Annotated in this window: 52 protein-coding genes, 7 tRNA genes and 1 pseudogene (2 of these 60 cut by a window edge); 49 read left to right on the plus strand and 11 right to left on the minus strand. The window is 57.4% G+C overall.

Annotated features, from left to right (window positions below):
• The 5 genes in view from kdpA to kdpE are tightly spaced (at most 20 nt apart) and all read left to right on the plus strand, a layout consistent with a single transcriptional unit that may run on beyond the window.
• Positions 1-395, plus strand: partial view of a potassium-transporting ATPase subunit KdpA gene (gene kdpA, locus KB892_RS18065; protein WP_004152226.1) — the final stretch only. Its footprint begins 1,285 nt before the window's first position; 395 of the gene's 1,680 nt are visible here — the last part of the coding sequence; the start codon falls outside the window, past its left edge; it ends in the stop codon at positions 393-395.
• 20 nt (positions 396-415) lie between these two features.
• Positions 416-2,464: a potassium-transporting ATPase subunit KdpB gene (gene kdpB / locus KB892_RS18070; RefSeq protein WP_004152227.1), complete on the plus strand. Its 2,049-nt coding sequence runs from the start codon at positions 416-418 to the stop codon at positions 2,462-2,464.
• A gap of 10 nt (positions 2,465-2,474) precedes the next feature.
• Positions 2,475-3,050, plus strand: a complete 576-nt coding sequence (kdpC, locus tag KB892_RS18075) for a potassium-transporting ATPase subunit KdpC (protein WP_004142248.1) — start codon at positions 2,475-2,477, stop codon at positions 3,048-3,050.
• Entirely contained in the window at positions 3,051-5,738 is a 2,688-nt protein-coding gene (gene kdpD, locus KB892_RS18080) for a two-component system sensor histidine kinase KdpD (RefSeq protein ID WP_004142255.1), read from the plus strand.
• Positions 5,735-6,412 (plus strand): two-component system response regulator KdpE, encoded by a 678-nt coding sequence (gene kdpE / locus KB892_RS18085; RefSeq protein ID WP_002894776.1) that lies wholly within the window; start codon positions 5,735-5,737, stop codon positions 6,410-6,412. Before kdpD ends, kdpE begins: the two co-directional genes overlap by 4 nt.
• On the opposite strand, the gene KB892_RS18090 is transcribed toward kdpE, so the two are convergent.
• The 3 genes from KB892_RS18090 to seqA are packed head-to-tail and all read right to left on the minus strand — an operon-like array spanning position 6,394 to position 9,107.
• Positions 6,394-6,831: an arginine:ornithine antiporter gene (locus tag KB892_RS18090; protein ID WP_004152228.1), complete on the minus strand. Its 438-nt coding sequence runs from the start codon at positions 6,829-6,831 to the stop codon at positions 6,394-6,396. The genes kdpE and KB892_RS18090 overlap by 19 nt on opposite strands.
• Before the next feature lie 54 nt (positions 6,832-6,885).
• Positions 6,886-8,526, minus strand: a complete 1,641-nt coding sequence (pgm, locus tag KB892_RS18095) for a phosphoglucomutase (alpha-D-glucose-1,6-bisphosphate-dependent) (RefSeq protein WP_002894773.1) — start codon at positions 8,524-8,526, stop codon at positions 6,886-6,888.
• A gap of 32 nt (positions 8,527-8,558) precedes the next feature.
• Positions 8,559-9,107, minus strand: coding sequence for a replication initiation negative regulator SeqA (gene seqA, locus KB892_RS18100; protein WP_002894771.1), 549 nt, complete (start codon positions 9,105-9,107; stop codon positions 8,559-8,561).
• A 183-nt stretch (positions 9,108-9,290) separates the two neighbouring features.
• Here seqA and ybfF point away from each other — a divergent pair, with 183 nt between their 5' ends.
• The 5 genes and pseudogenes from ybfF to KB892_RS18125 form a co-directional block, all read left to right on the plus strand.
• Positions 9,291-10,064: an esterase gene (gene ybfF, locus KB892_RS18105; protein ID WP_004152229.1), complete on the plus strand. Its 774-nt coding sequence runs from the start codon at positions 9,291-9,293 to the stop codon at positions 10,062-10,064.
• 133 nt (positions 10,065-10,197) lie between these two features.
• On the plus strand, positions 10,198-10,491 hold the full coding sequence (gene ybfE / locus KB892_RS18110; protein ID WP_002894767.1) for a LexA regulated protein: 294 nt from the start codon (positions 10,198-10,200) through the stop codon (positions 10,489-10,491).
• Between the two features lie 151 nt (positions 10,492-10,642).
• Positions 10,643-11,173: a flavodoxin FldA gene (gene fldA, locus KB892_RS18115; protein ID WP_002894765.1), complete on the plus strand. Its 531-nt coding sequence runs from the start codon at positions 10,643-10,645 to the stop codon at positions 11,171-11,173.
• 291 nt (positions 11,174-11,464) lie between these two features.
• Positions 11,465-11,917, plus strand: a complete 453-nt coding sequence (fur, locus tag KB892_RS18120) for a ferric iron uptake transcriptional regulator (protein ID WP_002894761.1) — start codon at positions 11,465-11,467, stop codon at positions 11,915-11,917.
• A gap of 91 nt (positions 11,918-12,008) precedes the next feature.
• Positions 12,009-12,479, plus strand: a pseudogene (locus tag KB892_RS18125) (MFS transporter); the annotation flags it as partial.
• A gap of 54 nt (positions 12,480-12,533) precedes the next feature.
• Here KB892_RS18125 and chiQ read toward each other — a convergent pair.
• Positions 12,534-12,866: a ChiQ/YbfN family lipoprotein gene (gene chiQ, locus KB892_RS18130; RefSeq protein ID WP_002894759.1), complete on the minus strand. Its 333-nt coding sequence runs from the start codon at positions 12,864-12,866 to the stop codon at positions 12,534-12,536.
• Positions 12,867-12,913: 47 nt separating this feature from the next.
• Positions 12,914-14,317, minus strand: coding sequence for a chitoporin ChiP (chiP, locus tag KB892_RS18135; RefSeq protein ID WP_004152230.1), 1,404 nt, complete (start codon positions 14,315-14,317; stop codon positions 12,914-12,916).
• A 229-nt stretch (positions 14,318-14,546) separates the two neighbouring features.
• On the opposite strand from chiP, the gene KB892_RS31685 reads away from it, so the two are divergent.
• Positions 14,547-14,699: a hypothetical protein gene (locus KB892_RS31685; RefSeq protein WP_410404544.1), complete on the plus strand. Its 153-nt coding sequence runs from the start codon at positions 14,547-14,549 to the stop codon at positions 14,697-14,699.
• Between the two features lie 53 nt (positions 14,700-14,752).
• On the opposite strand, the gene glnS is transcribed toward KB892_RS31685, so the two are convergent.
• Together glnS and nagE are read right to left on the minus strand one after the other, a co-directional pair.
• Positions 14,753-16,420: a glutamine--tRNA ligase gene (glnS, locus tag KB892_RS18145; RefSeq protein WP_002894753.1), complete on the minus strand. Its 1,668-nt coding sequence runs from the start codon at positions 16,418-16,420 to the stop codon at positions 14,753-14,755.
• Between the two features lie 178 nt (positions 16,421-16,598).
• Positions 16,599-18,554: a PTS N-acetyl glucosamine transporter subunit IIABC gene (nagE, locus tag KB892_RS18150; protein ID WP_004147599.1), complete on the minus strand. Its 1,956-nt coding sequence runs from the start codon at positions 18,552-18,554 to the stop codon at positions 16,599-16,601.
• Positions 18,555-18,868: 314 nt separating this feature from the next.
• On the opposite strand from nagE, the gene nagB reads away from it, so the two are divergent.
• From nagB to KB892_RS18210, 12 genes are all read left to right on the plus strand, one after another.
• Entirely contained in the window at positions 18,869-19,669 is an 801-nt protein-coding gene (gene nagB / locus KB892_RS18155; RefSeq protein WP_002894749.1) for a glucosamine-6-phosphate deaminase, read from the plus strand.
• Between the two features lie 113 nt (positions 19,670-19,782).
• Complete coding sequence (gene nagA / locus KB892_RS18160; protein ID WP_002894747.1) at positions 19,783-20,931, plus strand: N-acetylglucosamine-6-phosphate deacetylase; 1,149 nt, start codon at positions 19,783-19,785, stop codon at positions 20,929-20,931.
• A gap of 8 nt (positions 20,932-20,939) precedes the next feature.
• Positions 20,940-22,160, plus strand: a complete 1,221-nt coding sequence (nagC, locus tag KB892_RS18165) for a DNA-binding transcriptional regulator NagC (protein WP_002894742.1) — start codon at positions 20,940-20,942, stop codon at positions 22,158-22,160.
• Positions 22,161-22,276: 116 nt separating this feature from the next.
• Complete coding sequence (locus KB892_RS18170) at positions 22,277-23,029, plus strand: HAD-IIA family hydrolase (RefSeq protein ID WP_002894738.1); 753 nt, start codon at positions 22,277-22,279, stop codon at positions 23,027-23,029.
• A 278-nt stretch (positions 23,030-23,307) separates the two neighbouring features.
• Positions 23,308-24,972, plus strand: coding sequence for an asparagine synthase B (asnB, locus tag KB892_RS18175; protein WP_002894734.1), 1,665 nt, complete (start codon positions 23,308-23,310; stop codon positions 24,970-24,972).
• 237 nt (positions 24,973-25,209) lie between these two features.
• Positions 25,210-25,286, plus strand: a tRNA-Met gene (locus tag KB892_RS18180).
• An 8-nt stretch (positions 25,287-25,294) separates the two neighbouring features.
• Positions 25,295-25,379, plus strand: a tRNA-Leu gene (locus tag KB892_RS18185).
• A gap of 23 nt (positions 25,380-25,402) precedes the next feature.
• Positions 25,403-25,477: transfer RNA gene (locus KB892_RS18190), tRNA-Gln, on the plus strand.
• Positions 25,478-25,513: 36 nt separating this feature from the next.
• Positions 25,514-25,588 (plus strand) — tRNA-Gln (locus KB892_RS18195).
• 23 nt (positions 25,589-25,611) lie between these two features.
• Positions 25,612-25,688 (plus strand) — tRNA-Met (locus KB892_RS18200).
• 47 nt (positions 25,689-25,735) lie between these two features.
• Positions 25,736-25,810, plus strand: a tRNA-Gln gene (locus KB892_RS18205).
• Between the two features lie 75 nt (positions 25,811-25,885).
• Positions 25,886-25,960, plus strand: a tRNA-Gln gene (locus KB892_RS18210).
• A gap of 119 nt (positions 25,961-26,079) precedes the next feature.
• On the opposite strand, the gene ubiF is transcribed toward KB892_RS18210, so the two are convergent.
• Positions 26,080-27,255: a 3-demethoxyubiquinol 3-hydroxylase gene (gene ubiF, locus KB892_RS18215; protein WP_002894733.1), complete on the minus strand. Its 1,176-nt coding sequence runs from the start codon at positions 27,253-27,255 to the stop codon at positions 26,080-26,082.
• A gap of 179 nt (positions 27,256-27,434) precedes the next feature.
• On the opposite strand from ubiF, the gene miaB reads away from it, so the two are divergent.
• The 11 genes from miaB to KB892_RS18270 all read left to right on the plus strand — a co-directional run bounded on the left by miaB (position 27,435) and on the right by KB892_RS18270 (position 40,692).
• The gene (gene miaB / locus KB892_RS18220) at positions 27,435-28,859 is read left to right on the plus strand and encodes a tRNA (N6-isopentenyl adenosine(37)-C2)-methylthiotransferase MiaB (RefSeq protein WP_002894730.1); all 1,425 of its coding nucleotides are present in this window, start codon (positions 27,435-27,437) and stop codon (positions 28,857-28,859) included.
• Between the two features lie 153 nt (positions 28,860-29,012).
• Positions 29,013-30,059 (plus strand): PhoH family protein, encoded by a 1,047-nt coding sequence (locus KB892_RS18225; protein ID WP_002894727.1) that lies wholly within the window; start codon positions 29,013-29,015, stop codon positions 30,057-30,059.
• A complete protein-coding gene (ybeY, locus tag KB892_RS18230; RefSeq protein WP_002894722.1) occupies positions 30,056-30,529 on the plus strand; it encodes an rRNA maturation RNase YbeY in 474 nt (157 codons plus the stop codon). Before KB892_RS18225 ends, ybeY begins: the two co-directional genes overlap by 4 nt.
• 147 nt (positions 30,530-30,676) lie before the next feature.
• Positions 30,677-31,555 (plus strand): CNNM family magnesium/cobalt transport protein CorC, encoded by an 879-nt coding sequence (corC, locus tag KB892_RS18235; protein ID WP_002894719.1) that lies wholly within the window; start codon positions 30,677-30,679, stop codon positions 31,553-31,555.
• Between the two features lie 125 nt (positions 31,556-31,680).
• Positions 31,681-33,219, plus strand: coding sequence for an apolipoprotein N-acyltransferase (gene lnt, locus KB892_RS18240; RefSeq protein ID WP_002894716.1), 1,539 nt, complete (start codon positions 31,681-31,683; stop codon positions 33,217-33,219).
• 354 nt (positions 33,220-33,573) lie between these two features.
• Positions 33,574-34,485 (plus strand): amino acid ABC transporter substrate-binding protein, encoded by a 912-nt coding sequence (locus KB892_RS18245; protein WP_002894712.1) that lies wholly within the window; start codon positions 33,574-33,576, stop codon positions 34,483-34,485.
• Between the two features lie 164 nt (positions 34,486-34,649).
• The gene (locus KB892_RS18250; RefSeq protein WP_002894709.1) at positions 34,650-35,390 is read left to right on the plus strand and encodes an amino acid ABC transporter permease; all 741 of its coding nucleotides are present in this window, start codon (positions 34,650-34,652) and stop codon (positions 35,388-35,390) included.
• Complete coding sequence (gene gltK, locus KB892_RS18255) at positions 35,390-36,064, plus strand: glutamate/aspartate ABC transporter permease GltK (protein ID WP_002894707.1); 675 nt, start codon at positions 35,390-35,392, stop codon at positions 36,062-36,064. Before KB892_RS18250 ends, gltK begins: the two co-directional genes overlap by 1 nt.
• Positions 36,064-36,789: an amino acid ABC transporter ATP-binding protein gene (locus KB892_RS18260; RefSeq protein WP_002894706.1), complete on the plus strand. Its 726-nt coding sequence runs from the start codon at positions 36,064-36,066 to the stop codon at positions 36,787-36,789. The genes gltK and KB892_RS18260 overlap by 1 nt, the downstream gene beginning before the upstream one ends.
• A gap of 373 nt (positions 36,790-37,162) precedes the next feature.
• Complete coding sequence (locus KB892_RS18265) at positions 37,163-38,833, plus strand: ShlB/FhaC/HecB family hemolysin secretion/activation protein (protein WP_002894704.1); 1,671 nt, start codon at positions 37,163-37,165, stop codon at positions 38,831-38,833.
• A gap of 65 nt (positions 38,834-38,898) precedes the next feature.
• Positions 38,899-40,692 (plus strand): filamentous hemagglutinin N-terminal domain-containing protein, encoded by a 1,794-nt coding sequence (locus KB892_RS18270; RefSeq protein WP_002894701.1) that lies wholly within the window; start codon positions 38,899-38,901, stop codon positions 40,690-40,692.
• Between the two features lie 45 nt (positions 40,693-40,737).
• Here KB892_RS18270 and KB892_RS18275 read toward each other — a convergent pair whose 3' ends face one another.
• Positions 40,738-41,220: a zinc ribbon-containing protein gene (locus tag KB892_RS18275; protein ID WP_002894699.1), complete on the minus strand. Its 483-nt coding sequence runs from the start codon at positions 41,218-41,220 to the stop codon at positions 40,738-40,740.
• Positions 41,221-41,446: 226 nt separating this feature from the next.
• On the opposite strand from KB892_RS18275, the gene leuS reads away from it, so the two are divergent.
• From leuS to lipA, 15 genes are all read left to right on the plus strand, one after another.
• Positions 41,447-44,029, plus strand: a complete 2,583-nt coding sequence (leuS, locus tag KB892_RS18280) for a leucine--tRNA ligase (RefSeq protein WP_002894696.1) — start codon at positions 41,447-41,449, stop codon at positions 44,027-44,029.
• 14 nt (positions 44,030-44,043) lie between these two features.
• Positions 44,044-44,634 carry an LPS assembly lipoprotein LptE gene (gene lptE, locus KB892_RS18285; protein ID WP_002894693.1) on the plus strand — a complete coding sequence of 197 codons (591 nt, stop codon included), beginning with the start codon at positions 44,044-44,046 and terminating at the stop codon, positions 44,632-44,634.
• The gene (holA, locus tag KB892_RS18290) at positions 44,634-45,665 is read left to right on the plus strand and encodes a DNA polymerase III subunit delta (protein WP_002894692.1); all 1,032 of its coding nucleotides are present in this window, start codon (positions 44,634-44,636) and stop codon (positions 45,663-45,665) included. The genes lptE and holA overlap by 1 nt, the downstream gene beginning before the upstream one ends.
• Positions 45,658-46,308 (plus strand): nicotinate-nucleotide adenylyltransferase, encoded by a 651-nt coding sequence (gene nadD / locus KB892_RS18295; protein WP_004176879.1) that lies wholly within the window; start codon positions 45,658-45,660, stop codon positions 46,306-46,308. The genes holA and nadD overlap by 8 nt, the downstream gene beginning before the upstream one ends.
• 72 nt (positions 46,309-46,380) lie before the next feature.
• Positions 46,381-47,010, plus strand: a complete 630-nt coding sequence (locus KB892_RS18300; protein WP_004151650.1) for an adenosylcobalamin/alpha-ribazole phosphatase — start codon at positions 46,381-46,383, stop codon at positions 47,008-47,010.
• 222 nt (positions 47,011-47,232) lie between these two features.
• Entirely contained in the window at positions 47,233-47,550 is a 318-nt protein-coding gene (rsfS, locus tag KB892_RS18305) for a ribosome silencing factor (RefSeq protein ID WP_002894623.1), read from the plus strand.
• Positions 47,551-47,553: 3 nt separating this feature from the next.
• Entirely contained in the window at positions 47,554-48,021 is a 468-nt protein-coding gene (gene rlmH, locus KB892_RS18310) for a 23S rRNA (pseudouridine(1915)-N(3))-methyltransferase RlmH (protein WP_002894620.1), read from the plus strand.
• 27 nt (positions 48,022-48,048) lie between these two features.
• Positions 48,049-49,950, plus strand: a complete 1,902-nt coding sequence (gene mrdA, locus KB892_RS18315; protein ID WP_002894617.1) for a peptidoglycan DD-transpeptidase MrdA — start codon at positions 48,049-48,051, stop codon at positions 49,948-49,950.
• The gene (gene mrdB, locus KB892_RS18320) at positions 49,950-51,062 is read left to right on the plus strand and encodes a peptidoglycan glycosyltransferase MrdB (RefSeq protein ID WP_002894613.1); all 1,113 of its coding nucleotides are present in this window, start codon (positions 49,950-49,952) and stop codon (positions 51,060-51,062) included. The genes mrdA and mrdB overlap by 1 nt, the downstream gene beginning before the upstream one ends.
• An 11-nt stretch (positions 51,063-51,073) precedes the next feature.
• Positions 51,074-52,222, plus strand: coding sequence for an endolytic peptidoglycan transglycosylase RlpA (gene rlpA / locus KB892_RS18325; protein WP_004147579.1), 1,149 nt, complete (start codon positions 51,074-51,076; stop codon positions 52,220-52,222).
• Positions 52,223-52,360: 138 nt separating this feature from the next.
• Entirely contained in the window at positions 52,361-53,560 is a 1,200-nt protein-coding gene (gene dacA / locus KB892_RS18330; RefSeq protein ID WP_002894539.1) for a D-alanyl-D-alanine carboxypeptidase DacA, read from the plus strand.
• A 112-nt stretch (positions 53,561-53,672) separates the two neighbouring features.
• Positions 53,673-53,936, plus strand: coding sequence for a DUF493 family protein YbeD (gene ybeD, locus KB892_RS18335; RefSeq protein WP_002894474.1), 264 nt, complete (start codon positions 53,673-53,675; stop codon positions 53,934-53,936).
• Positions 53,937-54,040: 104 nt separating this feature from the next.
• On the plus strand, positions 54,041-54,685 hold the full coding sequence (lipB, locus tag KB892_RS18340; RefSeq protein ID WP_002894472.1) for a lipoyl(octanoyl) transferase LipB: 645 nt from the start codon (positions 54,041-54,043) through the stop codon (positions 54,683-54,685).
• Positions 54,686-54,878: 193 nt separating this feature from the next.
• Positions 54,879-55,775, plus strand: a complete 897-nt coding sequence (locus tag KB892_RS18345) for a YbeF family transcriptional regulator (protein ID WP_002894469.1) — start codon at positions 54,879-54,881, stop codon at positions 55,773-55,775.
• A gap of 180 nt (positions 55,776-55,955) precedes the next feature.
• Positions 55,956-56,921: a lipoyl synthase gene (lipA, locus tag KB892_RS18350; protein ID WP_002894467.1), complete on the plus strand. Its 966-nt coding sequence runs from the start codon at positions 55,956-55,958 to the stop codon at positions 56,919-56,921.
• Positions 56,922-57,111: 190 nt separating this feature from the next.
• On the opposite strand, the gene tatE is transcribed toward lipA, so the two are convergent.
• Entirely contained in the window at positions 57,112-57,318 is a 207-nt protein-coding gene (tatE, locus tag KB892_RS18355) for a twin-arginine translocase subunit TatE (RefSeq protein ID WP_002894464.1), read from the minus strand.
• A 242-nt stretch (positions 57,319-57,560) separates the two neighbouring features.
• Positions 57,561-57,671, minus strand: the end of a protein-coding gene (locus KB892_RS18360) for a deaminated glutathione amidase (RefSeq protein WP_002894461.1). The gene runs 678 nt beyond the window's last position; 111 of the gene's 789 nt are visible here — the last part of the coding sequence; its start codon lies off the right edge, out of view; its stop codon occupies positions 57,561-57,563.

Raw genomic sequence — 57,671 nt, forward strand, 5'->3', positions numbered from 1 at the left:
TGCTCGGCACGGCGCTGGCGATGATGACCGACGCCGGCCGCGCCGGGATGTTCAACCCTGGACCGCACGGCTTTAGCGAAGTGCTGTACGCCGTCACCTCGGCGGCCAATAACAACGGTAGCGCCTTCGCTGGCCTGGGTGCGGCGACGCCGTTCTGGAACCTGCTGCTGGCGTTCTGCATGCTGGTCGGCCGCTTCGCCGTCATCATTCCGGTGATGGCCATCGCCGGCTCGCTGGTGGCGAAGAAAATTCAACCGGCCAGCCCCGGCACCCTGGCCACCCACGACGCCCTGTTTATCGGTTTACTGATCGGCACCGTGCTGCTGGTGGGCGCCCTGACCTTTATTCCTGCGCTGGCGCTTGGCCCGCTGGCTGAACACTTTTCCTTACTTTGAGCGATGCGGAGCACCCTGTTATGAGTCGCAAACAATTAGCCCTGCTGGAGCCGACGCTGGTGCGCCAGGCGCTGCTGGATGCCGTGAAAAAACTCAGCCCGATGGTGCAATGGCGCAATCCGGTGATGTTTATCGTCTGGGTGGGCAGTCTGTTAACCACCCTGCTGGCGATCGCCATGGCTGGCGGCGCCCTGACCGGTAGCGCCACCTTTACCGCCGCCGTCAGTATCTGGCTGTGGTTTACCGTGCTGTTCGCCAACTTTGCCGAAGCGATGGCGGAAGGCCGCAGCAAAGCCCAGGCCAACAGCCTGAAAGGGGTGAAAAAAACGGCCTTCGCCCGCAAACTGCGCACCCCGCAGCATGACGCGCCGGTCGATCACGTGCCGGCGGAAGACCTGCGCAAAGGCGACGTGGTACTGGTGGAAGCCGGGGATATTATCCCCTGCGATGGCGAAGTCATCGAAGGCGGCGCCTCGGTGGACGAAAGCGCCATTACCGGCGAGTCTGCCCCGGTGATCCGTGAATCCGGTGGCGATTTTGCCTCGGTGACCGGCGGGACACGCATTCTCTCCGACTGGCTGGTGATCCGCTGCAGCGTGAACCCGGGAGAAACCTTCCTCGACCGGATGATCGCCATGGTGGAAGGCGCCCAGCGCCGTAAAACGCCGAACGAGATCGCCCTGACGATCCTGCTGATCGCCCTGACGCTGGTGTTCCTGCTGGCCACCGCCACCATTTGGCCCTTCTCGGCGTGGAGCGGCAATGCGGTCAGCGTTACCGTACTGGTCGCCCTGCTGGTGTGCCTGATCCCGACCACCATCGGAGGGCTGCTGTCGGCCATCGGCGTCGCCGGGATGAGTCGTATGCTCGGCGCCAACGTGATCGCCACCAGCGGCCGCGCGGTGGAAGCCGCTGGCGACGTCGATGTTCTGCTGCTGGATAAAACCGGGACTATTACTCTCGGCAACCGCCAGGCCTCCGCCTTCCTGCCGGCTCGCGGCGTGGAAGAGCGAACCCTCGCCGACGCCGCCCAGCTCTCCTCGCTGGCGGATGAAACCCCTGAGGGGCGCAGCATCGTGGTGCTGGCGAAACAGCGCTTTAACCTGCGCGAACGCGATCTGCAGTCGCTGCACGCCACCTTTGTCCCCTTTACCGCGCAAACGAGGATGAGCGGCATCAATATCGATCAGCGCATGATCCGCAAAGGGTCGGTGGACGCCATTCGCCGCCACGTGGAGGCCAACGGCGGCCACTTCCCTGCCGATGTCGATAAACAGGTGGAAGAGGTCGCTCGCCAGGGGGCCACGCCGCTGGTGGTCGCCGAAGGCGAAAAGGTGCTGGGGATTATTGCGCTCAAAGATATCGTCAAAGGCGGCATCAAAGAACGTTTCGCCCAGCTGCGCAAAATGGGCATTAAAACGGTGATGATCACCGGCGATAACCGCCTGACCGCCGCGGCGATCGCCGCCGAGGCCGGCGTCGATGATTTCCTCGCCGAAGCGACGCCGGAAGCCAAGCTGGCGCTGATCCGCCAGTACCAGTCGGAAGGTCGGCTGGTGGCGATGACCGGCGACGGCACCAACGACGCGCCCGCGCTGGCTCAGGCCGACGTGGCGGTGGCCATGAACTCCGGCACCCAGGCGGCGAAGGAAGCGGGCAACATGGTCGACCTGGATTCCAACCCCACCAAGCTGATTGAGGTGGTCCATATCGGCAAACAGATGTTAATGACGCGCGGTTCGCTGACCACCTTCAGTATTGCCAACGACGTGGCGAAATATTTCGCCATTATTCCGGCGGCGTTTGCCGCGGTCTATCCTCAGCTGGCCATGCTGAACGTGATGGGCCTGCATTCGCCCTCATCGGCGATCCTCAGCGCCGTTATCTTCAACGCGCTGATCATCGTCTTTCTGATCCCGCTGGCCCTGAAAGGCGTCAGCTATCGCCCGCTCTCCGCCTCGGCGATGCTGCGCCGCAACCTGTGGATCTACGGCCTCGGCGGTCTGCTGGTGCCCTTTATCGGTATTAAAGCCATCGACCTGCTGCTGACCCTGAGCGGTCTGGTGTGAGGAACAAACTATGTCATTGATTCGTCCGGCACTTGTGCTATTTATTCTGTTAACGCTGCTCACCGGCGGCGTCTATCCTCTGCTTACCACCAGCCTGGGACAATGGTGGTTTAACTCACAGGCCAACGGCTCGCTGATCCGCCTGAACGGTGAAGTGCGCGGCTCGGCGCTGATTGGCCAGAACTTCACCGCCGCAGGCTATTTTCAGGGCCGCCCGTCGGCCACCGCGGAGACGGCGGATAATCCCATGGCCTCTGGCGGCAGCAACCTCGCCGCCAGCAACCCGGCGCTGGATAAAGCGGTGAGCGAGCGCGTGCAGGCCCTGCGCGCCGCCAACCCGGACGCCGACCCGCGGGTGCCGGTCGAACTGGTCACCACCTCGGCGAGCGGTCTCGATAACAACCTGACTCCGGCCGCCGCGCTGTGGCAGGTGCCCCGGGTGGCTCAAGCGCGCCAGCTGAGCGTTGAGCAGGTAACCCAGTTGGTGAATCAGGCCACACAAACCCCGCTGCTGAGCTTCCTTGGCCAGCCGGTGGTCAATATACTGCAACTCAATATGGCGCTGGATGCCCTGAAGGATAAGTAAATGAGTGACGAGCCGCTGCGCCCGGACCCTGACCGCCTGCTGCAGCACACCGCCGCCCCGCATCGCGGCAAACTGAAAGTGTTCTTTGGCGCCTGCGCCGGGGTGGGGAAAACCTGGGCGATGCTGGCGGAAGCGCAGCGGCTGCGCGCCCAGGGGCTGGATATTCTGATTGGCGTGGCGGAGACCCACGGCCGTAAAGAGACCGCCGCGATGCTGCAGGGCCTGAGCACTCTGCCGCCGCGGCGGCTTGCCCATCGCGGGCGGTACGTCTATGAGTTCGATCTCGACGCCGCCCTCGCCCGCCGTCCGGCGTTGATTCTGGTGGATGAGCTGGCGCACAGCAATGCGCCAGGCTCCCGCCATCCAAAGCGCTGGCAGGATGTGGATGAACTGCTGGAGGCCGGGATAGATGTTTTCACTACCGTTAACGTCCAGCATCTGGAAAGTCTGAATGACGTCGTCAGCGGGATCACCGGCGTGCAGGTGCGGGAAACGGTTCCCGATCCCTTCTTTGACGCCGCGGACGACGTGGTGCTGGTGGACCTCCCCCCTGACGATCTGCGCCAGCGGCTCAATGAGGGCAAAGTCTACATCGGCGGCCAGGCCGAGCGCGCTATCGAAAACTTTTTCCGCAAGGGCAATCTGATTGCGCTGCGCGAGCTGGCCCTGCGCCGCACCGCCGACCGCGTCGATGAGCAGATGCGCGCCTGGCGCGACCGCCAGGGCCAGGAGAAAGTCTGGCACACCCGCGATGCGATCCTGCTCTGTATCGGGCACAATACCGGCAGCGAAAAGCTGGTGCGCGCCGCCGCCCGGCTCGCCGCCCGCCTGGGCAGCGTCTGGCATGCGGTGTATGTCGAGACCCCTTCCCTGCACCGGCTACCGGAAGGCCGGCGGCGGGCTATTCTCGCCGCGCTGCGTCTGGCCCAGGAGCTGGGGGCCGAAACCGCCACCCTCTCCGACCCGTCGGAAGAGAAAGCGGTCCTCCATTACGCCCGCGAACATAACCTCGGCAAAATCGTCATTGGCCGCCAAAGCAAGCGCCGCTGGTGGGATCGCAGCGGCTTCGCCGATCGTCTGGCTCGCCATGCGCCGGACCTCGATCTGGTGGTGATCGCCCTCGATGAGAAACCCTTCCCCCTTGCCGCACGCGCCAGCGACAGCCGTCCGGCGCTGGAGAAATGGCGCCTGCAGCTGCAGGGCTGCGCGGTGGCGGTGGCGCTATGCGCCATCATTACCCTGGTGGCCATGCAGTGGTTGATGGCTTTCGAAGCCGCCAACCTGGTGATGCTCTATCTGCTGGGGGTGGTGATCATCGCCCTGGTCTATGGCCGCTGGCCGTCGGTGCTGGCGACGGTGATCAACGTCATCAGCTTCGATCTCTTTTTTGTCGCCCCGCGCGGGACGCTGGCGGTGTCGGATGTCCAGTATCTGCTCACCTTCGGCGTGATGCTCACCGTGGGCCTGCTTATCGGCAACCTCACCGCCGGCGTGCGCTACCAGGCGCGGGTGGCGCGCTACCGTGAACGCCGTACCCGCCATCTGTATGAGATGTCTAAAGCACTGGCGGTGGGTCGCAGCCAGCAGGATATCGCCACCACCAGCGAGCGATTTATCGCCTCCACCTTTCAGGCCCGCAGCCAGCTGCTGCTCCCGGACGCCCAGGGAAAACTGCTGCCCTTAACCCACCAGCCAGGGCTGACCCCGTGGGATGATGCCATCGCCCGCTGGAGCTTTGATAAGGGCCAACCTGCCGGCGCCGGCACCGATACCCTGCCCGGCGTGCCGTATCAGATCTTGCCCCTGAAGAGCGCCGCCCGCACCTGGGGACTACTGGTGGTGGAACCGGAGAATCTGCGCCAATTGATGATCCCGGAGCAGCAGCGGCTGCTGGAGACCTTTACTCTGCTGGTGGCCAGCGCCCTGGAGCGCCTCACCCTGACCGCCAGCGAAGAGCAGGCCCGGCTGACCAGCGAGCGGGAAAGCCTGCGTAACTCGCTGCTCGCCGCCCTGTCGCACGATCTGCGTACTCCGCTGACCGTGCTGTTTGGCCAGGCGGAAATTCTGACCCTCGATCTGGCCAGCGAAGGTTCAAAACATGCCCCGCAGGCCAACGAAATCCGCCAGCATGTGCTCAACACCACCCGGCTGGTGAACAACCTGTTGGATATGGCGCGGATCCAGTCCGGCGGCTTTAATCTGCATAAGGAGTGGCTGACGCTGGAGGAAGTGGTCGGCAGCGCGCTGCGCATGCTCGAGCCAAGCCTCGGCGGCCAGCATATTCAGCTGGATTTACCCGATCCCCTCCAGCTGGTGCATGTCGACGGACCGCTGTTCGAGCGGGTGCTGATCAACCTGCTGGAAAATGCCCATAAGTATGCCGGCGCCCGGGCGAGCATCGGCATCCGCGCCGAGGCGGACGCCCGGCAGCTGTCGCTGGAGGTATGGGATAACGGTCCTGGGATCCCGGCAGGCCAGGAGCAGACTATCTTTGATAAATTCGCCCGCGGCAACAAAGAGTCGGCGATCCCTGGCGTCGGGCTGGGCCTTGCCATCTGTCAGGCCATCGTCGACGTCCACGGCGGGACCATCTCCGCCAGCAACCGGCCCGAGGGCGGCGCCTCATTCCGTGTTACACTGCCGGGAGAAACGCCCCCTGAACTGGAAGAGCTACCTGAGGAATTGTGATTAACGTTCTGATTATCGAAGACGAACACGCTATCCGACGCTTTCTCCGCACCGCGCTGGAAGCCGACGGCATGCGCGTATTTGAAGCGGAAACCCTGCAGCGTGGGCTGATTGAAGCCGCCACCCGTAAGCCCGACCTCGCGATCCTCGATCTCGGCCTGCCGGATGGTGACGGCATTGATTTTATTCGCGACCTGCGTCAGTGGAGCCAGATGCCGATTATCGTCCTGTCAGCGCGTAGCGAAGAGCATGACAAAATTGCCGCCCTGGATGCCGGCGCCGATGACTACTTAAGTAAACCCTTTGGCATCGGCGAGCTGCAGGCCCGCCTGCGCGTCGCGCTGCGTCGCCACGGCGCGGCGCAGGCCGATGAGCCGGTGGTGCGCTTCGCTGACCTGGAGGTCAATATCCCCGCCCGCCGCATCCTGCGCGGCAGCGAAGAGATCCACCTGACGCCTATCGAGTTTCGCCTGCTGGCGGCGCTGTTGAATAATCCCGGCAAAGTGCTTACCCAGCGCCAGCTGCTGAATCAGGTGTGGGGGCCTAACGCCGTGGAGCACAGCCACTATCTGCGGATCTATATGGGTCATCTGCGACAAAAGCTGGAGGCCGATCCGGCACGGCCGCAGCATTTGCTGACCGAAACCGGGATTGGCTATCGCTTTATGCCCTGAATCCCGCCTCTGCAGTACCAGAGGCTGGCGATTTTCAGCCCTTCAGAGAGCAGCAGAAAGCCTGCCAGGATCGCTACATGCCGGACGCCGGCAGCCTGAATCAGCCACAGGCCCAGCAATAGCGAAGGCTGCATGAACAGCAGCCTGAGCGGCGCCTGCCCCCAGGCCAGCCACAGCGCATAGCGGCTCTGGCGGAAAAAAAAGATCATCGATAGCGGGATGCTGATAATCAGCAGAACATTCAGCGGGTACAGCCAGACCGCCGCGGAGCCCCAGGTGTGCAGCAGCTGGAGATAAGCCAGCAGATCGTCGTAAAAAGGGAGGCGGCGGTGGGCAATATTCCACCATAAGAATTGCAGGACGAAAAAGAGATCCATCCACGCCCAGAACAAAAACAGAGACTTCCGTTGTATTTTCATCGCTATCCTTGCGAAAAAAATCAGGCCCGCAAGGGGCCTGATGGTAGTGCGTCGTTAAGCGTTCTTCAGCACTTCGCTGACAATCTCTACCGCTTCTTTTTCAATCAGCTTGCGATGCTCTTCGCCGAGGAAGCTTTCGCAGTAGATCTTGTAGGCGTCTTCGGTGCCTGACGGACGCGCCGCGAACCAGCCGTTGTCGGTCATCACCTTGAGGCCGCCAATCGCCGCCCCGTTGCCCGGCGCCGCGGTCAGACGGGCAGTGATCGGATCCCCCGCCAGGGTGTCAGCGCTGACCATTTCCGGAGAGAGCTTGGACAGCGCCGCTTTCTGCGCGGAGGTCGCGGAAGCCTGCAGACGGTTATAGCTCGGCGCACCGAAGCGTTCCGCCAGTTCGTTGTAATGCTCCTGCGGGTTTTTCCCGGTCACCGCGGTGATTTCCGCCGCCAGCAGGCACATGATGATGCCGTCTTTATCGGTGGACCACGGCGTGCCGTCGAAGCGCAGGAAGGAGGCCCCGGCGCTCTCTTCGCCGCCGAAGCCGAAGCTGCCATCGAACAGGCCGTCGACAAACCACTTAAAGCCCACCGGCACTTCCACCAGCTTGCGGCCCAGATCGTTCACCACGCGGTCAATCATCGCGGAGGAGACCAGCGTTTTACCCACCGCCACCTCTTTGCCCCACTGCGGACGATGCTGGAACAGGTAGTTGATCGCTACCGCCAGGTAGTGGTTCGGGTTCATCAACCCCGCCGGGGTGACAATCCCGTGGCGGTCGTAATCCGGGTCGTTAGCAAACGCCAGATCGAACTTATCGCGCAGCGCCAGCAGGCCGGCCATCGCACACTCTGAGGAGCAATCCATGCGGATGGCGCCGTCTTTATCGAGGTGCATAAAGCGGAAGGTCTGATCCACCTGATCGTTAACAATGGTCAGATTGAGCTTGTAGTGCTCGCCAATGCGCTTCCAGTATTCGATACCGGACCCGCCCAGCGGATCGACGCCCAGCGTCAGGCCGGCTTTCTGGATTGCGGCCATATCGACGATATCCGCCAGCCCCTCAATGAACGGCTGCACCAGATCCTGTTCTTTAACGTGGCCAGAAGCCAGCGCCGCGTCCAGAGAAATGCGTTTCACGCCCTGCAGGCCCGCGGCCAGCAGTTCGTTGGCGCGGTTTTCCACCACTTTGGTGACGTTGGTATCAGCCGGGCCGCCGTTTGGCGGATTGTACTTGATACCACCATCTTCCGGCGGGTTGTGTGACGGGGTGATCACAATGCCGTCCGCCAGCGGACCGCCTTTTTTGTTATGCACCAGAATCGCGTTGGAGACCGCCGGCGTCGGGGTGAAGCCGTTGTTTTCCTGCACGATCACGTCGACGCCGTTGGCGGTTAACACTTCCAGCACCGAAATAAACGCCGGCTCGGAGAGGGCGTGGGTATCTTTGCCGACATAGCACGGACCGGTGATCCCGTTTTTCGCACGATCTTCCGCAATGGCCTGGGCGATGGCCAGGATATGCGGTTCGTTGAAGTTGTGGCGCGCCGCGCTACCGCGATGGCCAGAGGTGCCGAATTTTACCGCATGCTCCGCATTACCGACTTCAGGCTTCAGCACGTAGTACTGAGCAGTCAGTTGGGCGACGTTAATCAAATCACTCTGTTGCGCAGGCTGCCCCGCACGTTTATCGATTGCCATTGCCTGATCCTTCTGGTGCAAATGTTAAAAAGCTAGATCGTGCCGCAAACCTTTTCAATCAGCTCCGCAGGGAACTGCATCGACTGCATGATGTGCTCAATCATGCTGCATTTACGGCCGGTATTGGTATTGGTGATCACCCACCACGGTGTACCAGGAACCTGTTTCGGTTTGGTCTGATTACCGCTTTTCAGCAGCGTACGCGCATCTTCCGCGAAGTAAACGCGCGTGCGGCCGTGCAGAGACTCGGTGGCCTCGGCAAATGCTTTACTGTCCAGGGAGTAGAGGGTCGTCAACACCAGCATAAAACGGTTCACCGCGCGCTTCTGCTCGGCGTATTCATCAGATAACAGCATCTCGCGCATGGCGCGGACTTTATCTTTCACCGGGTTAGCGGGTTTCACCTCAGCGACAGGCGCTGGCGCCAGCGTCGGCGCGGCTTTGCTGACCGGTGTAGCCGGTTGGGAAACGGCGGAAAATTTTAGCATACGCCGTAAAATGTCGGATGCGCTCTCGCCGATATGCAGAGTGTGGCTGGCAATATAGCGATAGAGTTCATCATCAACTTCAATTGTTTTCATCTTAATCCAGTGCGATATCTTTTCTGAATACAAATCGTTGGGATTATAAGTACAAATCCCAACCGCGGATAGCGTCAAACCAGGATGGCGGTAAAACTCAGAAAACTTCTGGGTCTTGCAGCCGGATGGCAGAATGTCCAACATAATACCCTAACCCGACGGAGCGAAAAAAAGAACTTTGCCATGAAATTAAATAGCCGAGCGCAATCTGCACAGAATCCGCACAACCACTCCCCGATCGTGCTGGTCCACGGTCTGTTTGGCAGCCTGGACAACCTGGGCATCCTCGCCCGCGACCTGATCGCCGACCATGATATTGTGCAGGTCGATATGCGCAACCACGGTTTGTCGCCGCGGTCGCCAGAGATGACCTACCCCGCCATGGCGCAGGATCTGCTTGATACGCTCGACGCGCACCAGATCGAGCGCGCCACCTTTATCGGCCATTCGATGGGCGGGAAAGCGGTAATGGCGCTTACCGCCCTGGCGCCTGAACGCATCAGCGGTCTGGTGGCGATCGATATCGCGCCGGTGGATTATCACGTTCGCCGCCATGATGAGATCTTCGCCGCTATCCGCGCCGTCAGCGAATCCGCCGCCAGCACCCGCCAGCAGGCGGCGCAGGTGATGCGCGAGCACCTGCAGGAAGAAGGCGTGATTCAGTTCCTGCTGAAATCATTCGTCGACGGCGACTGGCGCTTCAACGTGCCGGTGCTGTGGGACCAGTATCCGCATATCGTCGGCTGGGAAACCATCCCGGCCTGGCCGCACCCGACGCAGTTTATTCCCGGCGGCAACTCGCCCTATGTGACCGACGCCTACCGCGACGCGCTGCTGGCCCAGTTCCCGCAGGCCCGGGCCCACGTCATCGCCGGCGCCGGACACTGGGTCCATGCTGAGAAACCCGAGGCGGTGTTACGCGCCATCCGCCGCTATCTGACGAGCATCGCCGCCTGATTGGCTAAAATATGCCCGACCGCGCCGCAGAATGCCCACGGTCGTTGGCGCAGCCGTTCGCCTGATGTATGATGGCGCGCTATCTGCGCCGGCTAGAGCCCGGCAGCTTGTTTCCCCGAAGTCACTCAGAATCATGGCAAAAGAACAAACGGACCGTACGACATTAGATTTGTTCGCAAACGAGCGTCGCCCGGGAAGACCGAAAACCAATCCGCTGTCGCGCGATGAACAACTGCGCATCAACAAACGTAACCAGCTGAAACGCGATAAGGTTCGCGGGCTGAAGCGCGTGGAGTTAAAACTCAACGCCGATGCGGTCGATGCGCTCAACGAGCTGGCGGAAGCGCGTAATATGAGCCGCAGCGATCTCATTGAAGAGATGCTGATGACCCAGTTAACCGCCCTGCGCAGCCAGGGAAAAGTCTAACTTTCCGCGAAAAACCCGCATTCATGTAGCAGAGTGTGCAGTCGGGCGTGATTGCTGTTTCCGCGCCCTTGCCTGTTCTGCTATGATTGCCGTTATCTATGGGCATTGCGTCCCTACCACATCATTTAAGTTTCAAGAGGTTATTTTACTCATGGCAATCATCGGCATCTTTTTTGGCAGCGACACCGGCAACACCGAAAATATTGCAAAAATGATTCAAAAGCAGCTTGGTAAAGATGTTGCTGATGTTCACGACATTGCCAAAAGCAGCAAAGAAGACCTGGAAGCCCACGACATCCTGCTGCTCGGTATCCCGACCTGGTACTACGGTGAAGCGCAGTGTGACTGGGATGACTTCTTCCCGACGCTGGAAGAGATCGACTTCAATGGCAAACTGGTGGCGCTGTTCGGCTGCGGCGACCAGGAAGATTACGCAGAATACTTCTGCGACGCGCTGGGCACCATCCGCGACATCATTGAGCCGCGCGGCGCGACCATCGTCGGTCACTGGCCAACGGCGGGGTATCATTTTGAGGCTTCCAAAGGCCTGGCGGATGACGACCACTTCGTCGGCCTCGCCATCGATGAAGACCGCCAGCCGGAGCTGACCAACGAGCGCGTTGAGAAATGGGTGAAGCAGGTTGCCGAAGAGCTGCACCTCGAAGAAATCAAAAACGCCTGATGATTAAGCGGCGCAATCATTGAGTTGCGCCGCATTAATAGACAAAAGCAATCAAACTAATAGCTACAAGTTTTTAACTTTTAATCACATATCTGTACAATGTCCTCTGATTCTACGAGGCACGTGACGCAGTTTGTAGCTGGTGCCTCGTTTTTGACAGCAAACCAGGCCTGATGCTTGCAGTTTTCATTTACCAGTGGCAGTTCTATAATGAGACGCATTACGTCGGGTTAATTTCTGTATGACTTCCGTTGAAGGAAGTAGATCGTTTAGCAACAGGACAGATTCCGCATGACTGACAACAATACCGCATTAAAGAAGGCTGGCCTGAAAGTCACACTTCCTCGACTAAAAATCCTTGAAGTGCTGCAGGAACCGGATAACCATCATGTCAGTGCGGAAGACTTATATAAACGCCTGATCGACATGGGCGAAGAGATCGGTCTGGCGACCGTTTACCGCGTCCTCAACCAGTTTGATGACGCCGGCATCGTGACTCGTCATAATTTCGAAGGCGGAAAATCCGTTTTCGAACTGACCCAGCAGCATCACCACGATCACCTGATCTGCCTCGACTGCGGCAAAGTGATCGAATTCAGCGACGACTCGATCGAATTACGCCAGCGTGAAATTGCCTCCCGCCACGGCATCCGCCTGACCAACCACAGTCTGTATCTGTACGGTCACTGTGCGGAAGGGGATTGCCGCGAGGACGAACACGCCCACGACGCGGTGGAAAAATAATTCCCCGTTTCGCTGAGACTGAAAAGCCAACCTGCCGGTTGGCTTTTTTATGGGCGCCTCTGGCGCCCTTCCCGCACACGCCCCTGGGGTGACTTTCCTCGTCCCCGCTTTGTCCGGAGAGTTGATATGGAACTTCGCCAGCGGGGCGATCTCTGACCGGATCGGTCGTCGTCCGGTGCTGATGGGCATTACCGTGCTGGCGCTGCTCACCACCTGGCCGGTGATGCACTGGCTCACCGTCGCGCCCGATTTCACCCGTATGACGCTGGTCCTGGTATGGTTCTCGTTCTTCTTTGACATGTATAACGGCGCGATGGTCGCGGCGCTTACCGAAGTGATGCCGGTACACGTCCGCACCGTGGGCTTTTCGCTGGCCTTCAGCCTTGCCACCACGATCTTCGGCGGACTGACGCGAGCTATTTCCACAGCCCTGGTCGAGCTCACCGGCGATAAAAGCGCGCCGGGCTGGTGGCTAATGTGCGCCGCGCTATGCGGGTTCGTCGCCACCGTCCTGTTGTTCGTGCGGCTGAGCCGCGGCTATCAGCCGGCGGAGAGTCAGCGCAAAAAAAACAAACGGGCGGAGATATGCCCCGCCCGTTTGCCGCTGTCGTCTGATTTAATGGGTCGTATTATTGCTGCGGATCTCTTTCCAGATCTGATCGCAGCGCGCTTTCACCGCCTGATCGTTGCCGGTGCGGGTGGCCTGAATACACTGTTGGTAATCCAGGACGCGAACGCTCTCCTGGTTGGCGAACTGCTGGTGCTGTTTATCCTTTTTCAGCACATTCAGTACGCTCTGGCAGGCTTCAATCTTGTCCGGATTCCCTTCCGCCGTATTAATACAGGCGCTATAGGCATCTTTCAGTTTGGTGTCTTCTTTCGGCGCCGGCGACGTGGTGCAGGCCACCAGGCCCGCTGCCATCATGGCAATAAGCAGCATTTTTTTCATTGTCGTTCTCCCAGAGGTGCGGCAGGCTCACGCCCGCCGCGCAGGCATCAGAAAATAGTGAACGGGGCGATAACCATGAACTTCACGTCGCGCTCATCCTGGAAGATGTTGCCGTAGCCGCCGCTCCAGCTCGGAATATCGGAATGGTTGTCGTATTGGGTAAAGTGCAGTTTGAACAGGGTGCCCTTCGCCCGCCCTTCCTGTACGGTATACATTGCATCCAGGCTATAGGCCGACTCTTTCAGGCGATAGTCAGGGTCATAGTACGCATCCGGAGAGGACATTCGGCCCGGCTTCGCATCCCAGGCGTAGACATAAGACGCGCCGAACGCCCAGCCCGGCATATCCCAGTTTTTCATGTCATACATCGCGCCAAAGAAGACCGCTTTTTCGCCGTTGGCGTTAAAGTCGGAGCGGTTATCCCACCAGATATCGAGACGACCATTGGAAGAGGCGTAGGTCGGGGTCATACGCTGCAGGAAGTAGCCCTGCTGGCCATCAGCCTTCACCCAGGTTCCCTCGAGACGCAGATCCAGGACATCCGCCACCTTATAACCAAAGGTTAACGCCTGCAGCCATGCGGTGCCATCATAGATGTCGTTGACCCCGCCGTTGCTGACCTTATCGCGGGTGCCGTAGAACTGGTAGCTGGTGCTCAGCGGCGCGCCGGCGACATCAAACTTGTAGCTGGCTTTAGCAAAGTACTGATCGATATAGCCCTGAGCCTGACCAAATGCCGCCTCCAGCACCAGGTCATTTTTGAAATCATATTTAGCGCCGACGGAGTGGAGATAATCGACTTTGGTCTTCTTATCGTTCTGATAGAAATCGTCCATCTCGATATGCCATGGCGCTTTATACTCGTTCGTCCACATATAGGAGAAACTTAACGCGCCCGCCGTGCCATAGTCGAAGTTAGCCCCGGCCTCCGCCCCCTGATAGGTACCTGGCATAAAACTCCAGTGCGGGGCCAGCAGAGTCTGGCCGGTTGGCTGGATATAGCCCGCACGTGCCCACGCCGGACCATATTTGAATTTCGCTGCGGCTTTATACAGGCTGATGCCGCTCTTATCGCCGGAATAGTCTTCGTCATAGGCTTTGTTACGTGACGAGAAGGCAATTTCGTTCGGGTGACCGCTATCACCGTTCTCCGCCATTTCAATCGCGGTAAACGCGGCAATATCAAGGCCAAACATATCGGCGGCATAGCCGGACTGGAAGTCCAGGTTGGCGTTCCAGGTGGAGTGGGAAAGGTTGGTTTTGTATTTGTCGCCGTCGGTCACATCTTTACGGTCACGCTCACGCTGCCAGTAATAGATACCGCCGGTTAAGGTTGAATCATCGATAAAGCCTGCTGCGCTGGCCTGTGGAGCCACAACCCAGCCCGACATCGCGGTGACGGCGGCAATAGCCAGCGCCAGCGTACTACGTTTGCCACTAAACGTACGCATGTGCATATCCTCTTTGACGTTTTAAAAGGCGAAGACCAGCGGTCAATCGCTAAAAAATAAATAAAACTGCAAAATGTGGGGCGGTAAAAAAGACCGCGAAACCACTATAGATAGACTATTTTTCGTGACGCGAATTATCAATGTTTTTCGTGAGGCAAAGCTTAAGATTATGACAAAGCGCACATATTTTATGTCGTTTTGTTACAGTCTTATCTCTGATGATTTTGTTATGGAAGTCATTGCAAAATCAGGGAAAAACGCAATCATTGAAAGCGATTACATTGGTTTTTTGTATGTGACAGGAAACATCAGAAGCGCTATTTATTACCGCGCAGAAACAGAATTAATTCGCATCGCGAAAATGAAAAGTTTAATTAGCTGATTCTGAAACAAAAAAAGCGCCGCTGGGAGCGACGCTTTGACAGAAAAGAAATGTTATTCGCCCGCTTTCGCCCAGGTATCACGCAGCCCGACGGTGCGGTTGAACACCAGATTGGTTGCGGTTGCATAGCGGCTGTCGAGGCAGAAATAGCCTTCACGCTCAAACTGGTAAGCTTTACCGGCTTCGGCCTGCGCCAGGCTCGGCTCCGCGTACCCCTGTTTGATCACCAGCGATTCCGGGTTGATTACCGCGAGGAAATCGTCCGCCGCGCCCGGGTTTGGCACGCTGAACAGACGATCGTAGAGACGGATCTCTACCGGCAGCGCATGCGCCGCGCTTACCCAATGGATCACGCCTTTGACCTTGCGGCCGTCGGCCGGGTCTTTGCTCAGGGTGTCGGCATCGTAGGTGCAGAAGATGGTGGTAATATTGCCTTCGGCATCTTTCTCCACGCGTTCCGCTTTGATGACGTAGGCGTTGCGCAGACGCACTTCTTTACCCAGCACCAGACGCTTGTACTGTTTGTTGGCTTCTTCGCGGAAGTCCGCGCGATCGATCCAGATTTCGGCGCTGAACGGCACTTCACGACTGCCCATTTCCGGCTTGTTCGGATGGTTCGGCATCACCACCATTTCGCTTTCGCCCTGCGGATAGTTCTCGATAACCAGTTTCACCGGATCGATCACCGCCATCGCGCGCGGGGCGTTTTCGTTCAGATCTTCACGAATGCAGGACTCCAGCGACGCCATCTCGATGGTATTGTCCTGCTTGGTCACGCCGATGCGCTTGCAGAACTCACGGATGGATTCGGCGGTGTAGCCGCGACGACGCAGACCGGAGATGGTCGGCATACGCGGGTCGTCCCAGCCTTCCACGTGCTTCTCAGTCACGAGCTGGTTCAGCTTACGCTTGGACATCACGGTGTATTCGAGATTCAGGCGCGAGAATTCGTACTGACGCGGATGCACCGGGATGCTGATGTTGTCCAGCACCCAATCGTACAGGCGGCGGTTGTCCTGGAACTCCAGGGTACACAGCGAGTGGGTAATGCCTTCCAGCGCATCGCTGATGCAGTGGGTGAAGTCGTACATCGGGTAGATGCACCACTTGTTGCCAGTCTGATGATGCTCAGCGAACTTAATGCGGTACAGCACCGGATCGCGCATCACGATAAACGGCGACGCCATATCGATCTTCGCGCGCAGGCAGGCTTTGCCCTCTTCGAAGCCGCCGCTACGCATTTTTTCAAACAGCGCCAGGTTCTCTTCCACGCTGCGGTCGCGATACGGGCTGTTTTTACCCGGCGCTTTCAGGGTGCCGCGGTATTCGCGAATTTCATCAGGAGAGAGTTCATCAACATAGGCCAGACCTTTGTTGATCAGCTCAACCGCATACTGATGCAGCTGATCGAAATAATCAGACGAGTAGCATACGTCCCCGGACCAGTGGAAACCTAACCACTGCACGTCGTTTTTAATCGACTCAACGTATTCGATATCTTCTTTCACCGGGTTGGTGTCATCGAAACGCAGGTTGCATTGGCCCTGATAATCCTGGGCGATGCCGAAGTTCAGGCAGATGGATTTTGCATGGCCAATGTGCAGATAACCGTTCGGCTCCGGCGGGAAGCGAGTGTGAACGGTGGTATGTTTACCGGTAGCCAGATCTTCATCAATAATCTGACGGATAAAGTTAGTCGGGCGGGCTTCTGCCTCACTCATCACGGGTTCCTCAAAGCGTAAACAACGTATAACGGCACATGATCTTACAAGCAGGGCGTAGTGACAACTATTAGTTACGTAAAATAGGTATCAGAAGAGGATTATGGGGCCGATTGCTGGAAAAAAAAGCGGCGAAGGTTTCCCTTCGCCGCTGAGGCAAAAACTCGACTCAGGAGCCTTACTTGCCTTTAATCTCATACAGCGGCGTCTGGCCAGCAACGACCTTACCGCTCGCCAGTATCACCAGCGCGCTGTAGTCATCGCTGTTGCTGCAGACGACCGGACTGATCATTGAGCGCGCGTTGGCGTTGAGGAAGTCCAGATCCATTTCCAGAATCGGCTCACCCGCCTTCACGTCCGTGCCCTCTTCAACCAGACGTTTGAAGCCCTTGCCTTCCAGCGCCACGGTGTCGATACCCATGTGAACGACGATTTCCGCACCGTTGTTGGTTTCGAGGCAGAACGCGTGGTTAGTGTTGAAAATTTTCACCACGGTACCGGCGGCCGGGGCCACCACGATGTTGCTGGTCGGTTTCACCGCGATCCCGTCGCCAACGGCTTTGCTGGCGAAGGCTTCGTCCGGCACCTGCTCGAGGGCCACCACGTCACCGGTAATCGGCGAAACCAGCGACTCAACGGTCTTCGCGTTCGCTACCGCCTGCGGTTTAGCCGCGGGCGCTGCGGTGGCGACGTTGCCAGCCGGTGCGGCTGCCGCTGCCGCTACCGGGCCGCGGGTAACCACTTTTTTCATCTCATCGCCGATAGACTCTGCTTTCGCACCGACGATAACCTGAATGGTTTGCTTATTCAGTTTCACCACCCCGGACGCGCCGAGACGTTTACAGGCGGCGTCGTTCACCTTCGCCGAATCGCCCACGGTCAGACGCAGACGGGTGATACAGGCGTCAATGGCTTTCAGGTTGTCCGTTCCGCCCACCGCGGCGATATAGCTGGTCGCCAGCTGGGTCAGCCCCTCTTCAGTGTTGCTGTTGGCTTCTTCCGTTACCACGTCAGCGGCTTTGTCTTCACGACCCGGCGTTTTCAGGTTGAACATGCGGATCACCGCGCTGAACAGCAGGAAGTAGACGAAGAAGAACACCACGCCCATCACCAGCAGCATCCAGACGTTTTTGCTGGCGGCCGGCAGGCTGTACATCAGCACGTAGTCAATTGCACCTGCGGAGAAGGAGAAGCCCGCATGGATCCCGAGCGCCGTTGCGATGAACAGGCTGATACCGGTCAGCACCGCATGCAGGAGGTACAGCAGCGGAGCCAGGAACATGAACAGGAATTCCAGCGGCTCGGTTACCCCGGTCAGGAACGCGGTGATGGCCACGGACAGCAGCATACCGCCTACCATCGGACGACGCGCTTTCGGCGCCGCCAGATACATCGCCAGCGCCGCACCCGGCAGACCAAACATCATGATTGGGAAGAAGCCGGACATGAACATCCCCGCGGTGCCGTCGCCGGCGTAGAAGCGGTTGATGTCGCCGTGGAACACAGCGCCAGCGGCGTTAGTGAACTCACCAATCTGGAACCAGGCGATAGTGTTCAGCACCTGATGCAGACCGGTTGGGATCAGCAGACGGTTGATGAAACCAAAGATACCGGAACCCAGCGCCCCTGCGGAGACGATCCATTCGCCGCCAGAGTGGATAGCGTGCTGCACCGGCGGCCAGACGTAGCCGAAGATCGCCGCGAGGATCAGACAGAAGAAGCCGGTGGCGATCGGCACGAAGCGTTTGCCGCCGAAGAAGCTCAGGAAGTCCGGCAGCTTGATGCCGGCCCAGCGGTTGTATACCGCCCCTGCCACCAGACCGGTAATGATACCGGCCAGCACGCCCATATTGATTTCCGGGTTGATGGTGACCATCGCTTTGGTCATCACGAAATACCCTACCGCACCGGCCAGCGCCGCAGAACCGGCGTTATCCTTGGACCAGCTTGATGCCACACCAATTGCGAAGATCAGCGCCAGATTATCGAAGATCGCCCCACCCGCTTGCGCGATGAAGGGTACATTCAACAGGTCTGGTTGCCCGAAACGCAGCAGCAATGCCGCGACCGGCAGCACTGCGATAGGGAGCTGCAACGCCCTACCCAGTCGCTGAAAGAAACCTAAAATATTCATCTTATTCCCCCTATGAGACCCCGATGAGGCTCATTTCAAAGCCACTTTTTTATTGTGTAACAAGGTCGGTTTTATCACTTACCGGCAAAGTGTGTGAAAAATTAATTCGTATCGCAAATTAAACGGGTGTTTTTTGTGATAATTATCACCAAATATCGTATTCCCTCCTCCCTTGCACTGGCTAACAACGAAAACTTATTTTATCATTCAAAAAATCAACACGGATTGACCCCGGTCGGCGCAGTTGCTGCAATACTCTCCTTAGAGTGCTGGCGCCAATCCGCCAGAATCTACTTTGACTATAGAGGTGAAGAATGAGACTGATTCCCCTGGTAACCGCTGAGCAGGTCGGTAAATGGGCTGCCCGCCATATCGTTAACCGCATTAATGCATTTAAACCAACCGCGGACCGTCCGTTCGTCCTGGGTCTGCCAACCGGTGGTACCCCGCTGACCGCCTACAAGGCGCTGGTTGAAATGCATAAAGCAGGCCAGGTTAGCTTCAAGCACGTCGTCACCTTTAACATGGATGAATACGTTGGCCTGCCGAAAGAGCATCCGGAAAGCTATCATAGCTTTATGCACCGTAATTTCTTTGACCACGTTGATATTCCGGCAGAAAATATCAACCTGCTGAATGGTAACGCGCCGGACATCGATGCGGAATGCCGTCGCTATGAAGAAAAAATTCGTTCCTACGGTAAAATCCACCTGTTCATGGGCGGCGTGGGCAACGATGGTCATATCGCGTTTAACGAACCGGCCTCTTCTCTGGCGTCCCGCACCCGTATTAAGACCCTGACCCATGAAACCCGCGTAGCGAACTCCCGCTTCTTCGACGGCGATGTGGATCTGGTGCCGAAATATGCGCTGACCGTCGGCGTGGGCACCCTGCTGGACGCAGAAGAAGTGATGATTCTGGTGCTGGGTCATCAGAAAGCGCTGGCGCTGCAGGCGGCGGTAGAAGGTAACGTCAACCACATGTGGACCATTACCTGTCTGCAACTGCATCCGAAGGCGGTGATCGTCTGCGACGAACCGTCCACCATGGAGCTGAAAGTGAAGACGCTAAAATATTTCAACGAATTAGAAGCTGAAAATATTAAAGGTCTGTAATGTAGTCCTTCCCGCGCCCTGGCGCGGGATCATCTTTTTCTTTGTACGCACCATCATGCCGGCGGCAAACGAACGAACGCTGACCTGATGAGGCGTATATACCGGGGGTCGTAATGTATGCATTAACCCAGGGCCGGGTTTATACCGGTCATGAAATTCTCGATGACCATGCGGTTGTTATCGCTAATGGCTTTATCGAACGTCTTTGTCCGCTGGCAGATTTGCCGTCTGACATCGAGCAGCGCTCAGTCAACGGCGCAATAATCGCCCCCGGTTTTATCGACGTCCAGCTCAACGGCTGCGGCGGCGTGCAGTTTAACGACAGCCCAGAGGCGGTCACTGTCGAAACGCTGGAGATCATGCAGAAGGCCAACGAACGCTCAGGCTGCACCAGCTTCCTGCCGACGCTGATTACCTCCAGCGACGATCTGATGAAGCAAGGCGTGCGCGTGATGCGCGAATATCTGCAAAAACATCCGAACCAGGCGCTGGGCCTGCATCTCGAAGGGCCGTGGCTGAATATCGTTAAGAAAGGCACCCACAATCCGGACTACGTGCGTAAACCGGACGCGGCGCTGGTCGATTTCCTGTGCGACAACGCCGATGTGATCACCAAAGTGACCCTCGCCCCTGAGCGCGTTGAGCCAGAAGTGATCCGCAAACTGGTCGCCGCCGGGATCGTTGTCTCCGCGGGCCACTCCAACGCTACGCTGAAAGAGGCGAAAGTCGGCTTCCGTGCGGGCATTACCTTCGCCACCCACCTGTATAATGCGATGCCGTACATTACCGGCCGCGAACCGGGTCTTGCCGGGGCGATTTTTGACGAGCCGGATGTCTACTGCGGTATCATCGTCGACGGGATGCACGTCGATTACGCCAACGTGCGCAACGCCAAGCGCCTGAAAGGCGACAAGCTGTGCCTGGTCACCGACGCCACCGCGCCGGCGGGGGCGAATATTGACCAGTTCATTTTTGCCGGGAAAACAATATACTACCGCAATGGGCTGTGCGTAGATGAAAACGGCACCCTCAGCGGATCTTCCCTGACCATGATTGAAGGGGTGCGTAATCTGGTTGAGCATTGCGGCGTGGCACTGGACGAAGTATTGCGCATGGCGACGCTCTATCCTGCGCGCGCTATCGGCGTGGACAAGCAGCTCGGCAGCATTGCGCCGGGCATGGTCGCTAACCTGACCGCCTTTACACGCGATTATAAAATCACCAAGACCATCGTTAATGGTAACGAGGTCGTCACTGAGTAAGTAAAAGTATGACAGCAGGCGGACAAGCTCAAATTGGTAACGTTGACCTCGTAAAACAACTGAACAGCGCGGCCGTGTACCGCCTGATTGACCAGCATGGGCCCATCTCGCGCATTCAGATAGCCGAACAAAGCCAGCTTGCCCCTGCCAGCGTGACCAAAATCACGCGTCAGCTTATTGAGCGCGGCCTGATCAAAGAAGTCGATCAGCAGGCCTCCACCGGTGGCCGCCGCGCTATCTCTATCATCGCAGAAACTCGCAACTTCAACGCCATCGGCGTGCGGCTTGGCCGCTATGACGCCACTCTGACCCTGTATGATTTAAGCAGCAAGACCCTGGAAGAGGAGCACTTCCCGCTGCCCGAGCGCACCCAGGAAACGCTGGAACACGCCCTGCTGAATATCATCGCCACCTTTATCGAAAACTGTCAGCGCAAAATTCGCGAGCTGATCGCTATCTCAGTGATCCTGCCGGGCCTCGTCGACCCGGAAAGCGGCGTGATCCGCTATATGCCGCATATTGCGGTGGAAAACTGGGGCCTGGTCGGGGCGCTGGAGAAACGCTTCAACGTTACCTGCTTTGTTGGCCACGATATCCGCAGCCTGGCGCTGGCCGAGCACTATTTTGGCGCAAGCCAGGATTGCGAAGACTCCATTCTGGTGCGCGTGCACCGCGGTACCGGGGCGGGGATTATCTCCAACGGGCGCATTTTTATCGGCCGCAACGGCAACGTTGGCGAAATTGGCCATATTCAGGTCGACCCGCTGGGCGAACGCTGCCACTGCGGCAACTTCGGCTGTCTGGAGACCGTCGCGGCCAATGCCGCCATTGAACAGCGGGTTCGCCACCTGCTGGAGCAGGGCTACCAGAGCCGTCTGACGCCGGATGACTGCACGATCAAAACTATCTGCAAAGCGGCCAACAAGGGCGATGCCCTGGCCTGCGAGGTGATTGAGTACGTGGGGCGCCACCTCGGGAAAACGATCGCCATCGCCATTAACCTGTTCAACCCACAAAAAATCGTCGTCGCCGGCGAAATAGTGGAAGCTGAAAAGGTCCTTCTTCCGGCCATCGAAGGCTGCATTAACGCCCAGGCGCTTAAGGCGTTTCGTAAGAACCTGCCGGTGGTGCGCTCCACCCTCGATCACCGCTCTGCAATCGGCGCCTTCGCGCTGGTCAAACGCGCCATGCTTAATGGCACGCTGCTGCAGCGTTTGCTTGAGAGCTAATCGCCCCTTTTCTGATAGCGCGTCACCTTGATACGGGCGGGCCTCGCCTGTCAGAGGTGTGAAACCTCATCGATGACGCGTATAGTTTCGTCTTTGTTAATGATTCTGGACCCACCATGACCATTCAAAACATAATTTGTGATATTGACGGCGTACTGATGCACGATAACGTCGCCGTTCCCGGCGCAGCCGAGTTTATCAAGCGCATCCTCGATAAAGGCATGCCGCTGGTAATGCTGACCAACTACCCGTCGCAAACCGGCCAGGATCTGGCGAACCGTTTCGCCACCGCTGGAATTGATGTTCCGGATAGCGCCTTTTACACCTCAGCGATGGCCACCGCCGATTTTCTGCGTCGCCAGGAAGGCAAAAAAGCCTACGTGGTGGGAGAAGGGGCGCTGATCCACGAGCTGTACAAAGCCGGCTTTACCATTACCGATGTGAACCCGGATTTTGTCATCGTCGGAGAAACTCGCTCCTTTAACTGGGAAATGATGCATAAGGCCGCCTTCTTCGTCGCCAACGGCGCCCGCTTCATTGCCACTAACCCGGATACGCACGGTCGCGGCTTCTACCCTGCCTGCGGCGCGCTGTGCGCCGGGATCGAGAAGATCTCCGGCCGTAAGCCGTTTTACGTCGGCAAACCCAGCCCGTGGATCATCCGTTCAGCGCTGAATAAAATGCAGGCTCACTCCGAGCAGACGGTGATTGTCGGCGATAACCTGCGCACCGATATACTGGCCGGTTTCCAGGCGGGGCTGGAGACTATTCTGGTGCTCTCCGGCGTCTCCACCCTCGACGATATCGACAGCATGCCGTTCCGCCCGTCGTGGATTTACCCTTCCGTCGCGGAAATCGATATTTTCTGATGCCAACCACGTCGCAGGACGTGGTTTTTCATTTCTAGCGGCCATCAGAATTACCCCATCTAATAAAAACGGCCTATAAATACGAATTCCTCAATAAAGCCGTTCAAAAGATACTCTTTTTTCACTGTTCAACAATCACGGTTGCGTTTTTTCTTTTTCCGGCCGCAAAACCCTTGCGCCTGCTCCCCCTTTACGGCATTTTCTTAAGCACGCACTCAGGCTTCGCCACGAGACGAAGCCAGCACAACATCAAACACGACAGGGTAATGGAGAAGGCTATGTGTTCTATTTTTGGCGTACTGGATATTAAAACTGACGCAGGCGAGCTGCGTAAAAAGGCGCTGGAGCTTTCCCGCCTGATGCGCCACCGCGGTCCGGACTGGTCTGGCGTATATGCCAGCGACAAAGCGATTCTGGCGCACGAGCGCCTGTCGATTGTCGACGTCAACGCCGGGGCCCAGCCGCTGTACAACGCCGAAAAAACCCATGCGCTGGCCGTTAACGGCGAGATCTACAACCACCAGGCGCTGCGCGCGGAGTATGGCGATCGCTACCAGTTCCAGACCGGTTCCGACTGCGAAGTGATCCTCGCGCTGTATCAGGAAAAAGGCCCGGAGTTCCTCGACGATCTGCAGGGAATGTTCGCCTTCGCCCTGTACGACAGCGAAAAAGACGCGTACTTAATTGGCCGCGACCATATCGGCATTATCCCGCTGTATATGGGCCATGACGAACACGGCAACTTCTATGTCGCCTCCGAAATGAAAGCGCTGGTGCCGGTATGCCGCACCATTAAAGAGTTCCCGGCGGGCAGCTACCTGTGGAGCAAAGACGGCGAAATTCGCCAGTACTATCAGCGCGACTGGTTTGATTACGACGCGGTGAAAGACAACGTTACCGATAAGAACGAGCTGCGCCAGGCGCTGGAAGAGTCGGTGAAAAGCCACCTGATGTCCGACGTGCCTTACGGCGTGCTGCTCTCCGGCGGTCTTGATTCATCGGTCATCTCGGCTATCACCAAGAAATTCGCCGCCCGTCGCGTCGAAGATCAGGAGCGTAGCGAAGCCTGGTGGCCGCAGCTGCACTCTTTCGCGGTCGGTCTGGAAGGCTCTCCTGACCTGAAAGCGGCGCAGGAGGTGGCCAACCACCTCGGCACCGTGCACCACGAAATTCACTTTACCGTCCAGGAAGGGCTGGATGCCATCCGCGACGTTATCTATCACATCGAAACCTACGATGTGACCACTATTCGCGCCTCGACGCCGATGTACCTGATGTCGCGGAAAATTAAAGCCATGGGCATCAAAATGGTGCTTTCCGGCGAAGGTTCGGACGAAGTGTTCGGCGGCTACCTCTACTTCCATAAGGCGCCGAACGCCAAAGAACTGCACGAAGAGACGGTGCGTAAGCTGCAGGCGCTGCATATGTTTGACTGCGCCCGCGCCAACAAAGCGATGTCCGCCTGGGGCGTGGAGGCCCGCGTGCCGTTCCTCGACAAGAAGTTCCTCGACGTCGCGATGCGCATTAACCCGCAGGATAAGATGTGCGGCAACGGCAAAATGGAAAAACACATTCTGCGCGAATGCTTTGAATCCTACCTGCCGGCCAGCGTCGCCTGGCGCCAGAAGGAGCAGTTCTCTGACGGCGTCGGCTACAGCTGGATCGATACCCTGAAAGAAGTGGCCGCCAAACAGATCAGCGACCAGCAACTGGAAACCGCAAGCTTCCGCTTCCCGTACAACACGCCGACCTCCAAAGAAGGCTATCTGTACCGCGAGATCTTCGAAGAGCTGTTCCCGTTGCCGAGCGCGGCGGAGTGCGTCCCTGGCGGTCCGTCGGTGGCCTGCTCTTCAGCGAAAGCCATTGAGTGGGATGAAGCGTTCAAAACCATGAACGATCCATCAGGCCGCGCGGTCGGTGTCCACCAGTCGGCCTACAAATAAGCCCAGACGGGCGGTGAAACGCAAAACGGACCCTCCGGGGTCCGTTTTCTTTTTGCCGGATTTATACCGCTGAAAAACGATAAATAACCAATAATTGCCGAATATTCCAGCGAGCTGTTCGCAACCTAACCAAACAGTCACATTACAACGATTTTCCTTGAAAAAGAGGTTGACGCTCGCAGGCCCAATACGCATAATGCGCCCCGCAACGCCGATAAGGTTACGCGAAAAAAAGATGGCTACGTAGCTCAGCTGGTTAGAGCACATCACTCATAATGATGGGGTCACAGGTTCGAATCCCGTCGTAGCCACCATCTTTTTTGCGGGAGTGGCGAAATTGGTAGACGCACCAGATTTAGGTTCTGGCGCCGCAAGGTGTGCGAGTTCAAGTCTCGCCTCCCGCACCATTCACCAGTTAGCGTTGTACGGATGGGGTATCGCCAAGCGGTAAGGCACCGGTTTTTGATACCGGCATTCCCTGGTTCGAATCCAGGTACCCCAGCCATATTTCTTCGATATTTGCGGTTCACCGCGACGGTATTGGGGTATCGCCAAGCGGTAAGGCACCGGTTTTTGATACCGGCATTCCCTGGTTCGAATCCAGGTACCCCAGCCATCGAAGAAGCAGTAAGACAATTAGGCTACGTAGCTCAGCTGGTTAGAGCACATCACTCATAATGATGGGGTCACAGGTTCGAATCCCGTCGTAGCCACCAAATTCTGGACGTATCGATACGCATCGATAAATCCGCAAACAATTTGTTGGGGTATCGCCAAGCGGTAAGGCACCGGATTCTGATTCCGGCATTCCGAGGTTCGAATCCTCGTACCCCAGCCAAATTTAAAAGTCGTTCAGCAGTGAACGCACTGTTGCCCTCAACCGGCATAGTTACGGTCAAGCGCAACAGACAATTGGGGTATCGCCAAGCGGTAAGGCACCGGATTCTGATTCCGGCATTCCGAGGTTCGAATCCTCGTACCCCAGCCACTTCAATGCAAAAAAGCTCACTTCGGTGGGCTTTTTTGCTATTGGCGTCCTGACATGCTTACTCCGTACTGACTGCCGGGCAGGCGCTCTCCGCTACGCCCCTGCCCGGGAAGCCGGTTTTACAAGCCTAAGGCATACTTCAGCGCCTGACGCTTCAGCACCCCGGCGCGTTCAGCCGCCATCAGGCCAATATTACGCAGCATCCGCACCGGCGCCAGGTCATTGCTGAAACCGGCATAAAACAGATCCATCCCCGACTGCATGATAAAATTATCCGCTCGCCGCCGCGCCTGGTAGCGCTTCAGCACCGGCAGGCTGGCCCAGTCTTCGCCGCGGCCGCGCGCTTCCGCCAGAATCTCCAGCAGGGCATCGACATCACGATAGCCAAGGTTAACCCCCTGCCCCGCCAGTGGATGAATGGTGTGCGCCGCATCGCCCACCAGCGCCAGGCCGGGCTGAACATACTGCAGCGCATGACGCCGGGTGAGCGGGAAGGCGCCGGCCGCCTGCGGCGTCACCCGTCCCAGCCGCGCCGGAAAGTGACTGGCGATCTCCTGCTGGAGCTGCGCCATGGTCATGCTCTGCAGCTGACGGATCCGCGCCGGGGCGTCGTACCAGACCAGCGAAGCCCAGTGGTCGAACAGCGGCAGGAAGGCGCGTGGGCCGCTGGGAGTAAACTGCTGCCAGGTGCTGTCGCCGGGATCGTCGGCGCATTCGACGCTGATCAGCATACAGGACTGCTGATATTGCCAGGCGTGCACGCCGATGCCGGCCATCTCCCGCACCTGGGAGTTAGCGCCGTCGGCGCCGATAACCAGCCGGGCGTGGATCGTCTCCCCCTCGCGCAAATGCAACGCCGTCTGCGTCTCGCCGCGCTGCATCGTTTTCAGTTCGCTACCGACGCACAGGGTAACCGCCTCATGCGCCGCCAGCGCTTGCCACAGGCCCCATTGCAGAACCTTGTTCTCGACCATATAGCCCAGCTCCGGCAGCTTGAGCTCCGCGGCGTCGAAGGCGACGTGCGCGCTCTCCCACTCCCAGGTCTCCAGACGGCGATACGCGTGGACGCGCATCGCCCGTATGGCATCCCAGACGCCGAGACTCTTCAGCAGGCCGACCGAAGCCGCGCTGATCGCCGAGATCCGCACATCCGGGGCGGATGCCGGATCGAACGCCGGTGGCGCCGCTTTCTCAAGCACCGTCACGGTAAATCCCTGTTGCGCCAGCCCTAACGCCAGGGCGCCGCCGACCATGCCGCCGCCCACGATGGCGACATCTGTTACGTGAATTGTCATGGCTATTATCCTTAAAGCAGAATCCGTTAAGTTTACCGGATTTTTCGCCCTCTTGCGGCGATAACGCTCGCACTGGTCAGGGGGCGACCAAAGCATTACAATACGCGCCCTGGAATGCGAAATTCACCCTGTATATATCCCCGCGTTTTGGATATCTATTACTGAGCATGAGCAAGTCAATGACAAAAAAACTCCATATTAAAACCTGGGGCTGTCAGATGAACGAGTATGATTCATCAAAGATGGCCGATCTGCTGGATGCGACACATGGGTATCAACTGACCGAAGTGGCGGAAGAAGCAGATGTGCTGTTGCTCAATACCTGCTCAATTCGTGAGAAGGCCCAGGAAAAAGTTTTCCATCAGCTTGGCCGCTGGAAGCTGCTGAAAGAGAAGAACCCGGACCTGATTATTGGCGTCGGCGGCTGCGTGGCTTCCCAGGAAGGCGACCATATTCGCCAGCGCGCGCACTATGTCGATATTATTTTCGGGCCGCAAACCCTGCACCGCCTGCCGGAGATGATTAACTCCGTGCGCGGCAACCGCAGTCCGGTAGTTGATATCAGCTTCCCGGAAATTGAAAAATTCGATCGCCTGCCAGAGCCGCGCGCCGAAGGGCCGACCGCCTTTGTCTCGATTATGGAAGGTTGCAATAAATACTGCACCTACTGCGTGGTGCCGTATACCCGCGGAGAAGAAGTTAGCCGTCCGTGCGACGATATCCTGTTTGAAATCGCCCAGCTGGCGGCGCAGGGTGTGCGTGAGGTCAATCTGCTGGGGCAGAACGTTAACGCCTGGCGCGGTGAGAATTACGACGGCACCACCGGCAGCTTTGCCGACCTGCTGCGCCTGGTCGCCGCCATCGACGGCATCGACCGCATTCGCTTCACCACCAGCCACCCGATCGAATTTACCGACGATATCATCGACGTTTATCGCGATACGCCGGAGCTGGTGAGCTTCCTGCACCTGCCGGTGCAGAGTGGCTCCGACCGTGTGCTGAACCTGATGGGACGCACCCATACCGCGCTGGAGTATAAAGCGATTATTCGCAAGCTGCGTGAAGCGCGCCCGGATATTCAGATAAGCTCCGACTTTATCGTCGGCTTCCCGGGCGAAACCACGGAAGATTTCGAAAAGACCATGAAGCTTATCGCCGACGTCAATTTCGATATGAGCTACAGCTTTATCTTCTCCGCTCGCCCGGGCACCCCGGCGGCCGATATGGTCGACGACGTGCCGGAGGCGGACAAAAAACAGCGTCTGTATATCCTGCAGGAACGCATTAACCAGCAGGCGATGGCCTGGAGCCGTCGCATGCTCGGCACGGTACAGCGCATCCTGGTGGAAGGCACCTCGCGTAAGAACATCATGGAGCTCTCCGGACGTACGGAGAATAACCGGGTGGTCAACTTCGAAGGTACCCCGGACCTCGTCGGTAAGTTTGTCGATGTCGAAATCGTCGATGTATATACCAACTCGCTGCGCGGTAAAATCGTGCGCACCGAAGCGGAGATGGGTCTGCGTATCGCTGAATCACCCGAATCAGTGATTGCCCGCACCCGTAAAGAGAACGATCTTGGCGTGGGAATTTACCAGCCATGATCCCTTCAGGCCTGTCGGTTCCGGCAGGCCTTGTAATTCCTCTCTCCGTCCCTATATCTACAGCAATGCTTGCGCCATTTTCCTGTGACGTAAATAATTTCCTGATTAGCCGGCCACGCGCCGCGTCCGGCCACCTGCGTAAAGAGGAATAGTTTGAACATAGACACTCGTGAGATTACCCTGGAGCCAGCGGATAACGCACGCCTGTTAGCCCTGTGCGGCCCGTTTGACGACAACATTAAACAGCTGGAGCGTCGGTTAGGCATTGAGATCAACCGCCGTGACAATCACTTTAAGCTGACCGGTCGCGCCCTGTGCGTGCACGCTGCCGCCGATATTCTGCGCAGCCTGTATGTCGACACAGCGCCAATGCGCGGTCAGATTCAGGATATTGAACCAGAGCAGATCCACCTGGCGATCAAGGAAGCGCGCGTACTGGAGCAGAGCGCCGAAAGCGTGCCTGAGTACGGTAAAGCCGTCAATATCAAGACCAAGCGCGGGGTAATCAAACCGCGTACGCCGAACCAGGCGCAGTACATCGCCAATATCCTCGATCACGACATCACTTTCGGCGTGGGTCCGGCGGGTACGGGTAAAACCTATCTGGCGGTGGCGGCGGCGGTCGATGCGCTGGAGCGCCAGGAGATCCGCCGTATTCTGCTGACCCGTCCGGCCGTCGAGGCAGGCGAAAAGCTCGGCTTCCTGCCCGGCGATCTGAGCCAGAAGGTCGACCCGTATCTGCGCCCGCTGTATGACGCGCTGTTTGAGATGTTCGGCTTTGAGAAAGTGGAGAAGCTGATTGAGCGTAACGTCATCGAAGTGGCCCCGCTGGCCTATATGCGCGGACGGACGCTGAATGACGCCTTTATCATTCTTGATGAAAGCCAGAACACCACCATCGAACAGATGAAGATGTTCCTGACCCGCATCGGCTTTAACTCCAAGGCGGTGATCACCGGCGACATCACGCAGATTGACCTGCCACGCAGCACCAAATCCGGTCTGCGCCATGCCATCGAAGTACTGGCGGAAGTCGATGAGATCAGCTTTAACTTCTTCCATAGCGAAGACGTGGTGCGCCATCCGGTGGTCGCCCGCATCGTGAACGCCTATGAGGCATGGGAAGCCGCAGACCAGAAACGTAAAGCAGAGCTGGCCGCCGAGCGCAAACGCGAAGCCCAGGAACAGGAGCAAAAATGAGTCAGGTGATCCTCGATTTACAGCTGGCCTGCGAAGAGACCAGCGGCCTGCCGGACGAAGCCCTTTTCCAACGCTGGGTCGACGCCGTCATTCCGCCGTTTCAGGAGGAGTCAGAGTTAACGATTCGTCTGGTCGACGTTGCAGAAAGCCATGAGCTGAACCTGACCTATCGCGGCAAGGATAAGCCGACCAACGTCCTCTCCTTCCCGTTTGAAGCGCCGCCGGGAATTGAAATGCCGCTGCTCGGCGATCTGATCATCTGCCGTCAGGTGGTAGAGCAAGAAGCCAGCGAGCAAGGTAAGCCGCTGGAGGCGCACTGGGCGCATATGGTGGTGCACGGTAGCCTGCATCTGCTGGGCTACGATCATATCGAAGACGACGAAGCGGAAGAGATGGAAGGCCTTGAAACAGAGATAATGCTTGCTCTGGGCTATGAGGACCCGTACATTTCCGAGAAGATTGCGGAATAGCGCCCAGCCGGATGGCGGTGCTTGCGCCTCATCCGGCCGCTGTTTCTGCGTTTTACCTGCCAGAAAGTCAGGCAACCCATGCCGTCTGGCGCTGAGTTTACGCGCGACGAGCGACAGTTAAATCAACATGAGAACCCAAACGACGCCATGAGCGACGACAATTCACACAGTAGTGACACAGTAAACAGCAAAAAGGGATTTTTCTCCCTGTTACTCAGCCAGCTTTTTCACGGGGAACCGAAAAACCGCGATGAACTGCTGGCGCTGATCCGTGATTCCGGGCAAAACGACCTTATCGATGAAGATACGCGTGACATGCTCGAAGGGGTAATGGATATCGCCGACCAGCGGGTCCGCGACATTATGATCCCCCGTTCACAAATGATAACCCTGAAACGCAACCAGACGCTGGACGAGTGCCTGGATGTCATCATCGAATCCGCCCACTCGCGTTTCCCGGTCATCAGTGAAGATAAAGATCACATCGAAGGGATTCTGATGGCCAAGGATCTGCTGCCGTTTATGCGCAGCGACGCCGAAGCCTTCAGCATGGAAAAAGTGTTACGGCCGGCGGTTGTCGTCCCGGAAAGCAAGCGGGTCGACCGCATGCTGAAAGAGTTTCGCTCACAGCGCTATCATATGGCGATCGTTATTGACGAATTCGGCGGCGTCTCTGGTCTGGTGACCATCGAGGATATCCTTGAGCTCATCGTCGGGGAAATTGAAGACGAGTACGACGAAGAAGAAGATATCGATTTCCGCCAGCTGAGCCGCCACACCTGGACGGTGCGCGCCCTGGCCTCCATCGAAGACTTCAACGAGGCCTTCGACACGCACTTTAGCGATGAAGAAGTGGATACCATTGGCGGGCTGGTGATGCAGGCCTTCGGCCATCTGCCGGCCCGCGGCGAATCTATCGACATTGATGGTTACCAATTCAAGGTAGCAATGGCAGATAGTCGTCGTATCATTCAGGTGCATGTAAAGCTGCCCGATGACGCTCCCCAGCCGAAGCTGGAAGAGTAAGCGGTAGCGCTGAAATGGCCAGCCGGGAGACCGCGAGTCATACACGGTTGTAGGTGCCCCGCGTCCGGCTGGCAAAAAGAATAGCCTGTAGCAGCAGGCGTTAATTAACGGGACGATTAACCTAAATGGTATTTGCCTCTCTTCTTGAACGCCAGCGCATACGTCTGTTGCTGGCGCTGTTGTTTGGAGCCAGCGGAACGCTGGCTTTTTCACCTTATGACTTCTGGCCAGCGGCTATCGTTTCGCTGATCGGTCTGCAGGCGTTAACCCTCAACCGACGCCCGCTGCAAAGCGCCGGGATCGGCTATTTCTGGGGACTCGGGTTGTTCGGCACGGGTATCAACTGGGTCTATGTCAGCATCGCGCAGTTTGGCGGAATGCCCGGCCCGGTTAACGTCTTCCTCGTCGTTCTGCTGGCGGCCTATCTCTCGCTCTACACCGGCCTGTTTGCCGGCCTGCTCGCCCGTCTGTGGCCTAAAACTAACTGGATACGGATGGCTATCGCTGCCCCTGTCGTCTGGCAAATCACCGAGTTCCTGCGCGGCTGGGTGCTGACCGGCTTTCCGTGGCTACAGTTCGGCTACAGCCAGATTGACGGCCCGCTGAAAGGCCTCGCGCCGGTGATGGGCGTCGAGGCGATTAACTTCCTGCTGATGGTAGTCAGCGGCCTGCTGGCCCTGGCCCTCGTCCAGCGCAACTGGAAGCCGCTGGCGATTGCCGCGCTGCTGTTCGCCCTGCCGTTCCCGCTGCGCTATATCCAGTGGTATCAGCTGCTGCCGGCGCGCGCGACCCAGGTCTCGCTGGTGCAAGGCGATATCCCACAGGCCATGAAATGGGACGAAAAGCAGCTGGTCAATACCCTGAAAACCTACCTGGCGCTGACCCAGCCGCATATCGGCCACTCGCAGCTGATTATCTGGCCTGAATCGGCGATCCCGGATCTGGAGATCAACCAGCAGCAGTTCCTCAGCATGATGGACGATCTGCTGCGCGCAAAAGACAGCTCGCTGATCACCGGCATTGTCGATGCGCGTCTCAACAAGCAGAACCGTTACGATACCTACAACACCATCATTACTCTCGGCAAAGATAACCCGTACCGCTACGACTCGACCAACCGCTACAACAAGAACCATCTGGTGCCGTTCGGCGAGTTTGTACCGCTGGAGTCGATTCTGCGTCCGCTGGCGCCGTTCTTTGACCTGCCGATGTCCTCCTTCAGCCGCGGCCCCTACGTGCAGCCGCAGCTGATGGCGCATAACCTGAAGCTGACCGCGGCCATCTGCTACGAGATAATCCTCGGTGAACAGGTGCGGGATAACTTCCGGCCGGACACCGACTTCCTGCTGACCATCTCCAACGACGCCTGGTTCGGCAAGTCCATCGGCCCGTGGCAACACTTCCAGATGGCGCGAATGCGCGCCCTGGAGCTGGCCCGCCCGCTGCTGCGCAGCACCAACAACGGCATTACTGCGGTGATCGGCCCGCGCGGCGAGATCCAGAAGATGATCCCGCAGTTTACCCGCGAGGTGTTGACCACCACCGTGACCCCCGCCAGCGGCTTAACCCCTTACGCCCGCACCGGCAACTGGCCGCTATGGGCGCTGACGGCGCTGTTTGGTTTCGCCGCGCTGCTGATGAGCCTGCGCCAGCGTCGCCGATAAGTTTCTCCGCCGGCGACGCCCGTCGCCGGCTTTTTCTTCCCATCATCTGCCACTCTGGCACAGTCATTGCTTTATTTAACCTGGTAGCGGCATCGTCCGACCCAGTGCAACCAGGTTGCACCAGAAACGATCGGTGGTCGCGCTATTTTGGTGCAATGGAAGATATTTGCCTCCGATTGGTGCGGAGCGCTTCGCAAAAATAAACAATAAAGCAGCAAAATCTTTACATTAAGCCAAACTAAATGCTAACAAACACATACAAATGCGGCACGTGGACGCGTGCCCCCAATAACAACACACACAATCACAATGGGTATCAATAGCGTCGCTGACGCTGCGGATAAGGAGTTGGATATGCAATTACGTAAACTGGCCACGGCAATGCTGGTAATGGGAATGACCGCTGGTCTGGCGCAGGCGGAAGATGCTGCCCCGGCGGCTGGCCAGAACACCCTGGATAAGATCGCCAAAAACGGGGTTATCGTTGTCGGCCATCGTGAATCTTCGGTCCCGTTCTCTTACTACGATAACCAGCAGAAGGTTGTGGGCTACTCTCAGGATTATTCCAACGCCATCGTCGATGCCATCAAGAAAAAACTGAACAAACCCGATCTGCAGGTCAAACTGATCCCGGTCACCTCGCAGAACCGTATCCCGTTGCTGCAGAATGGCACCTTTGATTTCGAGTGCGGCTCAACCACCAACAACCTTGAGCGCCAGAAACAGGCGGCCTTCTCCGATACCATCTTCGTGGTCGGTACCCGTCTGCTGGTGAAGAAAGGCGGTCCGATCAAAGATTTCCCGGACCTGAAGGATAAAGCGGTCGTCGTCACCTCCGGAACCACCTCGGAGATCCTGCTGCATAAGCTGAACGATGAGAAAAAAATGAATATGCGCATTATCAGCGCCAAAGATCATGGCGACTCTTTCCGCACCCTGGAGAGCGGACGCGCCGTGGCCTTTATGATGGATGATGCCCTGCTGGCTGGCGAACGCGCCAAGGCGAAGAAACCGGATAATTGGGAAATCGTCGGCACCCCGCAGTCGAAGGAAGCCTATGGCTGCATGCTGCGGAAGGATGATCCGACGTTCAAGGCGCTGGTTGATGAAACCGTCGCCCAGGCTCAGACCTCTGGCGAAGCGGAGAAGTGGTTTGACAAATGGTTCAAAAACCCGATTCCGCCAAAAAATCTTAACCTCAACTTCGAGCTGTCGGACGACATGAAAGCGCTGTTCAAATCACCTAACGACAAAGCACTGAACTAATTATAACAACCAGGGGCGGGATATCCTGCCCTCCCGATGATTGTCACAGCACGGACAGACTATACGGCGGCTGGTCGTTCCCCAGCCGCCGCGAATACCGAAACAAGCTGGACAACCGTCTTCGAGGGTAGCAATGGCTACCCTTTTTTTTCCAGGAGTCATGTATGTCAATAGACTGGAACTGGGGGATATTCCTGCAACAGGCCCCCTTCGGCAACACTACCTACCTGGGCTGGCTGTGGAGCGGTTTTCAAATTACCGTCGCCCTCTCCATCTCGGCCTGGATCATCGCTTTTCTCGTCGGCTCACTGTTCGGCATTTTACGCACGGTCCCCAATCGCTTCCTCTCGGGCATTGGCACCTGCTATGTCGAACTGTTTCGCAACGTGCCGCTGATCGTGCAGTTCTTTACCTGGTACCTGGTGGTGCCGGAGTTCCTGCCGGAAAATATCGGCATGTGGTTTAAATCGGAGCTGGACCCAAACATTCAATTCTTTGTCTCCTCCATGCTGTGCCTGGGGCTGTTTACCGCCGCTCGCGTCTGCGAGCAGGTACGCGCCGCCATCCAGTCGCTGCCGCGCGGGCAGAAGAACGCCGGCCTGGCGATGGGCCTGACCCTGCCGCAAACCTACCGCTACGTGCTGCTGCCGAACGCCTACCGCGTTATTGTGCCGCCGATGACCTCGGAGATGATGAACCTGGTGAAAAACTCGGCCATCGCCTCCACCATCGGTCTGGCCGATATGGCCGCACAGGCGGGCAAACTGCTGGACTACTCCGCTCATGCCTGGGAGTCTTTTACCGCCATCACCCTGGCCTATGTTTTCATCAACGCGGTGATTATGCTGATTATGTATGTGGTCGAGCGTAAGGTTCGCCTGCCTGGCAATATGGGAGGCAAATAATGTACGATTTTGACTGGAGTTCGATCGTTCCCTCCATGCCCTATCTGCTGGCAGGGCTGGTGATCACCCTGAAGATTACGGTGATCGCCATCGTGGTCGGCATTGTCTGGGGCACTCTGCTGGCGGTTATGCGCCTGTCCAGCTTTCTGCCGCTGGCCTGGTTTGCTAAATCCTACGTCAACGTATTCCGCTCAATCCCACTGGTGATGGTCCTGCTGTGGTTCTACCTGATTGTCCCGGGCTTCCTGCAGAACGTGCTGGGACTGTCGCCGAAAACGGATATTCGCCTGATCTCGGCGATGGTGGCGTTTTCGATGTTCGAAGCCGCCTACTATTCAGAGATTATCCGCGCCGGCATTCAGAGCATCTCCCGCGGCCAGTCCAGCGCCGCGCTGGCGTTGGGGATGACCCACTGGCAGTCAATGCGGCTGGTGATCCTGCCGCAGGCCTTCCGCGCCATGGTGCCGCTGCTGCTAACCCAGGGGATCGTCCTGTTCCAGGATACCTCGCTGGTGTATGTATTGAGTCTCGCCGACTTCTTCCGTACCGCCTCCACCATTGGCGAGCGTGACGGAACCCAGGTCGAAATGATCCTGTTCGCAGGCGGCGTCTATTTTGTGATTAGCCTCAGCGCCTCGCTGTTGGTCAGCTGGTTGAAGAAAAGGACTGTGTAATGATTACCCTGAAAAACGTTTCAAAATGGTATGGTCACTTTCAGGTGCTGACCGATTGCTCCACGGAAGTGAAAAAAGGCGAAGTCGTGGTGGTCTGCGGGCCGTCAGGCTCCGGTAAATCCACGCTGATTAAGACTGTGAACGGCCTTGAGCCGGTACAGCAGGGGCAGATTATTGTCGATGGCACCGTGGTTAACGATAAAAAGACCAACCTGGCTAAACTGCGCTCGCACGTCGGCATGGTGTTTCAGCATTTTGAACTGTTCCCGCATCTGTCGATTATCGACAACCTGACGCTGGCGCAGGTCAAAGTGCTTAACCGCGATAAAGCCTCAGCGCGCAAGAAAGGCCTCAAGTTGCTGGAGCGCGTTGGCCTGGCGGCGCATGCGGAAAAATACCCGGCGCAACTCTCCGGCGGCCAGCAGCAGCGCGTGGCCATTGCCCGAGCCCTGTGTATGGACCCGATCGCCATGCTGTTTGATGAGCCCACCTCAGCGCTTGACCCGGAGATGATTAACGAGGTGCTGGACGTTATGGTCGAACTGGCCAACGAGGGGATGACCATGATGGTCGTGACCCATGAGATGGGCTTTGCCCGCAAGGTGGCGAACCGGGTGATCTTTATGGATGAAGGGAAGATTGTCGAGGATGCCGATAAAGAGGCCTTCTTTGCCAATCCGCAATCCGAGCGTGCCAAAGATTTCCTCGCCAAAATACTTCATTAATGGTTTTTCTCTGCGCATACCGCCCGGTATGCGCAGTTAATCTTTTCCGCCATATTATTCGCCAATGTTATTTATGCGGTAGATGATCGCTACTATCATTTACGTACCCAATAAACCTGGGCGATAAAAGCTGAACTTATTTATTAAATCGATCAATTCATAAAGAATTCAATAATGAATTCGTGGACCGGCATTGCCACCGCCGCTAGCATATAACGCCTCGTAACAGGTTCGTCGCATGATTATTTTATTAATTGAATATAATATTCTTGCCTGACCTCGCCTGCGCCGAAATAAAGGCCATCAATATTCTCTGCCGCTCGCAGAATAATGGATGCGCCACCAAACCAATGAAACAAATGGATATTGCTTCATGTTAATTCGATCTCGCACGCTCACCGGGCTGCTGTTTATCACGCTGGCGGGCACCTCAGCCGCCGGGGCCGCGCCATTGGCCTCTTCTACTCACCAGACGGAGCAGGATAAAGCCCGCCAGGAGGCGCTGGCGCCGCAGCAACAGGATTTTCAGTCTTCACAACAGCGCGTGGCGCCGCAGGGGATCCCTTTTCCTGAGGAAACGCATTGCAAATTGATCAACCGGGTCGATATCGACTCCGATAACCAGGCGCTCACCCGGAAATTACTGGCGAAAACCGCACGGCAGGCGCAGGGACGCTGTCTGGGTAGCGAAGGCATTCGCCTGCTGGCCTATACCTTGCAAAATGAGCTGATCGCGCAAGGCTACATCACCTCGCTGATTGATGTGCCCTCCCAGTCGCTGGAGCACGGCATACTCAGGTTCACGCTGCACTATGGCAAAGTGGGCGCTATCGACTATGCCGACGGCTCGGACACCACCCGCCTGTGGAATTCCCTACCCACCTCTTCCGGTACTATCCTGCGCTTAAGCGACCTTGAGCAAGGGATGGCCAACCTGCAGCGTCTGCCCGGCGCCACCGCGCACATGAAACTGTTGCCGGGCCAACACGAGGGAGAAAGCGATATCCAGATCGCCCGCAGCCTGGCGAAAAAATGGCAGCTTGGCGCCTGGCTTGACGACGCCGGCAGCAAAGCCAGCGGACGCTACCAGGCCGGCGGGGCCCTCTATCTCTATGACCTGACCACCCTCAACGATATCCTGTACCTTTCCGGCGGGGGCGATATTGAATTCAATCAGCATAACGACGGCAACCACAACGGCAGCCTGTATTACTCCATTCCCTTTGGCTACTGGACACTAAGCGCCTACGGGGCATACAGCCAGTATCGTCAGCAGTTTAACGGCAACTGGTCGACGATGGATTATAAGAGTAAAAATCGCTACTACAGCGCCACGCTGAGTCGTCTGCTCTCCCACACCCGGCAGCAAAAAACCACCGCCGACCTGCGGATCGCCAAGAGCACCTCGCATTATTACTTCGGCGGCAGTGAGCTACTGGTGATGCGCAAGCAGAACCCCTCATGGGAATTCACCCTCAACCACCAGCACTACTTTAACAACAAGATTGTTGATGCCAGCATCGGCATCCAGCGCAGCCTGCCGTGGCTCAGCTCGACAGCAACGCCGGAAGAGCAGGCCGGGCTGTATAGCCCGCTGTCGCGGATTGTGCATGGTAATCTGCAGGCAATGATGAAATTTGACGCCACCGGCGACAAATTTACCTGGGCTCCCCGCCTCAGCGCCCAGTTCAGCCCGGACAAACTCGCTTCCGATAATAAATTCAATATTGGTAGTCGCTGGAGCGTGCGCGGTTTTGACGGTGAAAACAGCCTGTCCGGCAATCAGGGATGGTACTGGCGCAACGATTTTATCTGGGATCTGGCCACCCACGAGCGGCAATTCTATTTGGGCGCGGATATAGGCCGTCTTATCGGCGCCGATCTATATCAAAAAGGCAAAGTGCTCTCCGGCGCCGTCAGCGGGCTGCGCGGTCAGCTATGGTCAACGCAGTACGATCTGTTTATTAGTACCCCGCTGAGTAAACCGGATAAGTTTCATAGCGACGCCCTGAATATGGGCTTTTCATTACAGTGGAGGTATTAATTCGCACATTATTGACTCGTCATATTTACATTATTTATTAATCATTATTTAAAGGAATAAAGAAAATGTTTAAGTTTAAGGCTTCTTATGTCGCACTGGCGGCAGTATTAACCTCGTCGGTAGTTTATGCCGACCCCACAAGCTATACGCACTCTTCCGGCGCCACGGTTATCGATATTGAAAAGCCGAATGCCGCCGGTGTCTCCCATAACCTGTACCGCGACTTCAACGTCGGCACCAATGGCACCATCCTTAATAACAGCGGCGATGATGTCAGCCACAGCACATTTGGCAATATCGCCCGCAACAATAATCTGACCGCCGGCAGCGCTTCGGTGATTTTGAACGAGGTGACCTCCAAAAACGCCAGTAGCCTGAAGGGCTTTATCGAAGTCAACGGTCAGAAAGCGGATGTGGTAATCGCCAACCCGAACGGCATCACCTGTTCCGGCTGTAGCTTTGTTAATACCAACAAGGCTATCCTGACCACCGGCAAGGTTAATATGACCGACGATGGCGCCATCGGCAGCTATACCGTAACGGGCGGCACCCTCACCATCGGCGAAAATGGCATGAACGCCGCCAACGGCTACGCGGTTCTGCTCGCCGACGCGATTAAGATTAACGGTAAAGTGCAGGCCAACAACGCCCTGGTCAGCGCGGGCAACTTCACCATGGATAACAGCTCTGGCTCGGTGACCTCCGCCGGTAAAAAGGCCACCCTGATCCAGATGACGGTTAACCCGCAGTACAGCATCGACGTCAGCAGCCTTGGCGGCATTGAGGCCAACAGCATCAGCATGGTCGGCAATAATATCGGCTTTGGCGTACGTAATAAGGGTTCTATTATCTCCAACGGCACGCTGATGCTCACCAGCAACGGTAATTTGCTGAACAAAGGGTCAATAACGGGCAAAGGTTTGCTGAGCCAGGTTTCCACCGTCACGGGCATCACCAATGACGGTAGCATCGCCGGCGCCTATTATTTAATGCTCTCCAGTGGCGATTATATCGTTAACACCGGTTCTCTCTCCGGCGGCCAGCTGATTGCCACCGCTAACGGCAACATCACCAACGGCGACTCAGGCACGATGACCGGCACCAGTGGATTAAGCCTGACCAGCGGCGGGAAAATCCGCAACGAAGAAAAAGCCTCCCTGCTGTCAAATAACCAGATTGCCGCCACGGCAATCGGTGATTTCCTCAATGAAGGCAAAATCAGCGCCAAACACACCAGCCTGACGTTTGTCGGCGACAGCTTTAAAAACACCGGCAATATTAACTCTACTGGCCAAACCACCATTCAGTCGCTTACACAGGACGGCAGCGCCAATACGGGCGAGATCTATAACCTCGGCAATATCACCGGCGAAAATATCAATCTGCAGACCAATGGCACGCTGGCGCAAAGCAGCAGTGGTCGTATTGAGGCAACCAACGCCATTACCGCCCACAGCTACTGGCTGAACCAAAATGGTTATATGAATGCCGCCGATATCACCACCGATCACGGCGTAGTGAATAATTATGGCAATATTACTGCCAAAAATATTTCAATCACGACCTACTCAGATATCACCAACGAAGGGCAGATCAGCAGCACCGGCGACCTGACCTTAAATACCAAAAATAAAGGCGCGATCTACAATTATTCAACCCTCAGCGCGGGCGGCAACATGACGTTAACCGCCACCAAAGTGGTCAATGGTGGTAAAAGTTGCGGCATACTGGGCCTGGCGAAATGCGGAGTCGGGACGTTAACTGCTGACAAGCTGGTACTGAACTCATCGCAGAAATATGTTAGCGACATGGGTGGAAAACAGTATTTCAAGAGCACCGAAGTCAACACGGTGAAATAAGACAAACCACGATGCGCGAAGCCTCGCGCATCGTTTTTCGCACGCTTAGGGCTCGAAGGGCCGACGCTGGAACTGATCGTGGCCACATTTTGGACAGCGCGGCAGCACGTCCGGGGTGTATACCGCCAGGTGATAGTGGCACTTCTCGCAGACCAGGTTGCCCAGACCGACCACTTCGCCGCTGTGGTACACGCCGTGGTGATTCAGATCCTGAAAGACTTCCCGCCACTCGAGCTGGGTTTTGTCGGTGATATCAGCCAGCTCCTGCCACAGGCTCTCTTTGATCACCCGCATAAACACGCTGTCGCTCTCGTCTTCGTGACTCTCTTCGTAGCTGCGGGCAAACTCCTCTAGGTCGCGCTTGACCGCCGCAATCACCGACTCGATCTCGCTCTGCGTCAGATCGCCGGCGCGGACGATTTTTTCCCGCGCCTGCGTCACCAGCGCGTCGATATCGCGCTCTCCATGGCGGAGCCGTTCGCTGAGCGAGGAGACCAGTTCACGGTAATATTGAGCAACCTTGTTCATCATTTCGCCTCCGGTGGGGTTAACGTCTTCTGATAATAGACCTTATTCCTCTCCCGCTGTGTCTGACAAGCCACAGAGTCGCGAAATAATCTGCGCAGCTTTTGCCGATGTTGATGTGCGAAAAGCTGTTTTGACGTGGGCGTTTGGGCTATGCTATGCCGATCTGAAATAACACATCCATTGGCTACACTTTGTAGCTGTATTGAAAACAGGACCACTGGCTGCCATGCAAGAGCAATACCGCCCGGAAGAGATAGAATCGAAAGTCCAGCTTCACTGGGACGAAAATCGTACATTTGAAGTAACTGAAGACGAGAGCAAAGAGAAGTATTACTGCCTGTCGATGCTTCCTTATCCTTCTGGTCGACTACACATGGGTCACGTGCGTAACTACACCATCGGCGACGTGATTGCCCGCTACCAGCGCATGCTGGGCAAAAACGTCCTGCAGCCGATCGGCTGGGATGCGTTCGGTCTGCCGGCAGAAGGGGCGGCGGTGAAAAACAACACCGCGCCAGCGCCGTGGACCTACGACAACATCGCCTACATGAAAAACCAGCTAAAAATGCTGGGCTTCGGCTATGACTGGAGCCGCGAGCTGGCGACCTGCACCCCGGAATACTACCGCTGGGAGCAGAAGTTCTTCACCGAGCTGTACAAAAAAGGCCTGGTGTACAAAAAAACCTCCGCAGTGAACTGGTGCCCGAATGACCAGACCGTGCTTGCCAACGAACAGGTTATCGACGGCTGCTGCTGGCGCTGCGATACCAAGGTCGAGCGTAAAGAGATCCCGCAGTGGTTTATTAAAATCACCGCCTACGCCGATGAACTGCTGAACGATCTGGATAAGCTGGACCACTGGCCGGACACCGTGAAGACCATGCAGCGCAACTGGATCGGCCGTTCGGTAGGGGTAGAAATCTCCTTTGACGTCAACGACTACGCTGACAAACTGACTGTCTACACCACCCGTCCGGACACCTTTATGGGTTGTACCTACCTGGCCGTCGCGGCGGGTCACCCGCTGGCGCAGCAGGCTGCGGCGAACAATCCGGCGCTGGCCGCCTTTATCGACGAGTGCCGCAATACCAAAGTGGCCGAAGCCGACATGGCGACGATGGAGAAAAAAGGCGTCGATACCGGCTTTAAAGCCATTCATCCGCTGACCGGTGAACAAATTCCGGTCTGGGCGGCAAACTTTGTGCTGATGGAATACGGCACCGGCGCGGTAATGGCCGTTCCGGGTCACGACCAGCGCGACTACGAGTTCGCCAGCAAGTACGGTCTGAACATTAAGCCGGTTATCCTCGCTGCCGACGGCTCCGAGCCGGATCTCTCCGAGCAGGCGCTGACCGAGAAAGGCGTCCTGTTTAACTCCGGCGAGTTCAGCGGTCTTGATTATGAAGCGGGCTTCAACGCCATTGCCGACAAACTGGCTGCCATGGGCGTGGGCGAGCGTAAAGTTAACTACCGTCTGCGCGACTGGGGCGTATCCCGTCAGCGCTACTGGGGCGCGCCGATCCCGATGGTGACCCTGGAAGATGGCACCGTGCTGCCGACCCCGGAAGATCAGCTGCCGGTGATCCTGCCGGAAGACGTGGTCATGGACGGCATCACCAGCCCGATCAAAGCCGATCCTGAATGGGCCAAGACCACCGTCAACGGCCAGCCGGCGCTGCGCGAAACCGACACCTTTGACACCTTTATGGAATCCTCCTGGTACTATGCGCGCTACACCTGCCCGCAGTATCAGGAAGGAATGCTGGATTCGAAAGCGGCCAACTACTGGCTGCCGGTAGATATCTACATCGGCGGTATCGAACACGCCATCATGCACCTGCTCTACTTCCGCTTCTTCCATAAGCTGATGCGCGACGCGGGCATGGTGAACTCCGATGAGCCGGCGAAACAGCTGCTGTGCCAGGGCATGGTGCTGGCTGACGCGTTCTACTATGTGGGCGAAAACGGCGAACGTAACTGGGTTTCCCCGGTTGACGCCATCGTTGAGCGCGACGAAAAAGGCCGCATCGTGAAGGCCAAAGACGCGGCGGGCCACGAGCTGGTGTACACCGGCATGAGCAAGATGTCCAAGTCGAAAAACAACGGCATCGACCCGCAGGTGATGGTTGAGCGCTACGGCGCGGATACCGTGCGTCTGTTCATGATGTTTGCGTCCCCGGCGGATATGACCCTCGAGTGGCAGGAATCTGGCGTTGAAGGGGCGAACCGCTTCCTGAAACGCGTCTGGAAACTGGTCTACGAGCACACCACTAAAGGAGAGGTTGCGGCACTGAACGTGGCGGCTCTGAGCGAAGATCAGAAAGCGCTGCGTCGCGATATCCACAAAACCATCGCCAAAGTGACCGATGACATCGGCCGTCGTCAGACCTTCAACACCGCCATCGCGGCAATCATGGAGCTGATGAACAAGCTGGCGAAAGCGCCGCAGGAAGATGAGCAGGATCGTGCGCTGATGCAGGAAGCTCTGCTGGCGGTGGTGCGTATGCTCAACCCGTTCACGCCGCACGCCAGCTTCACCCTGTGGCGTGAGCTGAACGGCGAAGGCGATATCGACAACGCGCCGTGGCCGGTAGCGGATGAGAGCGCGATGGTGGAAGACAGCACCCTCGTCGTCGTCCAGGTCAATGGCAAAGTTCGTGGTAAAATTACCGTTGCGGTAGATGCAACTGAAGAGCAGGTTCGCGAGCGCGCCGGCCAGGAACATCTGGTGGCGAAATATCTCGACGGTAAAACCGTGCGTAAAGTGATTTACGTTCCCGGTAAACTGCTCAATCTGGTCGTTGGCTAAGCGCGGGAGGAAGCGTGCGATATCTGGTAACAATGTTGTTATCTCTGGCGGTGCTCGTCACCGCCGGCTGTGGCTGGCATTTGCGTAGCACTACCAAGGTGCCCGCCACCATGAAAACCATGATTTTCCAGTCGAGCGATCCGAACGGCCCGTTAAGCCGCGCGGTACGTAATCAGCTGCGTCTTAACGGCGTGGAACTGATCGACGCCAGCACGCTGCGTAAAGATGTCCCTTCTCTGCGCCTCGATGGCTCGTCGATTCAGAAAGATACCGCATCGGTGTTCCAGGATGGTCGTACGGCGGAGTATCAGATGGTCATGACCGTTCATGCCAGCGTCCTGATCCCGGGTCACGATATCTATCCGATTACCACCAAGGTCTATCGGTCGTTCTTTGATAACCCGCAGGCGGCATTAGCGAAAGACGCCGAGCAGGATATGATTATCCAGGAAATGTACGACAAAGCGGCGGAACAGCTGATTCGTAAGCTGCCAAGCGTTCAGGTAGCGGATGTTGAAGCAACCCAGCAGGAAGAGAAACCGGTCGCCAGCAGCGCGGCGCCGGCTTCCTCGGGTAACCGCGTCTCCACCACGCTGGGTCAATGATGATTCGGTTGTACCCGGAACAGCTCCGCGCGCAGCTCACTGAAGGGCTGCGCGCGGCCTATCTGCTGCTTGGCAACGATCCCCTGCTGTTGCAGGAAAGCCAGGACGCCATTCGCGAAGCTGCTGCCGCGCAGGGCTTTACCGAGCACCATACTTTTTCAATCGACAACAGCACCGACTGGCAGGCGATTTTCGCCTTAAGCCAGGCGATGAGCCTGTTTGCCAGCCGGCAAACCCTGCTGTTGATCCTACCGGAAAACGGCCCCAACGCGGCGATCAATGAACAGCTCGCCACGCTGGTTGGCCTGCTGCACGACGACCTGCTGCTGATAGTTCGCGGAAATAAGCTGACCAAAGCCCAGGAGAATGCCGCATGGCTCACCGCCCTGGCTCAGCGCGCCGTCCAGGTCAGTTGCCAGACGCCGGAATACGCGCAGCTGCCGCGCTGGCTGGCCGCCCGGGCCAAACAGCATCAGCTGCAGCTCGACGACGCGGCCAGTCAGCTGCTGTGCTACTGTTACGAAGGCAATCTGCTGGCGCTGGCGCAGGCGCTGGAGCGTCTGGCGCTGCTCTGGCCGGACGGTAAGCTAACCCTCCCCCGCGTTGAGCAAGCGGTAAACGATGCCGCGCACTTTACGCCTTACCATTGGGTCGATGCCCTACTGGCAGGCAAAAGTAAGCGCGTGCTGCACGTCCTGCAGCAGTTACGCCTTGAAGGCTGCGAGCCGGCGATCCTGCTGCGTACTCTGCAGCGGGAGCTGCTGCTGCTGGTTACCCTCAAGCGCCAGGCGACGCACACGCCGCTGCGCTCGCTGTTTGATAAACATCGGGTCTGGCAAAACCGCCGTCAGCTGCTCAGCGACGCCCTCACGCGCCTGAGCGGGGAACAGCTGCGCCAGGCGGTGACCCTTCTGACCCGCGCGGAGCTCACCTTTAAACAGGATTACGGGCACGACGTCTGGCCCGAACTGGAAAGTCTTTCGTTGTTGCTCTGCCACAAAGCCCTGGCGGACGTTTTTATTGATGGTTGATATGACTCAGTTACAGGCAATCTATGGCGGCACCTTCGATCCGGTGCATTACGGTCACCTCAAGCCGGTTGAGATCCTGGCGAATCAGATTGGCCTGAGCAAGGTCATCATCATGCCTAACAACGTCCCGCCGCACCGGCCGCAGCCGGAAGCCACCAGCGCCCAGCGCGTGCACATGCTGAAGCTGGCGATTGCCGATAAACCGCTGTTCACGCTCGATGAACGCGAACTACGGCGCGATACCCCCTCCTGGACGGCGCAAACGCTGCAGGAGTGGCGCCAGGAGCAGGGGCCGCGCAAACCGCTGGCGTTTATCATTGGCCAGGATTCGCTACTGACCTTTCCCACCTGGCACAACTATGAAACCATTCTCGACAATGTCCACCTGATTGTTTGCCGCCGCCCGGGTTACCCGCTGACCATGGCGCAGGAAGCGGATCAGCGCTGGCTGGATCGCCATTTAACCCACGACGTGGAGTCTCTGCATAACCGCCCTTCCGGCGTGATCTACCTGGCTGAGACGCCGTGGTTCGATATTTCCGCGACGATCATCCGCCAGCGCCTTGAGCGCGGCGAGTCCTGCGCCGAGATGCTGCCCGCCGCCGTGCTGGATTACATCCGCGAGCAGGGACTCTATTGCTGACCCCAGGCTGGGCCTGGCGCGAAAAAAGCGCTATCGTAACGCCATCTCTTCATCGCCTGTCAGAGCCTGTTCATGAAATTGTGGTTAGTTCGCCATGGCGAAACCGAAGCCAACGTTGCCGGGTTATACAGCGGCCATGCCCCAACGCCCCTGACGCCGCGCGGCGTCGCTCAGGCGCGCGCGCTCGGCGAACGGCTGCGCCTGGCGCCTTTCGATAAAGTATTCTGTAGCGAGCTGGCGCGGACCGGGACAACGGCCGATCTGCTGCTTGGCGACCGCGCTATTCCGCGTGAGCGCCATCCCGCGCTCAATGAGATGTTTTTCGGCGACTGGGAGATGCGTCATCATCGCGACCTCCAGCGAGAAGATGCGGAAAACTATGCCGCCTGGTGTGCCGACTGGCAGCATGCGGCCCCCACCAACGGCGAAAGCTTTCAGAATTTTGCCCGCCGCGTCAGCGAGTTTATCCCAACGCTGACCGACTGCCGCCATCTTGACCATCTGCTGATCGTCGGCCATCAGGGCGTCCTGAGCCTGCTGACCGCCCTGCTGTTGCAGATGCCTGCGGCGGCGATGTGGCACTTTCCCATTGCCCATGGCGCCTGGAGCCTCCTCGAAATCCGCGACGATTTCACCACCCTGCGGGTATTAAATAGCCAGGCCGTCTGGCGGCCGCAAGAAGAATTCCCGCCAGACCATTGACAGGCCAGAGCAGGCTGTTATTCTCCGCTGCCAGGCAGCATCCGCCAAAGCCGGTTTGCAGAAATTGTTTTACAAAAATGGCGATGCAATCCGCGGCGAGGGATGGGATGATAGCCCGCCACGAACGCCTGCCGACAGACATTTCACCCGACTTTTTCATCAGTTCAGGTATACTGTCAGGCTCTTTATGATTATCAATCTTCACGCACCCAGGGGGAACACTTGCAGGGTAAAGCACTCCAGGATTTTGTTATCGACAAAATTGATGACCTGAAAGGTCAGGACATCGTTGCCATTGATGTACATGGCAAATCCAGCATCACCGATTGCATGATTATCTGCACCGGCACCTCCACGCGTCATGTGATGTCTATCGCCGACCACGTGGTTCAGGAGTCCCGCGCCGCCGGCATGCTGCCGCTGGGCGTTGAAGGGGAAGCCGCCGCCGACTGGATCGTCGTCGACCTCGGCGACGTGATGGTCCACGTCATGCAGGAAGAGAGCCGTCGTCTGTACGAGCTGGAAAAACTCTGGAGTTAATGCGTGAAGTTGCAGCTGGTGGCCGTTGGCACCAAAATGCCGGACTGGGTACAGACCGGCTTTAGCGAGTATCTGCGCCGTTTTCCCAAAGATATGCCGTTCGAGCTGGTGGAGATCCCTGCCGGTAAGCGCGGTAAGAACGCTGATATCAAACGCATCCTCGAAAAAGAGGGCGAGATGATGTTAGCCGCTGCCGGTAAGAACCGCATCGTGACCCTGGATATTCCGGGTAAACCATGGGATACACCGCAGCTGGCGCGCGAACTGGAACGCTGGAAACAGGACGGGCGCGACGTCAGTTTACTGGTAGGCGGTCCGGAAGGTCTCTCTCCCGCCTGTAAAGCAGCGGCGGAACAGAGTTGGTCGCTCTCCACCCTCACCTTACCTCACCCGCTGGTGCGCGTACTGGTGGCCGAGAGTCTGTACCGGGCGTGGAGCATCACCACCAACCACCCGTACCACCGTGAGTAATGATGATCAGGGTAGACTAAGCAGCGAATGAAATTACAGAATTCTTTCCGCGACTATACGGCTGAATCCTCGCTGTTCGTGCGCCGGGCGCTGGTCGCTTTTTTGGGGATTTTGCTGCTTACCGGCGTTCTGATCGCCAACCTGTACAATGTGCAAATCGTTCGCTTCGACGACTATCAGACGCGCTCGAACGAAAACCGCATCAAGCTGGTGCCGATCCCGCCGAGCCGCGGCATTATTTACGATCGCAACGGCACCCCGCTGGCGCTTAACCGCACCATTTACCAGCTGGAGATGATGCCGGAGAAAGTCGATAACGTACAGCAGACGCTGGATGCGCTACGCGACGTCGTCGATTTAACCGACGATGACATCGCCGGTTTCAAAAAGGAGCGCGCCCGCTCCCATCGTTTTACCTCGATTCCGGTAAAGGTCAACCTCAGCGAAGTGCAGGTGGCCCGCTTTGCCGTCAACCAGTACCGCTTTCCCGGCGTGGAAGTCAAAGGCTACAAGCGTCGTTATTACCCCTATAATTCGGCGCTGACTCACGTCATTGGCTATGTCTCAAAAATTAACGATAAAGACGTCGACCGCCTGGATAAAGAGGGCAAGCTGGCCAACTACGCCTCGACGCACGACATTGGGAAGCTGGGTATAGAGCGTTATTACGAGGACGTTCTGCACGGTCAGACCGGCTACGAAGAGGTTGAAGTGAACAACCGCGGCCGCGTCATTCGTCAGCTGAAAGAGGTGCCTCCGCAGGCCGGACGCGACATCTACCTCACCCTCGACCTCAAGCTGCAGCAGTATATTGAAACGCTGCTGGCCGGCAGCCGCGCCGCCGTGGTGGTGACCGACCCGCGTACCGGCGCTATTCTGGCGCTGGTTTCAACCCCGAGCTATGACCCGAACCTGTTCGTCGACGGCATCTCCAGCAAAGATTACTCCGCGCTGCTCAACGACCCGAACACACCGCTGGTCAACCGAGCAACGCAGGGGGTCTATCCGCCGGCGTCGACGGTCAAACCGTACGTCGCCGTCTCGGCGCTGAGCGCCGGGGTGATCACCCGCAACACCAGCCTCTTCGACCCCGGCTGGTGGCAGTTGCCTGGCTCAGAGAAACGCTATCGTGACTGGAAAAAGTGGGGCCACGGCCATCTGAACGTCACCAAAGCGCTCGAGGAGTCTGCAGATACCTATTTCTACCAGGTCGCCTATGACATGGGCATCGACCGTCTCTCAGAGTGGATGAGCAAGTTTGGCTACGGCCACTACACCGGTATCGACCTCTCCGAGGAGCGCTCTGGCAACATGCCGACCCGCGAATGGAAGCTCAAGCGCTTTAAGAAACCCTGGTACCAGGGGGACACCATTCCGGTGGGCATCGGCCAGGGTTACTGGACCGCCACGCCGATCCAGATGAACAAAGCGCTGATGATCCTGATTAACGACGGCGTGGTGAAGGTGCCTCATCTGCTGCAGAGCACCGTGGAAGACGGCAAGCCCGTACCCTGGGTCCAGCCCCATGAGCCGCCGGTAGGCGATATCCATTCCGGCTATTGGGAAATCGCCAAAGACGGCATGTACGGCGTGGCCAACCGCGGCAACGGCACCGCGCACAAATACTTCGCCAGCGCGCCGTATAAAATCGCGGCCAAGTCAGGTACCGCTCAGGTGTTCGGCCTGAAGGCCAACGAAACCTATAACGCGCACCGGATCTCCGAGCGCTTGCGCGACCATAAACTGATGACGGCGTTTGCGCCTTATAACAACCCGCAGGTTGCCGTGGCGATGATTCTGGAAAACGGCGGCGCCGGCCCGGCGGTCGGTACGATTATGCGCCAGATCCTCGATCACATCATGCTGGGCGATAACAACACTACGCTGCCAAGCGAAAACCCGGCGGTAACCGCAGGGGAGGATCAATAATGACGGATAATCCGAACAAAAAATCGCTATGGGATAAAATCCATCTTGACCCCACCATGCTGCTTATCCTGCTGGCGCTGCTGACCTACAGCGCGCTGGTTATCTGGAGCGCCAGCGGTCAGGATGTCGGCATGATGGAGCGTAAAATCGGCCAGATCGCCATGGGCGTGGTGATCATGATCGTCATGGCGCAGATCCCGCCGCGGGTCTATGAAGGCTGGGCGCCCTACCTCTATATTTTCTGTATCATCCTGCTGGTAGCCGTTGACGCCTTCGGTGCCATCTCCAAAGGGGCGCAGCGCTGGCTGGATCTCGGTATTGTGCGCTTTCAGCCGTCGGAGATCGCCAAAATAGCCGTGCCGCTGATGGTGGCGCGGTTTATTAACCGCGATGTCTGTCCACCGTCGCTGAAGAACACCGGCATTGCCCTGGTGCTAATCTTCCTGCCGACGCTGCTGGTGGCGGCGCAGCCTGACCTCGGGACCTCGATCCTGATCGCCCTATCCGGGCTGTTTGTGCTGTTCCTATCCGGCCTCAGCTGGCGCCTGATTGGTATCGCCGTGGTGCTGGTCGCCGCCTTTATTCCGATCCTGTGGTTCTTCCTGATGCACGACTATCAGCGTCAGCGCGTGATGATGCTCCTCGATCCGGAAACTGACCCGCTGGGCGCCGGCTATCACATTATTCAGTCTAAAATTGCCATTGGCTCCGGCGGTCTGCGCGGCAAAGGCTGGCTGCACGGCACCCAGTCGCAACTGGAGTTTCTGCCGGAACGCCACACCGACTTTATCTTCGCCGTCCTCGCCGAAGAGCTGGGCCTGATTGGCGTACTGATCCTGCTAGCGCTTTATATTCTGCTGATTATGCGCGGACTGTGGATCGCCGCCCAGGCGCAAACCACCTTTGGCCGGGTCATGGCCGGTGGTTTAATGTTGATTTTATTCGTTTATGTCTTCGTAAATATTGGTATGGTGAGTGGTATTTTACCGGTGGTGGGCGTACCGTTGCCGCTGGTGAGCTACGGGGGCTCCGCCCTGATCGTACTGATGGCCGGGTTTGGTATCGTAATGTCGATCCATACCCACAGAAAAATGTTGTCGAAAAGCGTTTAAAGGGGTTAGCAATGCGTAAGCAATGGCTGGGGATCTGCATAGCAGCGGGGCTGCTGGCGGCATGTTCGAGTGATGACGTGCAACAAAAAACGGTCAGTACTCCACAGCCGGCCGTCTGTAATGGCCCGACGGTTGAGATCAGCGGCGCCGATCCGCAATATGAAACGCCGAACGCCACGGCGAATCAGGATTATGAGCGCGACGGTAAAAGCTACAAAATCGTTCAGGATCCGGCCAACTTTACTCAGGCCGGTTTCGCGGCGATCTATGACGCTGAACCCAACAGCAACCTGACCGCCAGCGGCGAAGCCTTCGATCCGACTCAGTTGACCGCAGCGCACCCGACGCTGCCGATCCCGAGCTACGCGCGGATCACTAACCTTGCCAACGGACGGATGATCGTCGTGCGGATTAACGATCGCGGTCCCTATGGCAACGATCGGGTCATCTCGCTTTCCCGCGCATCCGCTGACCGCCTGAACACCTCTAACAACACCAAAGTGCGCATCGACCCCATCATCGTCGCGCCTGACGGTTCGCTTTCCGGCCCGGGGATGGCCTGTACCACCGTCGCCAAACAGACTTACGCCCTGCCCGCCCGTCCGAATCTGGACGGTGGGGACGCCGCTGGCATGAGCCAACCCGCACCCACTGACGTTCGCCCGATCAGCAACAGCACGCTGACGCCGGCAGACAGCGTGGGCGCGCCGGTGAACAGCGGCGGTTTCCTCGGCGCGCCGACGCCCCTGAACAACGGCGTGCTGGAGAGTAGCGAACCAGCGGCAGCCGCCGCGACGGCTCCTGCCGCCGGCGCCACGCCAACAGCGCCAGTGACCGCGCCTGGCTCCATTCAGGGTAATGTGGCGCCCGCTGCGGCCACCGCCGCAGCCGCTGGCGCCGTGGCGGCCTCGTCCTCGGCGACCTCCAGCGCCAGCGGTAATTTTGTTGTCCAGGTGGGCGCAGTAAGCGACCAGACGCGGGCGCAGCAGTATCAGCAGCGCCTGAGCCAGCAGTTTTCTGTGCCAGGCCGGGTCATGCAAAACGGCGCGGTCTGGCGTATTCAGCTGGGTCCCTTTGCTGATAAAGCACAGGCCAGCGCCGTGCAGCAGCGCCTGCAAAGCGAAGCGCAGCTGCAGTCCTTTATTACTCGCGCCAACTAAACGCCGCGGGCCGCCCGTTCACCTCGCGCATGTAAAAGTCATTAACAAACTCATGCGCAATGTCGGATGCTGGCCCGCAGAGCATTTGCTATAGTAAGGCACTTTTTTAACTCCATCACGGATGCCGTTGTTCTGACCATGAAGACCTCTTTCACCGCTCGTTTACTCATTACGGCGCTCTCCGTTGCAGCGCTCTCCTCCGCTGCCCGCGCCGATGACCTGAATATCAAAACGATGATCCCAGGCGCCCCGCAGATTGACGCCGAATCCTGGATCCTTATCGATTACAACTCTGGCAAGGTACTGGCTGAAAACAATGCCGACTCCCGCCGCGACCCGGCCAGTCTGACCAAAATGATGACCAGCTATGTTATCGGTCAGGCGATGAAAGCGGGCAAATTCAAAGAGTCCGATCTGGTCACCGTCGGCAACGATGCCTGGGCCACCGGCAACCCGGTTTTCAAAGGCTCTTCTCTGATGTTCCTCAAGCCGGGCATGCAGGTGCCGGTTTCTCAGCTGATCCGTGGTATTAACCTGCAGTCCGGTAACGATGCCTGCGTGGCGATGGCCGACTACGTCGCCGGCAGCCAGGACGCCTTCGTCAGCCTGATGAACAACTACGTCAACGCTCTGGGCCTGAAAAACACCCATTTCCAGACCGTTCACGGTCTTGATGCTGACGGACAGTACAGCTCCGCGCGCGACATGGCGCTGATTGGCCAGGCGCTGATCCGCGACGTACCGAACGAGTACTCCATCTATCGTGAGAAAGAGTTCACCTTCAACGGCATCCGCCAGCTGAACCGTAACGGCCTGCTGTGGGATAACAGCCTGAACGTCGACGGCATCAAAACCGGCCATACCGACAAAGCGGGTTACAACCTCGTCGCTTCCGCCACCGAAGGCCAGATGCGCCTGATCTCCGCGGTAATGGGCGGCCGGACGTTCAAAGGCCGTGAGTCAGAAAGCAAAAAACTGCTTACCTGGGGCTTCCGCTTCTTCGAAACCGTCAACCCGATTAAAGCTGGCAAAGAGTTTGCCTCCGAACCGGCCTGGTTCGGCGACAGCGATCGCGCTTCGCTGGGGGTGGATAAAGACGTCTACCTGACCATTCCGCGCGGCCGAATGAAAGATCTGAAAGCCAGCTACGTGCTGAATAACACTGAGCTGCACGCCCCGCTGCAGAAAAACCAGGTTGTCGGCACCATTAACTTCCAGTTGGATGGTAAAACCATTGACCAGCGTCCGCTGGTGGTCCTGCAGGAAATTCCGGAAGGTAATTTCTTCGGCAAAATTATTGATTACATTAAATTAATGTTCCACCACTGGTTTGGTTAAAAATCGAACACTTGAAAGTGTGATTTCCATCCCCATATACTATTCATCCAAGTAACCTGATAACTCCCGCCCTTGGTGGGAGTTATTATTTTGTCGTAACACCGGAGCTGACATGAAAACCAAACTTAACGAACTGCTTGAATTCCCTACGCCATTTACTTACAAAGTAATGGGGCAGGCGTTGCCGGAGCTGGTTGATCAGGTGGTGGAAGTGGTACAGCGCCATGCGCCTGGTGATTACTCGCCGTCAGTAAAACCGAGCAGCAAAGGTAACTACCACTCGGTCTCCATCACCATCAACGCCACCCACATTGAACAAGTGGAAACGCTGTACGAAGAGTTAGGCAATATCGATATCGTTCGGATGGTGCTGTAACCTTTTCCCTGACCCGGCCGCCGTGCCGGGTCTTCTCATTCCCTTCTGCACGGCTGTGATATACTCCCCAACCTGAATTCTCTCTTCCCGGCGGAGATGTTGTTTTGCAGCACAATAAAATTCTTATCCGGCAGCTTGGCCTGCAACCTTACGAACCCGTCTCGCAGGCGATGCATGAATTTACCGACGCCCGTGATGAAGATACCCTCGACGAGATCTGGCTGGTGGAACATCACCCCGTATTCACCCAGGGTCAGGCCGGCAAAGCGGAACACGTGCTGGTGCCCGGCGATATTCCGGTGATCCAGAGCGATCGCGGCGGCCAGGTCACCTATCACGGTCCGGGACAGCAGGTGATGTACGTCCTGTTGGACCTCAAGCGCCGTAAGCTGGGCGTGCGGGAGCTGGTGACGCTACTGGAGCAAACGGTCGTCAATACCCTGGCTGAATATAGTATCGAGTCGCACCCCCGCGCCGATGCCCCTGGCGTCTATGTCGGCGAACGCAAAATCTGCTCTCTGGGATTGCGGATCCGTAAAGGTTGTTCTTTCCACGGTCTGGCGCTTAATATCGCCATGGATCTCACACCGTTTCTGCGTATCAACCCCTGCGGCTATGCCGGTATGGAGATGACGCAAATGCGCCAGTGGCAGCCGGCAGCCTCCCCGGAGACGGTCGCTCCGCGGCTGGTCGCCAATCTGCTGGCGCTGCTAAATCATCCACCGCACGAATATCTTCCCCGGGATTAAGCGGCAGGCCAACGTCCCGCTGTCAGCGGGGCGCTAAACGAGTAACACGTTATTTTTGCAATCAATTGTCACGCACGGCAACGCGGTGGGCCGCTATACTTGGCCTATCATTCCCAACCGGACTCATCGCGTGCCAGAGAATACGCCTCCGTCAGAATCTCCTGACAGACAGGATGAACGTTACGATCGTCAAATGTTTCGCATCCTGCGTAATATTGACCTCAATCTGTTGACCATCTTTGAAGCGGTATACGTGCATAAAGGTATCGTCAACGCCGCGAAAATACTCAATATCACACCGTCGGCGATTAGCCAGTCAATTAACAAACTGCGGGCGCTGTTCCCCGATCCGCTATTTATCCGCAAAGGACAGGGCGTTACCCCCACCGCCTATGCCACCCATCTTCATCAATACATCAGCCGCGGCATGGAAGCTTTCCTCAGCGCGCTGGATATCACCGGTAGCCCGCACCAGCAGCGGGTGATCACTATCGCCACTACGCCAGCGATGGGAGCGCTGCTGATGCCTGGCCTGGCCAGCGCGCTGAAGCCGACCTTTCCGCAGATCCTGTTGCACAATATCGCCATCGTCGACGCCGCGCGGCAGCTTGACCAGCGCCAGGTGGATCTGCTCATTGATACCCACCTGCACAGCGGCCAGGCGATAAGCCATCATGTGCTGTATCAGGATCGGGTACAGATGTACTGCCGCGCAGGGCATCCCGCGCTGGACGGTCCGCAGGATGAAACGACCCTCGCGGAGTACGAATTTGCGCTGCTGCTGCCGGAAGGCCAGCGCTACCCCACCCTCCATCGCCGACTACAGGAAGAGATGGGCGAGCGCCGCTGCGGCTTTAGCACCTTTAACCTGATGACCCAGGCGGCGATGATCGCCGGGAGCGATATGCTGGGTCTGACCACCGAACGCCTGTTCGCCATGGTGTCCCGTCTCTGGCCGCTGCAGACCCTGGATTTCCCTTCCCTCGGTGAAGAGCAGATTGACGTTGCGCTGCACTTTAATAAGCTGAGCGGGAAAGAGCCATTGCTGAAAGAGATCATCGAGACGGTGATCCGCTCGTTTAAGGCGTAGCGCACGGAAGGGAAAAGGATAAAACAACAACTATTTTACAATTTGCCGGGCAGGCAGGCTGCTTTCTGCCCCTTTTCAATGGTATACTGCCTGCTCTTGATTCAAAAATAGTTGATAATTGCAACATTTCATTGAATTAATTCGCTTTCCTTCGTGACTCGCAACTGGAACACGCACGCTATGAGTAAACCCATTGTGATGGAACGCGGTGTTAAGTACCGCGACGCCGATAAAATGGCCCTTATCCCGGTGAAAAACGTGGCAACTGAGCGTGAAGCTCTGCTCAGAAAACCGGAATGGATGAAAATCAAACTTCCGGCAGACTCGTCCCGTATCCAGGGAATCAAAGCAGCGATGCGTAAGAACGGCCTGCACTCTGTGTGCGAAGAGGCCTCCTGCCCGAACCTTGCAGAATGCTTCAACCACGGTACCGCGACCTTTATGATCCTCGGCGCGATCTGTACCCGCCGTTGCCCGTTCTGCGACGTCGCGCATGGACGCCCGGTCGCGCCAGATGCAAACGAGCCACAAAAGCTGGCGCAAACTATCGCCGATATGGGTCTGCGCTATGTCGTAGTCACCTCGGTAGACCGTGACGACCTGCGTGATGGCGGCGCACAGCATTTTGCCGACTGCATCAGCGCCATTCGCGAGAAAAACCCGTCGATTAAGATCGAAACGCTGGTTCCGGATTTCCGCGGCCGCATGGATCGCGCACTTGATATTCTGACGGTGACCCCGCCGGATGTCTTCAACCATAACCTCGAAAACGTGCCCCGTCTTTATCGTCAGGTACGTCCGGGCGCGGATTACAACTGGTCGCTGAAGCTGCTGGAGCGTTTTAAAGAAGCGCACCCGGAGATCCCGACGAAATCCGGCCTGATGGTAGGTCTGGGCGAAACCAACGACGAGATCATCGAAGTAATGCGCGACCTGCGTCGCCATGGCGTCACCATGCTGACGTTAGGCCAGTATCTGCAGCCGAGCCGTCACCACCTGCCGGTGCAGCGCTACGTCAGCCCGGAAGAGTTTGAAGAGATGAAAGCGGAAGCGATGGCGATGGGCTTCACCCACGCCGCCTGCGGTCCCTTCGTCCGCTCTTCCTATCATGCCGACCTGCAGGCTAAAGGGATGGAAGTTAAATAACCCACCGCTTCCGCCGCTGCGCGCCTTTTCGGCGCAGCGGCTCTCTCCGCTTCATCCGTTTCGCCTGTCCGTAACAGTTAGTTGCATCTTTTCTCCGCGGCGTCGACAAAAACGACAAAGGCCGCAACGATAAACGTCGCGGCCTCTTCGCCGTACCGCCAGCATCCCGTCAGGGGACGCAGCCGGAGAATTACTCTTTATGAGAGAGCTTCTGCGCCGGCGCTTCTTCTTCTGCGGTGGTTTTCTTCGCGCTATCGTCATCTTCGTTCATGGCTTTTTTAAAGCCCTTGATAGCCGACCCCAGGTCGCCGCCCAGCGTACGTAATTTCTTGGTACCAAACACTAAGATAATCAGTGCTGCGACTACCAGCAGTTTGGTAATACTAATCTCACCCATAGCTAACCTTCTTCTCTATACAAGCTGCGAATACGCCATCATACACGCATTTATCCGTCCTATTGTAATCCACCTGTGCGTGGGCTGCGTGTTTCGGCCCATAGCCTCCCCTCCGGGAGTGAGCGCTGAGATGTCCATCCTGACGTGCACAGCGAATTATTGGGATAAACAATACGGGTATTTGACGCGCGGACACAATAGCAATCTGTAACAAGGTGAATCAAGCCTTGTTTAAAAAAACGTCATAATAATTGCGGTGGCGCAAATCGTCGGTTCCGCAGCACTGGCAAACGCTCGCGAACGCGCGCAAGGTCATCCGCTGAGAGATCGGCAAAGATCAGCTGCGGCTCGCT

It is taken from the genome of Klebsiella sp. P1927 (assembly GCF_018204675.1).
GTDB classification, from domain to species: Bacteria; Pseudomonadota; Gammaproteobacteria; order Enterobacterales; family Enterobacteriaceae; genus Klebsiella; species Klebsiella pneumoniae.

What these genes read in the sequence shown, in the direction of transcription:
- kdpB (WP_004152227.1), top strand. Translation starts at nt 416, where the DNA reads ATGAGTCGCAAACAATTAGCCCTGCTGGAGCCGACGCTGGTGCGCCAG.
- kdpC (WP_004142248.1), top strand. Translation starts at nt 2,475, where the DNA reads ATGTCATTGATTCGTCCGGCACTTGTGCTATTTATTCTGTTAACGCTG.
- kdpD (WP_004142255.1), top strand. Translation starts at nt 3,051, where the DNA reads ATGAGTGACGAGCCGCTGCGCCCGGACCCTGACCGCCTGCTGCAGCAC.
- KB892_RS18090 (WP_004152228.1), bottom strand. Translation starts at nt 6,831, where the DNA reads ATGAAAATACAACGGAAGTCTCTGTTTTTGTTCTGGGCGTGGATGGAT.
- pgm (WP_002894773.1), bottom strand. Translation starts at nt 8,526, where the DNA reads ATGGCAATCGATAAACGTGCGGGGCAGCCTGCGCAACAGAGTGATTTG.
- seqA (WP_002894771.1), bottom strand. Translation starts at nt 9,107, where the DNA reads ATGAAAACAATTGAAGTTGATGATGAACTCTATCGCTATATTGCCAGC.
- ybfF (WP_004152229.1), top strand. Translation starts at nt 9,291, where the DNA reads ATGAAATTAAATAGCCGAGCGCAATCTGCACAGAATCCGCACAACCAC.
- ybfE (WP_002894767.1), top strand. Translation starts at nt 10,198, where the DNA reads ATGGCAAAAGAACAAACGGACCGTACGACATTAGATTTGTTCGCAAAC.
- fldA (WP_002894765.1), top strand. Translation starts at nt 10,643, where the DNA reads ATGGCAATCATCGGCATCTTTTTTGGCAGCGACACCGGCAACACCGAA.
- fur (WP_002894761.1), top strand. Translation starts at nt 11,465, where the DNA reads ATGACTGACAACAATACCGCATTAAAGAAGGCTGGCCTGAAAGTCACA.
- chiQ (WP_002894759.1), bottom strand. Translation starts at nt 12,866, where the DNA reads ATGAAAAAAATGCTGCTTATTGCCATGATGGCAGCGGGCCTGGTGGCC.
- chiP (WP_004152230.1), bottom strand. Translation starts at nt 14,317, where the DNA reads ATGCGTACGTTTAGTGGCAAACGTAGTACGCTGGCGCTGGCTATTGCC.
- KB892_RS31685 (WP_410404544.1), top strand. Translation starts at nt 14,547, where the DNA reads ATGGAAGTCATTGCAAAATCAGGGAAAAACGCAATCATTGAAAGCGAT.
- glnS (WP_002894753.1), bottom strand. Translation starts at nt 16,420, where the DNA reads ATGAGTGAGGCAGAAGCCCGCCCGACTAACTTTATCCGTCAGATTATT.
- nagE (WP_004147599.1), bottom strand. Translation starts at nt 18,554, where the DNA reads ATGAATATTTTAGGTTTCTTTCAGCGACTGGGTAGGGCGTTGCAGCTC.
- nagB (WP_002894749.1), top strand. Translation starts at nt 18,869, where the DNA reads ATGAGACTGATTCCCCTGGTAACCGCTGAGCAGGTCGGTAAATGGGCT.
- nagA (WP_002894747.1), top strand. Translation starts at nt 19,783, where the DNA reads ATGTATGCATTAACCCAGGGCCGGGTTTATACCGGTCATGAAATTCTC.
- nagC (WP_002894742.1), top strand. Translation starts at nt 20,940, where the DNA reads ATGACAGCAGGCGGACAAGCTCAAATTGGTAACGTTGACCTCGTAAAA.
- KB892_RS18170 (WP_002894738.1), top strand. Translation starts at nt 22,277, where the DNA reads ATGACCATTCAAAACATAATTTGTGATATTGACGGCGTACTGATGCAC.
- asnB (WP_002894734.1), top strand. Translation starts at nt 23,308, where the DNA reads ATGTGTTCTATTTTTGGCGTACTGGATATTAAAACTGACGCAGGCGAG.
- ubiF (WP_002894733.1), bottom strand. Translation starts at nt 27,255, where the DNA reads ATGACAATTCACGTAACAGATGTCGCCATCGTGGGCGGCGGCATGGTC.
- miaB (WP_002894730.1), top strand. Translation starts at nt 27,435, where the DNA reads ATGACAAAAAAACTCCATATTAAAACCTGGGGCTGTCAGATGAACGAG.
- ybeY (WP_002894722.1), top strand. Translation starts at nt 30,056, where the DNA reads ATGAGTCAGGTGATCCTCGATTTACAGCTGGCCTGCGAAGAGACCAGC.
- corC (WP_002894719.1), top strand. Translation starts at nt 30,677, where the DNA reads ATGAGCGACGACAATTCACACAGTAGTGACACAGTAAACAGCAAAAAG.
- lnt (WP_002894716.1), top strand. Translation starts at nt 31,681, where the DNA reads ATGGTATTTGCCTCTCTTCTTGAACGCCAGCGCATACGTCTGTTGCTG.
- KB892_RS18245 (WP_002894712.1), top strand. Translation starts at nt 33,574, where the DNA reads ATGCAATTACGTAAACTGGCCACGGCAATGCTGGTAATGGGAATGACC.
- KB892_RS18250 (WP_002894709.1), top strand. Translation starts at nt 34,650, where the DNA reads ATGTCAATAGACTGGAACTGGGGGATATTCCTGCAACAGGCCCCCTTC.
- gltK (WP_002894707.1), top strand. Translation starts at nt 35,390, where the DNA reads ATGTACGATTTTGACTGGAGTTCGATCGTTCCCTCCATGCCCTATCTG.
- KB892_RS18260 (WP_002894706.1), top strand. Translation starts at nt 36,064, where the DNA reads ATGATTACCCTGAAAAACGTTTCAAAATGGTATGGTCACTTTCAGGTG.
- KB892_RS18265 (WP_002894704.1), top strand. Translation starts at nt 37,163, where the DNA reads ATGTTAATTCGATCTCGCACGCTCACCGGGCTGCTGTTTATCACGCTG.
- KB892_RS18270 (WP_002894701.1), top strand. Translation starts at nt 38,899, where the DNA reads ATGTTTAAGTTTAAGGCTTCTTATGTCGCACTGGCGGCAGTATTAACC.
- KB892_RS18275 (WP_002894699.1), bottom strand. Translation starts at nt 41,220, where the DNA reads ATGAACAAGGTTGCTCAATATTACCGTGAACTGGTCTCCTCGCTCAGC.
- leuS (WP_002894696.1), top strand. Translation starts at nt 41,447, where the DNA reads ATGCAAGAGCAATACCGCCCGGAAGAGATAGAATCGAAAGTCCAGCTT.
- holA (WP_002894692.1), top strand. Translation starts at nt 44,634, where the DNA reads ATGATTCGGTTGTACCCGGAACAGCTCCGCGCGCAGCTCACTGAAGGG.
- nadD (WP_004176879.1), top strand. Translation starts at nt 45,658, where the DNA reads ATGGTTGATATGACTCAGTTACAGGCAATCTATGGCGGCACCTTCGAT.
- KB892_RS18300 (WP_004151650.1), top strand. Translation starts at nt 46,381, where the DNA reads ATGAAATTGTGGTTAGTTCGCCATGGCGAAACCGAAGCCAACGTTGCC.
- mrdA (WP_002894617.1), top strand. Translation starts at nt 48,049, where the DNA reads ATGAAATTACAGAATTCTTTCCGCGACTATACGGCTGAATCCTCGCTG.
- mrdB (WP_002894613.1), top strand. Translation starts at nt 49,950, where the DNA reads ATGACGGATAATCCGAACAAAAAATCGCTATGGGATAAAATCCATCTT.
- rlpA (WP_004147579.1), top strand. Translation starts at nt 51,074, where the DNA reads ATGCGTAAGCAATGGCTGGGGATCTGCATAGCAGCGGGGCTGCTGGCG.
- dacA (WP_002894539.1), top strand. Translation starts at nt 52,361, where the DNA reads ATGAAGACCTCTTTCACCGCTCGTTTACTCATTACGGCGCTCTCCGTT.
- ybeD (WP_002894474.1), top strand. Translation starts at nt 53,673, where the DNA reads ATGAAAACCAAACTTAACGAACTGCTTGAATTCCCTACGCCATTTACT.
- KB892_RS18345 (WP_002894469.1), top strand. Translation starts at nt 54,879, where the DNA reads ATGTTTCGCATCCTGCGTAATATTGACCTCAATCTGTTGACCATCTTT.
- lipA (WP_002894467.1), top strand. Translation starts at nt 55,956, where the DNA reads ATGAGTAAACCCATTGTGATGGAACGCGGTGTTAAGTACCGCGACGCC.
- tatE (WP_002894464.1), bottom strand. Translation starts at nt 57,318, where the DNA reads ATGGGTGAGATTAGTATTACCAAACTGCTGGTAGTCGCAGCACTGATT.